General features: G+C 71.1%; 52 protein-coding genes, 1 tRNA gene and 1 pseudogene (2 of these 54 running past the window's edge). 14 read left to right on the plus strand and 40 right to left on the minus strand.

The annotated features are described in order from the left end of the window. On the minus strand, positions 1–49 hold the start of the coding sequence (locus ACFYL6_RS17870; RefSeq protein ID WP_387172350.1) for a PadR family transcriptional regulator. It extends 290 nt beyond the left edge of the window; the window shows 49 of its 339 coding nt (coding positions 1–49); the start codon lies at positions 47–49; the stop codon falls past the left edge of the window. Positions 50–208: 159 nt separating this feature from the next. On the opposite strand from ACFYL6_RS17870, the gene ACFYL6_RS17875 reads away from it, so the two are divergent. Then, positions 209–1168: a DNA primase gene (locus ACFYL6_RS17875; RefSeq protein WP_387172351.1), complete on the plus strand. Its 960-nt coding sequence runs from the start codon at positions 209–211 to the stop codon at positions 1166–1168. 39 nt (positions 1169–1207) lie between these two features. Beyond that, a complete protein-coding gene (locus ACFYL6_RS17880; protein ID WP_387172668.1) occupies positions 1208–3673 on the plus strand; it encodes a transposase in 2466 nt (821 codons plus the stop codon). Between the two features lie 269 nt (positions 3674–3942). Here ACFYL6_RS17880 and ACFYL6_RS17885 read toward each other — a convergent pair whose 3' ends face one another. The 4 genes from ACFYL6_RS17885 to ACFYL6_RS17900 all read right to left on the minus strand — a co-directional run bounded on the left by ACFYL6_RS17885 (position 3943) and on the right by ACFYL6_RS17900 (position 9027). Further along, positions 3943–4536 carry an ATP/GTP-binding protein gene (locus ACFYL6_RS17885; protein ID WP_007455465.1) on the minus strand — a complete coding sequence of 198 codons (594 nt, stop codon included), beginning with the start codon at positions 4534–4536 and terminating at the stop codon, positions 3943–3945. Between the two features lies 1 nt (position 4537). Beyond that, a complete protein-coding gene (locus tag ACFYL6_RS17890) occupies positions 4538–4915 on the minus strand; it encodes a DUF742 domain-containing protein (RefSeq protein ID WP_030329021.1) in 378 nt (125 codons plus the stop codon). Between the two features lie 99 nt (positions 4916–5014). Then, on the minus strand, positions 5015–5419 hold the full coding sequence (locus ACFYL6_RS17895; RefSeq protein ID WP_030329023.1) for a roadblock/LC7 domain-containing protein: 405 nt from the start codon (positions 5417–5419) through the stop codon (positions 5015–5017). Beyond that, a complete protein-coding gene (locus ACFYL6_RS17900) occupies positions 5416–9027 on the minus strand; it encodes a nitrate- and nitrite sensing domain-containing protein (protein ID WP_387172354.1) in 3612 nt (1203 codons plus the stop codon). Before ACFYL6_RS17900 ends, ACFYL6_RS17895 begins: the two co-directional genes overlap by 4 nt. Before the next feature lie 502 nt (positions 9028–9529). Between ACFYL6_RS17900 and ACFYL6_RS17905 the strand changes: the two genes are divergently transcribed. Beyond that, complete coding sequence (locus tag ACFYL6_RS17905; RefSeq protein WP_238410792.1) at positions 9530–9823, plus strand: hypothetical protein; 294 nt, start codon at positions 9530–9532, stop codon at positions 9821–9823. A 2-nt stretch (positions 9824–9825) separates the two neighbouring features. Here ACFYL6_RS17905 and ACFYL6_RS17910 read toward each other — a convergent pair whose 3' ends face one another. Continuing rightward, on the minus strand, positions 9826–10899 hold the full coding sequence (locus ACFYL6_RS17910) for an adenosine deaminase (RefSeq protein WP_387172356.1): 1074 nt from the start codon (positions 10897–10899) through the stop codon (positions 9826–9828). Between the two features lie 97 nt (positions 10900–10996). On the opposite strand from ACFYL6_RS17910, the gene ACFYL6_RS17915 reads away from it, so the two are divergent. Next, positions 10997–11845: a putative RNA methyltransferase gene (locus ACFYL6_RS17915; RefSeq protein ID WP_387172670.1), complete on the plus strand. Its 849-nt coding sequence runs from the start codon at positions 10997–10999 to the stop codon at positions 11843–11845. Positions 11846–11847: 2 nt separating this feature from the next. Here the strand turns inward: ACFYL6_RS17915 and ACFYL6_RS17920 are convergent, their stop codons facing one another. From ACFYL6_RS17920 to ACFYL6_RS17930, 3 genes are all read right to left on the minus strand, one after another. Next, the gene (locus tag ACFYL6_RS17920) at positions 11848–12528 is read right to left on the minus strand and encodes a DUF4272 domain-containing protein (RefSeq protein WP_387172358.1); all 681 of its coding nucleotides are present in this window, start codon (positions 12526–12528) and stop codon (positions 11848–11850) included. Positions 12529–12638: 110 nt separating this feature from the next. Next, positions 12639–13922 (minus strand): thymidine phosphorylase, encoded by a 1284-nt coding sequence (locus tag ACFYL6_RS17925; protein ID WP_387172360.1) that lies wholly within the window; start codon positions 13920–13922, stop codon positions 12639–12641. A 157-nt stretch (positions 13923–14079) separates the two neighbouring features. Then, positions 14080–14790 carry a cytidine deaminase gene (locus ACFYL6_RS17930; protein ID WP_387172362.1) on the minus strand — a complete coding sequence of 237 codons (711 nt, stop codon included), beginning with the start codon at positions 14788–14790 and terminating at the stop codon, positions 14080–14082. 89 nt (positions 14791–14879) lie between these two features. Here ACFYL6_RS17930 and ACFYL6_RS17935 point away from each other — a divergent pair, with 89 nt between their 5' ends. After that, the gene (locus ACFYL6_RS17935; protein WP_387172364.1) at positions 14880–15473 is read left to right on the plus strand and encodes a TetR/AcrR family transcriptional regulator; all 594 of its coding nucleotides are present in this window, start codon (positions 14880–14882) and stop codon (positions 15471–15473) included. Between the two features lie 4 nt (positions 15474–15477). Further along, positions 15478–16488: a type I glyceraldehyde-3-phosphate dehydrogenase gene (gap, locus tag ACFYL6_RS17940; RefSeq protein ID WP_387172366.1), complete on the plus strand. Its 1011-nt coding sequence runs from the start codon at positions 15478–15480 to the stop codon at positions 16486–16488. A 105-nt stretch (positions 16489–16593) separates the two neighbouring features. Here gap and ACFYL6_RS17945 read toward each other — a convergent pair whose 3' ends face one another. The 11 genes from ACFYL6_RS17945 to ACFYL6_RS17995 form a co-directional block, all read right to left on the minus strand. Next, positions 16594–17874 carry an ABC transporter permease gene (locus ACFYL6_RS17945; RefSeq protein WP_387172368.1) on the minus strand — a complete coding sequence of 427 codons (1281 nt, stop codon included), beginning with the start codon at positions 17872–17874 and terminating at the stop codon, positions 16594–16596. A gap of 3 nt (positions 17875–17877) precedes the next feature. Continuing rightward, a complete protein-coding gene (locus ACFYL6_RS17950) occupies positions 17878–19257 on the minus strand; it encodes an ABC transporter permease (protein ID WP_387172370.1) in 1380 nt (459 codons plus the stop codon). Beyond that, positions 19254–20888 carry an ABC transporter ATP-binding protein gene (locus tag ACFYL6_RS17955; RefSeq protein ID WP_387172672.1) on the minus strand — a complete coding sequence of 545 codons (1635 nt, stop codon included), beginning with the start codon at positions 20886–20888 and terminating at the stop codon, positions 19254–19256. Before ACFYL6_RS17955 ends, ACFYL6_RS17950 begins: the two co-directional genes overlap by 4 nt. A gap of 190 nt (positions 20889–21078) precedes the next feature. Then, the gene (locus tag ACFYL6_RS17960; protein ID WP_387172673.1) at positions 21079–22146 is read right to left on the minus strand and encodes a BMP family protein; all 1068 of its coding nucleotides are present in this window, start codon (positions 22144–22146) and stop codon (positions 21079–21081) included. Positions 22147–22423: 277 nt separating this feature from the next. Further along, positions 22424–22765 carry a hypothetical protein gene (locus ACFYL6_RS17965; RefSeq protein WP_238662274.1) on the minus strand — a complete coding sequence of 114 codons (342 nt, stop codon included), beginning with the start codon at positions 22763–22765 and terminating at the stop codon, positions 22424–22426. A 69-nt stretch (positions 22766–22834) separates the two neighbouring features. Continuing rightward, the gene (locus tag ACFYL6_RS17970; protein WP_387172372.1) at positions 22835–24202 is read right to left on the minus strand and encodes a hypothetical protein; all 1368 of its coding nucleotides are present in this window, start codon (positions 24200–24202) and stop codon (positions 22835–22837) included. A 4-nt stretch (positions 24203–24206) separates the two neighbouring features. Then, the gene (locus ACFYL6_RS17975) at positions 24207–24617 is read right to left on the minus strand and encodes a hypothetical protein (protein WP_387172373.1); all 411 of its coding nucleotides are present in this window, start codon (positions 24615–24617) and stop codon (positions 24207–24209) included. After that, the gene (locus ACFYL6_RS17980) at positions 24614–25336 is read right to left on the minus strand and encodes a glycosyltransferase family 2 protein (protein WP_387172374.1); all 723 of its coding nucleotides are present in this window, start codon (positions 25334–25336) and stop codon (positions 24614–24616) included. Before ACFYL6_RS17980 ends, ACFYL6_RS17975 begins: the two co-directional genes overlap by 4 nt. Positions 25337–25504: 168 nt before the next feature. Further along, on the minus strand, positions 25505–26419 hold the full coding sequence (locus ACFYL6_RS17985) for a sugar ABC transporter permease (RefSeq protein WP_387172376.1): 915 nt from the start codon (positions 26417–26419) through the stop codon (positions 25505–25507). Continuing rightward, entirely contained in the window at positions 26416–28059 is a 1644-nt protein-coding gene (locus tag ACFYL6_RS17990; protein WP_387172377.1) for an ABC transporter permease subunit, read from the minus strand. The genes ACFYL6_RS17985 and ACFYL6_RS17990 overlap by 4 nt, the downstream gene beginning before the upstream one ends. Next, on the minus strand, positions 28059–29306 hold the full coding sequence (locus ACFYL6_RS17995) for an extracellular solute-binding protein (RefSeq protein ID WP_387172379.1): 1248 nt from the start codon (positions 29304–29306) through the stop codon (positions 28059–28061). Before ACFYL6_RS17995 ends, ACFYL6_RS17990 begins: the two co-directional genes overlap by 1 nt. 198 nt (positions 29307–29504) lie before the next feature. On the opposite strand from ACFYL6_RS17995, the gene ACFYL6_RS18000 reads away from it, so the two are divergent. The 3 genes from ACFYL6_RS18000 to ACFYL6_RS18010 all read left to right on the plus strand — a co-directional run bounded on the left by ACFYL6_RS18000 (position 29505) and on the right by ACFYL6_RS18010 (position 32797). Further along, a complete protein-coding gene (locus ACFYL6_RS18000; RefSeq protein ID WP_238662266.1) occupies positions 29505–30551 on the plus strand; it encodes a LacI family DNA-binding transcriptional regulator in 1047 nt (348 codons plus the stop codon). A gap of 32 nt (positions 30552–30583) precedes the next feature. Beyond that, the gene (locus ACFYL6_RS18005) at positions 30584–32218 is read left to right on the plus strand and encodes a glycoside hydrolase family 13 protein (RefSeq protein ID WP_387172381.1); all 1635 of its coding nucleotides are present in this window, start codon (positions 30584–30586) and stop codon (positions 32216–32218) included. Between the two features lie 207 nt (positions 32219–32425). Beyond that, positions 32426–32797, plus strand: a complete 372-nt coding sequence (locus ACFYL6_RS18010; RefSeq protein WP_387172383.1) for a VOC family protein — start codon at positions 32426–32428, stop codon at positions 32795–32797. A 4-nt stretch (positions 32798–32801) separates the two neighbouring features. Here the strand turns inward: ACFYL6_RS18010 and ACFYL6_RS18015 are convergent, their stop codons facing one another. From ACFYL6_RS18015 to ACFYL6_RS18040, 6 genes and pseudogenes are all read right to left on the minus strand, one after another. Then, positions 32802–33239: a hypothetical protein gene (locus ACFYL6_RS18015; RefSeq protein ID WP_387172385.1), complete on the minus strand. Its 438-nt coding sequence runs from the start codon at positions 33237–33239 to the stop codon at positions 32802–32804. Between the two features lie 81 nt (positions 33240–33320). Further along, a complete protein-coding gene (locus ACFYL6_RS18020) occupies positions 33321–33707 on the minus strand; it encodes a GntR family transcriptional regulator (protein WP_387172386.1) in 387 nt (128 codons plus the stop codon). Then, positions 33707–34633, minus strand: a complete 927-nt coding sequence (locus tag ACFYL6_RS18025; RefSeq protein WP_387172388.1) for a YihY/virulence factor BrkB family protein — start codon at positions 34631–34633, stop codon at positions 33707–33709. Before ACFYL6_RS18025 ends, ACFYL6_RS18020 begins: the two co-directional genes overlap by 1 nt. A gap of 152 nt (positions 34634–34785) precedes the next feature. Next, positions 34786–35367: a 2'-5' RNA ligase family protein gene (locus tag ACFYL6_RS18030; protein ID WP_387172390.1), complete on the minus strand. Its 582-nt coding sequence runs from the start codon at positions 35365–35367 to the stop codon at positions 34786–34788. A 12-nt stretch (positions 35368–35379) separates the two neighbouring features. Further along, complete coding sequence (trpS, locus tag ACFYL6_RS18035; RefSeq protein WP_196920989.1) at positions 35380–36405, minus strand: tryptophan--tRNA ligase; 1026 nt, start codon at positions 36403–36405, stop codon at positions 35380–35382. A gap of 315 nt (positions 36406–36720) precedes the next feature. Further along, a pseudogene (locus ACFYL6_RS18040) lies at positions 36721–37677 on the minus strand (hemolysin family protein); the annotation flags it as partial. A 249-nt stretch (positions 37678–37926) separates the two neighbouring features. Between ACFYL6_RS18040 and galE the strand changes: the two are divergent. Both galE and galK read left to right on the plus strand, forming a co-directional pair. Continuing rightward, positions 37927–38856 (plus strand): UDP-glucose 4-epimerase GalE, encoded by a 930-nt coding sequence (galE, locus tag ACFYL6_RS18045; RefSeq protein WP_387172675.1) that lies wholly within the window; start codon positions 37927–37929, stop codon positions 38854–38856. Next, positions 38853–40022: a galactokinase gene (galK, locus tag ACFYL6_RS18050; protein ID WP_387172393.1), complete on the plus strand. Its 1170-nt coding sequence runs from the start codon at positions 38853–38855 to the stop codon at positions 40020–40022. Before galE ends, galK begins: the two co-directional genes overlap by 4 nt. A 397-nt stretch (positions 40023–40419) precedes the next feature. Here galK and ACFYL6_RS18055 read toward each other — a convergent pair whose 3' ends face one another. The 8 genes from ACFYL6_RS18055 to ACFYL6_RS18090 form a co-directional block, all read right to left on the minus strand. Then, positions 40420–41748, minus strand: a complete 1329-nt coding sequence (locus tag ACFYL6_RS18055; protein WP_387172394.1) for a sulfate adenylyltransferase subunit 1 — start codon at positions 41746–41748, stop codon at positions 40420–40422. Next, positions 41748–42659, minus strand: a complete 912-nt coding sequence (gene cysD, locus ACFYL6_RS18060) for a sulfate adenylyltransferase subunit CysD (RefSeq protein ID WP_124862940.1) — start codon at positions 42657–42659, stop codon at positions 41748–41750. The genes ACFYL6_RS18055 and cysD overlap by 1 nt, the downstream gene beginning before the upstream one ends. 75 nt (positions 42660–42734) lie before the next feature. After that, the gene (locus ACFYL6_RS18065; RefSeq protein WP_387172396.1) at positions 42735–43565 is read right to left on the minus strand and encodes a 3'(2'),5'-bisphosphate nucleotidase CysQ; all 831 of its coding nucleotides are present in this window, start codon (positions 43563–43565) and stop codon (positions 42735–42737) included. A gap of 131 nt (positions 43566–43696) precedes the next feature. Beyond that, positions 43697–44287: an aminoacyl-tRNA hydrolase gene (gene pth / locus ACFYL6_RS18070; RefSeq protein ID WP_387172399.1), complete on the minus strand. Its 591-nt coding sequence runs from the start codon at positions 44285–44287 to the stop codon at positions 43697–43699. 95 nt (positions 44288–44382) lie between these two features. Next, complete coding sequence (locus tag ACFYL6_RS18075) at positions 44383–45072, minus strand: 50S ribosomal protein L25/general stress protein Ctc (protein WP_387172401.1); 690 nt, start codon at positions 45070–45072, stop codon at positions 44383–44385. A 333-nt stretch (positions 45073–45405) separates the two neighbouring features. Beyond that, positions 45406–46386, minus strand: coding sequence for a ribose-phosphate diphosphokinase (locus ACFYL6_RS18080; RefSeq protein WP_030329105.1), 981 nt, complete (start codon positions 46384–46386; stop codon positions 45406–45408). Between the two features lie 58 nt (positions 46387–46444). Further along, entirely contained in the window at positions 46445–47977 is a 1533-nt protein-coding gene (gene glmU, locus ACFYL6_RS18085; RefSeq protein ID WP_387172403.1) for a bifunctional UDP-N-acetylglucosamine diphosphorylase/glucosamine-1-phosphate N-acetyltransferase GlmU, read from the minus strand. 110 nt (positions 47978–48087) lie between these two features. Next, positions 48088–48159 (minus strand) — tRNA-Gln (locus ACFYL6_RS18090). 313 nt (positions 48160–48472) lie between these two features. On the opposite strand from ACFYL6_RS18090, the gene ACFYL6_RS18095 reads away from it, so the two are divergent. Both ACFYL6_RS18095 and ACFYL6_RS18100 read left to right on the plus strand, forming a co-directional pair. Continuing rightward, positions 48473–49438, plus strand: a complete 966-nt coding sequence (locus ACFYL6_RS18095) for an acyl-CoA desaturase (protein ID WP_387172405.1) — start codon at positions 48473–48475, stop codon at positions 49436–49438. Positions 49439–49662: 224 nt separating this feature from the next. Continuing rightward, the gene (locus ACFYL6_RS18100) at positions 49663–50361 is read left to right on the plus strand and encodes a TetR family transcriptional regulator (RefSeq protein ID WP_387172407.1); all 699 of its coding nucleotides are present in this window, start codon (positions 49663–49665) and stop codon (positions 50359–50361) included. 6 nt (positions 50362–50367) lie between these two features. Here ACFYL6_RS18100 and ACFYL6_RS18105 read toward each other — a convergent pair whose 3' ends face one another. The 6 genes from ACFYL6_RS18105 to ACFYL6_RS18130 form a co-directional block, all read right to left on the minus strand. Then, positions 50368–50844: a DUF4383 domain-containing protein gene (locus ACFYL6_RS18105; RefSeq protein ID WP_387172409.1), complete on the minus strand. Its 477-nt coding sequence runs from the start codon at positions 50842–50844 to the stop codon at positions 50368–50370. Between the two features lie 200 nt (positions 50845–51044). Next, positions 51045–51500 carry a DUF4383 domain-containing protein gene (locus ACFYL6_RS18110; RefSeq protein WP_387172410.1) on the minus strand — a complete coding sequence of 152 codons (456 nt, stop codon included), beginning with the start codon at positions 51498–51500 and terminating at the stop codon, positions 51045–51047. A 100-nt stretch (positions 51501–51600) separates the two neighbouring features. Then, positions 51601–53406, minus strand: a complete 1806-nt coding sequence (locus tag ACFYL6_RS18115) for an ABC-F family ATP-binding cassette domain-containing protein (RefSeq protein WP_387172412.1) — start codon at positions 53404–53406, stop codon at positions 51601–51603. A gap of 120 nt (positions 53407–53526) precedes the next feature. Then, positions 53527–54474: a 4-(cytidine 5'-diphospho)-2-C-methyl-D-erythritol kinase gene (locus ACFYL6_RS18120; RefSeq protein ID WP_387172414.1), complete on the minus strand. Its 948-nt coding sequence runs from the start codon at positions 54472–54474 to the stop codon at positions 53527–53529. A gap of 86 nt (positions 54475–54560) precedes the next feature. Beyond that, positions 54561–55430 (minus strand): 16S rRNA (adenine(1518)-N(6)/adenine(1519)-N(6))-dimethyltransferase RsmA, encoded by an 870-nt coding sequence (gene rsmA / locus ACFYL6_RS18125; protein WP_387172415.1) that lies wholly within the window; start codon positions 55428–55430, stop codon positions 54561–54563. Between the two features lie 46 nt (positions 55431–55476). Further along, positions 55477–56376, minus strand: coding sequence for a TatD family hydrolase (locus ACFYL6_RS18130; protein WP_196920976.1), 900 nt, complete (start codon positions 56374–56376; stop codon positions 55477–55479). A 129-nt stretch (positions 56377–56505) separates the two neighbouring features. Here ACFYL6_RS18130 and ACFYL6_RS18135 point away from each other — a divergent pair, with 129 nt between their 5' ends. Beyond that, positions 56506–56576 carry the start of a hypothetical protein gene (locus tag ACFYL6_RS18135; RefSeq protein WP_387172417.1) on the plus strand. Its footprint extends 1177 nt past the window's final position, so 71 of the gene's 1248 nt are visible here — the first part of the coding sequence; its start codon is at positions 56506–56508; its stop codon lies beyond the right edge, outside the window.

Here is a 56576-nt window from a genome sequence, read left to right on the forward strand (position 1 = left end):
CGGCGAGCAGCAGAGCGTCGAGATGGCCGTGCAGCGCCTGGGCCTTCATGCGTAGCTACGCTACTTGTCGAACCGCCGGTTCGCCAGCGGTGACGACCAGCAGGTCGGACCCGTGCGCCAACCGGCCACCGGGGTGCGGGCATCGGTCACCCAGGGCCGCCGACTAGGGTATGTGCCCAGAGTCACTCGCCGGTCAGAGACCCGGCGGGTGGGCAACCCGAAGCACACGGAGGTCAGCGTGGCCCGCCAGTCGCCCCAACGGCCCGACGCCGACGAGCCCGAGCTCGACGACACCACCGGCGCGGCCGAGCCAGACGAGACCGAGGAGACCGACCGCCCGTCGGTTTCGATCGACCGTTCGCTCTGGGACGAGCTGCGCATCGACCCGGTGGAGATCGCCCTGCCCGCCGGCACCGGCTTCACGCTCCGGGCGTACCGGCCGGCCAGCTCGCTGATCCCGACCGACGTGACCGAGCGCGACCAGGACGACCCGTTCCTGGCCCGCCGCCAGGCGGTCGAGGAGGAGGAGGACGACGAGACCGTCGTCATCCTCGACGAGGAGCTGGCCGAGGAGTTCGCCGCCGAGGACGAGGACGACGAGTCGACGCGCCGCCGCCGCGACGGTGCCGCCGCCGACACCGACGAGGAGTCGGACGAGGCAGTCACGGACGAGGCGGACGACGAGGAGGTGCCGGTCTTCCTCAGCAACCAGGGCAAGCTGTTGCTGTTCAAGACCCCCGAGTCGCTCGTCAGTTTCATCCGATCCGGTGCGCCCAACGATCTGTCCCAACTGGACAGCTGGAATGAATTGTCCGAACGGGTGGAGCCGGCAGATATCGTTCCGCTCGACGAGGACACCTACGAGCTCGACCTCGTCGTGGAGAACCTGCGCGGCGGGCACGACACGTGGGATTCGACCCTGCTGATCGAGGCAGGCGAGGCCGCGCGTGACCTCTCGTACGCATTGCGGCTGCCTGCGGTACTCGACATGCTCTCCGCCGGCTCCAGCCTCGACGACCTGGACGAGGCGCTGCGTGCCACCGCCAACGGCGGGATCGGCGCGTTCATGGGTCGCCGACGGCTGAAGAAGATCGGAGCGCAGACCGCGAGTTTGGGTTGGCGCACCATTGTCGGCAAGATCTCTGCGGTGGTGGACTGGCGCGACTGACCCGTACCGGGGAGCATCAGTTGCTGGCAGAGGAAAGACCTGTCCCGGGAGGAGGACGACGCCGTGGCGCTCGTGCGCGTTTACTGCGGTCTGGCCTCGGCGGATCCGGCTGACCGACCGGCCTCCGCCGGTTCGACGCTGACGTCCGCTGTGGTCGACGACGCAGGCCGTCTGCTGCATGTCTGCGAGATCAGCGATGACGCCGCTGGCTACGCCCAGCTCGTCGCGCTGCTCGTGGAGCGGTCGGGCGGGCCGAGCGGTGCGGCCATCGCCGCCGACAGCGACGACCACACGGTCACCTCGCTGCTGAGCGCGGCGGGGCGACCCCTGGCGATCGCCGACGACGACTCGGTGGACGACTTCGCTGAGCGGTTTGCCGACGACGACTCCCTTGAGGAGATGCAGTCGCCTCCGGCCGAACGACGGGCGGTCGGCCTGGCCCGCGCGTTGCAGGCGGGGGCGCTCTCCGCCGTCACCCTGCCGGCACCCCGGGACCTCGCCGGCTACAAGCAGGTGCTCTCCGCGCACGCCGCTCTGGCCAGCGGTCGACACTCCGCCGCCGTGGCGCTGCGCGAGGTTCTGCGGGAGCTCTACCCGGCGGCCCTGCGCGCATATCCGGACCCGGCCGAGCCGGTCTCCCTGGCCGTGCTGGACGCGCTGCCCGAGCCCGGCATGCTCGGCGGCACCGTGGCCCGGGGTCGCGAGGTGTCGGTCGCGGCGGATGCCATCGCCGCGCACCTCGCCGCGGACGGGGTCGCCGACGCCGAGGAGATCAACGAGGCGGTCACCGCCCTGCGGGTCGCCATCTCCGAGACACCCCGACGCGCCGCGGTCAACCGGGCCCTCACGTCCGCGGTGGCCGAGACGGTCCGCCAGGCCGTCGCCTCCGTACGGGCCTGCGACGCCGGGTGCGAGGCGCTGGTCAGCGCGCTCAGCTCACGGGTCAGCACGCCTGCCCAGGCGCCCGGCCGTCGTGCCGCCGCCCGCCGTGGCGAGTCCGTCGGCGAGCTGACCGGCCTGGCCGGCACCAACGCCGGGTTGACCGGCACCAACGCCGGCCTGACCGGCCTCGCCGGCACCAACGCCGGGTTGCGGTCGGTCCGACCCACCCCGCCGGCCGGCGAGCCGGCACCCGCCGTCGGGCGGCGCAGCCGTCCCGAGCCGGTCCCCGGTAACGCGCCGCTGGCGTCACCCCGCCCGCTCGGGCCACCACCGGTCGCCCCGGCGCCGGTCACGCCACCGCCGGTCGCACCCGCGCCGATGACCCCGGCGGCGATGGCTGGTCCGCCGGCGTCCACGCTGCCCAGTCGCAGCGAGCCGCTCCCCAGCCGGATCGACGGCCCGACCAACCGGCCGGTCTCCTCGCCACCGCCTCCGCCGCCCGGGATCACCCCGATCGCGCCGGCACAGCGGGGCATGGTGCCCCCGGCCGAGGCCGGTGAGCCGTTCCGGCCGACGCTGACCACCGCCGCGATCAACAACGCGCGGGCCGAGCGGCAGCGGACGGTCATTCCGCCCCGCCCCAAGACCAACGGCGAACCCCGGCCGAGCCACCAGCAACGCCCGGTCGACGAGCCACCCACCGGCGGGTTCAGCGCCACCGATCTCAGCATTCCGGTGCCGACCCCCCGGCCCGGGCAGGAGGCCGCACCGCCCGGCTCCCGTGCCAACTGGCCGCTGGTCAACAACCCGGAAGATCCGTCCGACAGCTCACCGAACAACCCGGTGGCCTACCCGTACGGCGGTAGCCGTGGTGTCGACGCCCCGACCGACCCGGGTCGGGCCGACGGTCGGGTCACCCCGCCCTGGTTGGCGGACGACCTGCCACCGGAGCCACCCATGCTGCGGCTGGTGGAGCCGCCGCCGCTGGCCGACCGGGCGCTGCGCGAGGGGCTCAACCCTCCCGCGGACCAGCACCTGGAGACGCCGCCGCTGCGCCTGGTCGACCGGGAGCAGGCCGCTCGCAACGGTCGGGCGGCTGCCCGCACCGAGCGTGCCGCCGAGCACCGGCCGCCGCCCCCGGTCGAGCACCGGCCACCACCGATGGAACACCGGCCGCCGCCGGTCGCCGACGAGGGCGACGGCGATCTGCTGATCTTCGCGCAGGCCAAGTCGGCCTGGTTCGTCGGTCAGGCCGAGGAGTCCGACCTGGACTGGTCGACCACTGCCGACACCGGCTGGCAGGCTGCGGAGCAGGCCGCTCGCCCGGCCGTGGGCGCCGAGACCAACGCCGGGTTGCCCAAGCGGGTGCCGCAGGCCAACCTGGTGCCGGGTTCCCCGCTGCGCGAGGAGCGCCCATTGCGGATAGTGCGTGATGCGGCGAGCCTCGCGGAGAACACGACCGGCTACTTCCGTGGCTGGCGTCGGGGCCAGGAGATCGGCGGTTTCGCGGTGGGTGGTCGGCCCGGTCGTGAGGCGGCCGGCGGCTGGGACTTCAGCCGCGACCACGGGGACCGCGACGACGACCGGGAGTACGAGTACCGCTCGGCGGGCTACCAGTCCTGACCCTTCTTCACCGGGAGAGCGCCCTCAGCCAGTCGGCTGGGGGCGCTCTCGCGTCAGCAGGTGGATCCCGGGTACGCAGAAGCCGCCTCGCGAGGTCCGTGGGTGGGCTGGTGGCCCCGGGAAGGGGCTGACAGCGTCCAGGACGTCAGGAGGCGGCTCGGCGGCGCACCGGCCCGTCTGGGCGACGAACCAGCGCGGAGCGACTCACCGGGGCGGCTGGCAGCGCCCGGTGGCGGCCAGAGCCACCACCGGGGCGTGCAGCGCCGCGATCAGGCCGGGGCGACGGCGCGCGTACGACGCATGGTCAGCACGTACTCGACCAGCGAGATCAGCACGTGCTTCGTCGACTCCCGGTTACGGGCGTCGCAGGCCACCACCGGCACGTCGCTCGAGATCGCCAAGGCGTCCCGGACGTCCTGCGGGTCGTGGTACTGCATTCCGTCGAAGCAGTTGATCGCCACCAGGTACGGCAGGCGTCGGTGCTCGAAGAAGTCGATCGCCGCGAAGCAGTCGGCCAGCCGGCGAGTGTCCACCAGCACGACCGCACCGATCGCACCCCGCACCAGTTCGTCCCACATGAACCAGAAACGGGTCTGGCCCGGCGTACCGAACAGGTACAGGATCAGGTCACGGTCGATCGAGATCCGGCCGAAGTCCATGGCCACCGTGGTCGTCGTCTTGCCCGGCACCTGCCGGGTGTCGTCGACGCCCACGCCAGCGGAGGTCATGATGGCCTCGGTGGTCAGCGGCGTGATCTCCGAGACCGAGCCGACCAGCGTCGTCTTACCGACGCCGAATCCACCGGCGATAACGATCTTCGCCGACGTCACGCGGCCGCTCGGGTTCGGCGGGCGGTGCGACATGTCAGAGCCTGCGAAGTCCACTCAGCACCCTCTCCAGCAGTTCAGTGCCCACCGCGTCGTCGGAGTCGTCCAAAATGGTCGGCTCGTGGACCGCGACCAGGCCGTCCGTCGCCATGTCGGCGATGAGCACCCGGGCCACACCGAGCGGGAGCTGCATCCGCGCCGCGATCTCTGCGAGCGATTGCACGCGTCCGTCACACAGCGCGGCGATGTACTGGTGTTCGCGGCCCTGGCCGCCGTTGCCATTGGCAGCGGCCCGACCGCGCACCGTCGTCTCGACGAGCGCCTCCAGCGCGATGTCGAGCCGGGGACGGGTGCGACCACGGGTCACGGCGTATGGACGGACCAACGCTCCGGTTGGTTCGTCACGATCGGCCATCTCGCCGCTCACCTCCTTCGCACCCGTTACCGGCTCCCACCGGTGAAACCCGTCGTTGTCGTTGTTTCAGTAGTGCCGACCTCACGATCGGCGAAAACGTCAGCCCAGCATGCCCGCAGCCGCACGCGGCTGCGGGGTCAGCGCGTCGCCCACCCGGTCGACCAGCAGCGCCATCTCGTAGCCAACCTGGCCCACGTCGGAGCTGCGGGCGGCCAGCACGGCGAAGGACGAGCCGTCCGAGATGGACATCAGGAACAGGAAGCCATTGTCCATCTCCACGACGGTCTGCAACACCGCGCCTCCCTCGAAGCAGCGTGCTGCCCCCTGGGTCAGGCTGACCAGACCCGATGAGATCGCGGCGAGCTGGTCTGCCCGGTCGCGCGGCAGATCCCGTGACGACGCGAGGAGTAGGCCGTCGGCCGATACGGCGACCGCATGCGCGACGCCGGGCACCCGGTCGGCGAAGTTGGCCAGCAGCCAACCAAGATCCTGCGTAGTTGTCATCCTTCTTGCTCCTTCTGCCCGCTCCCGGCCACCGGGCCTGAGCCAGACTGCGAGGATTGCCCTCCCGGAGTCGCCTCCGGGTTGGTCGGGTTGTCCGAGGTGCTACGCCCTCGCTGCACGCCCCGGTGGTAGGCGGAGAGCAGGCCACGGACCGCCTCCGGGGAGCGCCGCTGGACCGAGGTGGTGGGCTTCTCCACCGCGCCGGGCACCAGCTGCGCCATCGGCTTGCGTTTCGGCAGACCGGTCGTGGTGGTCTCGCTCACCGGCACCGCGCCGGCCGCCGCGGAGGCAGCACGCCAGCCGTCGTCGGCAGCGGTCTGCCAGCCGTTGCTCTGCGGTTGCGACCGGCGGTTCGGCAGGCTCTCGGCGAGGCTCGGGCGGGTGCCCTCGTTCGCTGTGGAGCCGTTGTCCCGCGGCGCTCCTCCGACCGTCGGAGTGTCTGCCATCGGTGTGTTACCTGTCGTCCCGGGTGGTGTCTTGTGGACTGCCCGACCGCTGGCCTCGACCGTGGCGAACTGCTGGGTCGCGGAGTCGCCGTTCGTCGCTGGCTGGGCGCCGGCCGCGGTCTCCTCGGAGCCCGGGCGACGGGTACGGAACCAGGCCGACTCAAGCTCCCGGAAGATCGGCAGCTCCATCGTCTCGTCCGCGTACCGCTGACGGTTCTGCGCCTGCGGCTGCTGCGGCGTCGGCCGGGTCTGCGGAGCCGGAGCCGCCGCCGGGGTCGGCGCTGGCACCGAAGGCCGGGCTGCGGCCGGCTGCTCGCCGGGTCGCGGTACCCGAGGCAACTCCGTCGTCATGTCCAGCGCGGCGGCGAGCCGCTCGGGCACCGGCGGGGTGGCAGTGTCCCGGTCGCTGCCCGGCACTGGCGGCCAGGCCGGCGGTGCCGGGGCGCTGGTTGCCTGCGCGGGCGGGGCGGACCGGGGCGCGAACCCGCTGAACGACTGGCCCGAGGCGGGCGGCGCCGAGTACGGCTGGCCCGAGTAGGGCTGACCGGACGCCGGCGAGGCCGAGACCGGCGACGCCGACACCGGCGGACCGGCGTACGGCTGGCCGGAGGCCGGAGCGGCGGACACCGGAGCGCCGCCGTACGGCGCACCCGAGTAGGGCTGCCCGGAGTAGGGCTGGCCGGAAGCCGGCGAGGCGGAGACCGGAGCACCGGAGTAGGGCTGCGCGGAGACCGGCGGCGCCGAGTACGGGTGCGCCTCGGGGCTGCTCGGCAGCTGACGCGGAATGGACGGCTGCTGACCGGTGGTCGGGGGCTCGTCCCCGGCCCGGCGCTGCGGCAGCGGGTCGATCCCCTGGCCGTTGGCCGACCGGGGGGTGAACCCGTCGCCGCCGTTGACGCCGTTCGTCCCGGCCGCGCCGGTCAGGTCGGACCAGGCGGGCATCGACCGGTACGCGCCACCGTTGGCAGGGGTGCCGGCGCCGTTGCGCGACGCGGGGTCGAACGGACGACCGCCCAGGGTGACCTGGTTGCCGGACTCGCTCGGGCGAGGGCCGTTGCCCAGCGCGGGCAGCGCGCCGAAGACCGGCGCGGGCCCACCGGACTGCGGACCACCGAACTGGGGAGCACCGGCCGCCGGCAGTGCCGGAGGCTGCTGCACCCGACCGGAGAGCGCCCGGGGCACCAGCACCGAGGTGGGCAGGGTCACGTCGGCGACCGTGCCGCGATCGTTGCCGGGGCGCAGCTCGACCCGGACACCGTGCCGGGACGCCAGCCGGGCGACCACGACCAGGCCCATCATCCGGGACACGGCCACGTCCACCTGCGGCGGCGTGGCGAGCCGCTCGTTGAGGTCGTGCAACTGCTCGGCGCTGATGCCGATGCCGCGGTCCTCGACGTACAGCGAGGAGCGGTCACCGACCCGGCGAGCCTCGACCATGACCTGCGAGTCGGGCGGGGAGAACGCGGTGGCGTTGTCGAACAGCTCCGCGACGAGGTGCACCAGGTCGTTGACCGCGTGCGCGGCGACCTCGATGTCGCGGTCGATGACCCCGAACTCGATCCGGGTGTAGTGCTCGACCTCGGACTGCGCGGCGCGCAGCACGTCGATGAGAGCGGCCGGCTCGCGCTGCACACGGGTGGAGTCGGCACCGGCGAGCACCAGCAGGTTCTCGTCGTTACGGCGCATCCGGGTGGCCAGGTGGTCGAGCTGGAACAGCTCGGCCAGCCGGTCCGGGTCCTCCTCGCCGCGCTCCAGCCGGTCGAGGTGCCCGATGAGGCGGTCGACCAGGATCTGGGAACGGCGGGCCAGGTTGACGAACATGGTCGCGACGGAGGCGCGCAGTGCCGCCTGCTCGGCGGCTGTGCGGACGGCTTCCAGGTGGACGGCGTTGAACGCCTCGGTCACCTGGCCGAACTCGTCCTTGCTGCGGACCGGTAGCGGTTCGGCGATCTGGTTGGCCAACTGCACCGGGGAGAGCTGCCCGACGACCTGCGGGTCGCGCAGTCGGGCCACCGCCTGTGGAAGGCCGTACTGGGCGACGGAGAGCGCGCCCTGCCGCAGCTCACGGAGCGAGCGGGCCATCGAGCGGGCGACCAGGTACGCGAAGAGGATGGCCAGCAGCAGCATGCTGAGCAGCAGGCCGGTCTCCAGGAAGACCTGGCGCTGGACGTCCGAGCGGAGGGTGTCGGCCTGGTCGACCACTTCACTGTCGAGCTTCCGCTCGACGGTGCGGATCAGCTTGGCGTTGGCCGTCATGGCGGCTTCCCACTGGTCCGGGCCGAACGGCGCACCGCGCATGTTGCCGGTGGTGTTGCCGTCGATCCAGCCGGTGTAGTTCTGTGCCTGCCGGCGGTCGCCGCCCGCGACCGTCTGGTCGTGGAACTTCGCGTCGTCCGGGGTGGCGACGGCCTTGAAGCTCTGCAGGGCCTGCTGCTGGCCGGTGTCACTGGCGACGTAGTCCCTGCGCAGTGCCGGGGTCAGGCGTTGTCCGCCCTTGACACCCAGCGCGCGGTGCACCACGACCCGGCGTACGGCGAGGAACTCCTTCTCCCGGGCGACCGCCGCGGCGGCGCGCATCCGGTCGCTGAGCTGGTTGTCACCGGCGAGCTGCGTGGACGAGTCGCGGATGGCGAGCAGGTCACTGATCAGGCCCTCGTACGCCTGCACGGTCTCGGTGAGCGCGAGCTTTCCGTTGAACACCTGGCTGCGGACGCCCGACAGGTCCTGCAGGTTCTGGTCGATGCCGTCGAGCAGACTTTCCAGGCTGCTCGGCAGGTCCTCGATCTCGGTCCGCTGCTGCCGGTAGGGGATCGCGTCCTGATCCACCCGGGAGTTCACCCGGTTGTAGGCCTCCTGGTACTGAGCTGTCGGCTGCGTCCCGTCCGCGCCCAGCAGCAGCACGGCGGCGGTCCGCTCGTCCTGCAGGCTGTCGACCAGGTCACCGGAATAGCTCGACAGATTCGCCAGGTCGCCAGCTCGGTTGGCATTGTTGAGCGTCTCCACGTGGTCGATGAGACCACTGGTGCCCACCACGACCGTGGCGATGGTCGGCACGATCATGATGAGACCGAGCTTGGACCAGATCGGCATGTCCCGGAGCCGGCTGGCCGGCCGGCGCAGCCGCGACAGGAAGGAGCCCGCCGTCTTTGGCCGTTTGCTCACGTCACCGCCCTCGCGATTACAGCTTGAACGCGTTGCCCCGGGCAACGCCCAGCGACCGACCCGGCGGGTCGGACCCCCGAGATTCCATCACGCCGGTCGACAAGAAGAAAGCCCAGGTTGTCCCCAACCGAAGGTGTGATGAGATGTTGATGCGATTTGATAGCAGTCTGTCTGGCCGGAGTAACTGAAGGTAATGAAACATCCGCACCGAGTTGTCCTACTGGCCGGCCCATCGGGCTCCGGAAAGTCGTACATAGCGCAGCAAACCGGCTTGCCGGTGCTCTGCTTGGACGACTTCTACAAAGACGGCGATGACCCTACGTTGCCGAGACGGAACGGCCAGGTGGATTGGGAATCGCCGCAGTCCTGGGACGCCCCCGGTGCGGTGGAAATCATTGCTCGACTTGCCCGCGAGGGCCGAGCCGATGTGCCGGTTTATGCGATCGGCGCGGATCGAAGGGTGGCCACCCGGCCATTTGATGTCGCCGGATCGCCACTTTTCGTGGCCGAAGGGATCTTCGCCGCCGAGATCGTCGAGGAGTGCCGTCGCCGTGGCCTGCTCGCCGGGGCGTACGCGCTGCGCCGGCCGCGCGGCGCGACCTTCCTCCGCCGACTCGCCCGCGACCTGTCCGAGCAGCGCAAGGCACCCCGGGTGCTGATCCGGCGGGGCGTGGCGCTGCTGCGGGCCGAGCCCGCGGTGCTGCGTCGACAGATGGGCCTGGGGGCCGAGGCGGCCCGCGCCCGGGAGGTGCTGCGCCGGGTGGCCGGCCTGCTCGCCGGCCACCCACACGGCTGAACTCAGGCCAGCAACTTCGCGTACGCCGGCTTGATCACCTCATCGATGATCCGCAACCGCTCGTCGAACGGGATGAAGGCGCTCTTCATCGCGTTGATGGTGAACCACTGCAACTCCTTCCAGCCGTAGCCGAAGGTCTCCACCAGCAGCGACATCTCCCGCGACATCGAGGTGCCGCTCATCAGCCGGTTGTCGGTGTTGACGGTCGCCCGGAAGCGCAGGTCCCGCAGCAGGCCGATCGGGTGGTCCGCGATCGAGGCGACCGCACCGGTCTGCACGTTCGACGAGGGGCAAAGCTCCAGGGGGATCCGCTTGTCCCGGACGTACGCGGCCAGCCGGCCGAGCGAGCCGTCGGGGGCGATGTCGTCGACGATCCGCACCCCGTGGCCGAGCCGGTCCGCTCCGCACCACTGGATCGCCTGCCAGATCGACGGCAGCCCGAACGCCTCGCCGGCGTGGATGGTGAAGTGGAAGTTCTCCCGTTGCAGGTACTCGAAGGCGTCCAGGTGCCGGGTGGGCGGAAAGCCCGCCTCGGCGCCGGCGATGTCGAAGCCGACCACCCCGGCGTCCCGGTGCCGCACGGCCAGCTCGGCGATCTCCTGGGAGCGGGCGGCGTGCCGCATCGCGGTGAGCAGGGTGCCCACCCGGATGCTCAGGCCCGCCTCGACCGCCTGCGCGGTGCCCTCGGCGAACCCGGCCAGCACCGCCTCGACCACCTCGTCCAGGCTCAGGTCCCGTTCCAGGTGCTGCTCCGGGGCGAAGCGCACCTCGGCGTAGACCACTCCGTCGGCGGCCAGGTCCAGGGCGCACTCGCGGGCCACCCGACGCAGCGCGGGCGCGGTCTGCATCACCGCCACGGTGTGCGCGAACGTCTCGAGGTAGCGCTCCAGCGAGCCGGAGTCGGCCGCGTCCGCGAACCAGCGTCCGAGCGCTTCCGGGTCGGTGGTGGGCAGTTCATGGCCCACCTCGGCGGCCAGGTCGACGATCGTCGCCGGCCGCAGCCCGCCGTCGAGGTGGTCGTGCAGCAGCGCCTTCGGGACCTTGACGATGTCCTCGTATCGGATAGTTGCGACCATGCTCAGACCCTAGTCAGCCAGCTCAGGCCCGCCGAGCCAGGCCACTAGGCTCGACCACATGGACGCGTTCCGGGGGTTGGACAAGCCGCGGCCTGATATGGACCCCCGGGTCCTCGACCGGCTGCGCTGCCCGGTCTGCGGCGAACCGCTTCGACAGGCCACCGACGTTCGGGCACTGCGCTGCCCACGACGGCACAGCTTCGACATCGCGCGTCAGGGCTACGTGAACCTGCTCACCGGTCGGGCGCCGCACGTCGGTGACACCGCCGAGATGGTCGCCGCCCGTGCGGACTTCCAGGCCGCCGGGCACTACGACGTCATCTCGGGAGCGCTTGCCGCCGCGGCGACGCGGGCCGGGGCGGGCTTCGGGGCGTACCCCCTGGTGGTGGATGCCGGCGCCGGCACCGGCCGGTACCTCGCCGCGGTGCTGGCGGCGCTGCCGGACGCCGTGGGTCTGGCCCTGGACGTGTCCAAGCCGGCGCTGCGCCGCGCGGCCCGCGCACATCCCCGGGCTGCCGCGGCGCTCGCCGACACCTGGCAGCGGCTGCCCCTGGCGGACGCCTCGACCGCCGTGCTGCTGAACGTCTTCGCCCCGCGCAACGGCGCCGAGTTCCACCGGGTGCTCGATCCGGCCGGGACGCTGCTGGTGGTCACGCCTGACACCGACCATCTCGTCGAGTTGGTGGACGCCCTCGACCTGCTCCGGGTGGACCCGGACAAGGCCGACCGGGTGACCGACAGCCTGGGCGGGCACTTCACCCTGGTCAGCTCGGCGGCGCACCGGGTGGAGCTCGCCCTGAGCCGGGCCGAGGTCGCCACACTGGTCGGGATGGGCCCGAGCGCCTGGCACACCGACCCGGACGCGCTCGCCGCCCGGCTGGCCGCCCTGCCCGAGCCGGTAAGGGTGACGATGGCGGTCCGGGTGGACGCGTACCGGCCCCGCTGAGCTCAGGTGGAGAGGTCGACCTCTTCCCAGCCGGGCGGCTCGTCGTGGTACGGCCCGCGCAGGATCACCGCCCACTCCAGCGCCCAACGCCGCTGCCCGATCGCGTTCGCGTCGACCAGGCCCGGCGCACGCCGGCCGCCGCGCTCGGTCTCCAGGTACGCCCAGTCCAGGCAGTAGTGCAGGTCGAGCAGGGCGGCCGCGTCGGCCGGGTGCTGCGGCGCCGTGAGGATCCGGGCCTGCCAGTGCGGGAAGCTCTCCCCCTCGGCGATGTGCGGCAGCCGCTCGACCAGCCGCTCGTCGACGGCGAGCGTCGGGTCGAGCTGCTTGCTCAGCCCGAGCACCCACGCCAGCGCGAAGAGCGCGTCGTGGTGCAGCACGAACGACCGGTGGTCGCCCTTGCCGCCCATCACGAACTGCCACTCCGGCGGGGTGACCATGTCGACGAGGTGCGAGCCGAGCAACCAGCTCATCGCCGCCTGCGGGGGCATCCCGAAACAGCGGGCCAGGATCAGGTGCAGCACCGCGATCCGCGCCTCGATCTCCACGGTCGGGCGCAGGTCGATCTGGTCACCCGGCTCCCAGACGAGGGGAAACTGGGCCGGCGGCAACGGCAGGCCGAGCCGGGACAGCTCGTCCAGGCTCGCCTCGCGCACCTCACGTGGGTCGGGGGCAGCAACGGTCACGGCGGATCTTCCTGTCTGCTCGCGCCGGCGCAAGGCCGGTTGTCCCCCCTTGGCCTGCGACAATAGCGCTCCCAGGTGACCGGCACCACGCCAGGGCGACGCCGGATCGATCAGCCGATGCGTTCGATGACCAACGACGTCGCCGCCGGGGCCGTCGACGCGATCCGGACCGCGCCGGCGGCCTCGGTGAGCGCTGCCGGAATCCGCGTCGCGTCCTCGGCACGCAGCTCGTAGAGCGGGTCACCGGCCCGCACCTCGTCACCCGGCCGCTTGTGCAACACCACACCGGCCGGCACGCTGACCGGGTCCTCCTTGCGCGCCCGACCCGCGCCGAGCCGCCACGCCGCAACCCCCATGGCGTACGCGTCGACGGCCGCGACGTACCCGTCCCGCTCGGCGCGGACCACCTCCACCTCGGCGGCCGTCGGCATGGGCGCGTCCGGGTCGCCGCCCTGCGCCCGGACCATCGCCCGCCAGGAGTCCATGGCCCGGCCGTCGCGCAGCGCCGCCGCCGGATCGGCGTCCGGCAGGCCGGCGGCGGCGAGCATCTCCCGGGCCAGGGCGAGGGTCAGCTCCACCACGTCCGCCGGCCCGCCACCGGCCAGCACCTCGACCGACTCGGTCACCTCGACCGCGTTGCCGATCGCCAGGCCGAGCGGGGTGGACATGTCGGTGAGCAGGGCGACCGTCCGCACACCGTGCGCACCGCCCAGCTCGACCATGGTGCGCGCCAACTCGCGGGCCTGGTCGACGGACTTCATGAAGGCGCCCGAGCCGACCTTGACGTCGAGAACCAGCGCCCCGGTGCCCTCGGCGATCTTCTTACTCATGATCGAGCTGGCGATCAGCGGGATCGCCTCCACGGTGCCGGTCACGTCGCGCAGCGCGTACAGCTTGCGGTCGGCGGGGGCGAGCCCGGCACCGGCCGCGCAGATCACCGCACCGACCTCGTCCAACTGGGCGATGAACTCGTCGTTGCTCACCGTGGCCCGCCAGCCCGGGATGGACTCCAACTTGTCCAGCGTGCCGCCGGTGTGCCCGAGACCTCGGCCGCTCAGCTGCGGCACGGCCGCGCCACACGCCGCCACCAGCGGGGTGAGCGGCAGAGTGATCTTGTCGCCGACGCCGCCGGTGGAGTGCTTGTCGACGGTCGGCCGACGTACCGCCGACAGGTCCAACCGCTCACCGCTGGCGATCATCGCGGCGGTCCACCGGGCGATCTCCGGCCCGGTCATGCCGTTGAGCAGGATCGCCATCGCCAACGCGGACATCTGCTCGTCGGCGACAACCCCCCGGGTGTACGCGTCGACCACCCAGTCGATCTGCGCGTCCGACAGCACACCCCCATCCCGCTTCGTCCGAATAACGTCAACAGCAGCAAAACCACTACTCATCAAATGATCTTTCTTAGTCGGTTGGAGAAATCGTGCCCGACGGACGGCAGTGCCCAAGACGGGGCCGGGGCCGACCGTGCCCGGCGGAGGGATCAAGCCTGACCGCCCGGAGCCGGGCACGGTCGGCCCCGGCCCTCAACCGCAACCAATCCCAAGCTCAACCAGCAGCCCACCGCACCGGGATCTCCAACGGCGGCTCACCCTCGCCGGCCCAGAAGATGGTGCCGGTGGCGTCCACCACGACCACCCGGGGCGTCCGGGCCAGGCCCCAGGTGATTGCCTCGGCCGGGTCGTCCCAGCTCGGCGCCTCCTCCAGCACCCCGGTCTCGGCGCCGGCGTCGTCTCCGGCCGACCGCTCCCAGTACGCCGTCCACACCTGCTGACCCGCGGACATGTCCGGGTGCACGAAGACGGTGCCGCGCCCGCGCCAGGCGGCGAGCCGCTCCGGGACCACCGGCACCGGCGTCTCACCGGTGACCGCCTCCAGGTCCTCCACGCCGAAGGCGTGCGGCAGCAGCTCGGCCATCCGCAGGGGGCGGGTCTTGCTCTCGATCAGGCAGTCCGGCCCGCCGTGTTCCCAGAGCAGCTGCCGGCAGCGGCCGCACGGCATCAACGGCTCGCCTGTCGCGTCGACGCAGGAGAGCGCGACGAGCCGACCGCCACCGGTGGCGTGCAGGCTGGACACGACCCCGCACTCGGCACAGAGCGTCACCCCGTACGCGGCGTTCTCCACGTTGCAGCCGACCACCACGCGGCCGTCGTCGACAAGCGCGGCCGCGCCGACCGGGAACGTCGAGTACGGCGCGTACGCGTGCCGCATCGCCTCGGTGGCGGCGGCGCGCAGCCGCGCCCAGTCAATGTCGGTCATGCCACCATTCTGCCCAAGCAGCCCAGGTCAGGAGCGGGCAGGGCGGGGTCCACGGGCACTCTGTACCTACTGGTATGTACAGTGACGCCATGGACTCGCGACAACTACTGGTCGACACCATGAGCGAGCTCATGTGGGAGCGCGGCTACGCCGACACCAGCCCGCGTGACGTTCGCGAACGGTCCGGCGTGGGCCAGGGCAGCATGTACCACCACTTCCCGACCAAGCGGGATCTCGCGCTCGCCGCCCTTGAGCGCAACGTCGCCGATCTGCTGCCGGCCGCGTCCGAACTCGACGATCCGGGCGACCCGATGGCTCGGATCGAGGCATACCTGATGCGTCCCCGCGACGCACTCAAGGGCTGCAAGGTCGGCCGGATGACCCAGGACCCGCAGGTCCGCGAGGACCCGGTGCTGCTTGCCCCGGTGGCGCGCGCGTTCGCCCAGGTCCGCGTCCGGTGGGTCACGGTGCTTCGCGAGGCAGTTGCCGCGGGCGAACTGCGGGACGACCTCGACCCCGAGCAACTCGCCAACACCCTGATGGCCGTCCTACAGGGCGGCTATGTGCTCGCGATTGCCCAGCAGGACCCGGGCCCGTTCGACGATGCCCGCGCCGGCGCTCTCAGCCTGCTCCGGGCGGCGGCACCAGCCGGGCTCGCCCACGAGAACGACAGGATGAACTGAAGCCATGACGGTACGCATCGGCATCAACGGGTTCGGACGGATCGGGCGCACCTACCTGCGCGCAGCCCTGGCGAACAACGCCGACGTCGAGGTGGTCGCGGTGAACGACCTCACCGATGCCCGCACGCTGGCCACCCTGCTCGAGTGGGACTCGATCTCCGGCCATCTGGACGGCGTCGCCTTCGACGGCGACGCGATCGCCGTTCAGGGCACGCGCATGAGGGTCTTCGCGCAGTCCGACCCGGCCACCATCCCCTGGGGTGTCGTCGGCGTCGACGTCGTGATCGAGTCCACCGGCCACTTCGCGGATGGCGGCGCGGCGGCGGCCCACCTCAAGGGCGGCGCGAGGAAAGTGATCATCTCGGCGCCGGCCAAGGGGGACGTCCCCACGTTCGTGCTCGGGGTGAATGACGACCGGCTCGACCCGAACAGCCACGACGTCTTCTCCAACGGCTCCTGCACCACGAACTCGCTGGCGCCGCTCGCGAAGGTGCTCAACGACTCGTTCGGCATCGAGTCGGGACTGATGACGACAATCCACGCCTACACGGGCGACCAGCGGCTCCACGACGCGCCACACTCCGACCTGCGCCGCGCCCGTGCGGCGGCCGTCTCGACCATCCCGACGTCGTCGGGCGCGGCGAAGGCGATCGGCAAGGTCATCCCGGAGCTCGACGGGCGCCTCACTGGCGCCGCTCTGCGCGTACCTGTCGCGACGGGCTCGATCACCGACCTCACCGTGGTCCTCCGCCAGAGCGCCGACGTCCGGGACGTCAACGCGGCGTTCCGCGAGGCGGCCGCATCCCCGAGGTTGCGGCGCTACCTGCAGTACTCAGAGGCGCCGCTGGTCTCGGCGGACATCGTTGGCAACCCCTACTCGTCGATCTTCGACGCGCCGCTGACCGAGGCCGTCGGCAACCAGGTCAAGGTGTTCGGCTGGTACGACAACGAGTGGGGCTTCTCCAACCGCCTCGTGGAGTTCTCCGAGCGGATCGGAGCGGCTGCGGCGGCCTGACGCCGAGGACCACCACGGCGTACCCGGGAAGTGTCTGGGTGGGTTTGGCGGGCGACCGCTGTGGTCGTGCCCGGCGGGACGTCCCGCCGGGCACGCCTGCGGGCGTCAGCCCTTGATGTACGGCTTGCCGTCGGCGGCCGGTGCCCGGACCCGGCCGACCAGCCCGGCGACGGCCAGGATGGTCGCCAGGTAGGGCAGCATGGCCAGGAACTGGCTGGGGATGGAGCTGCTGATCGCGCCCAGGTAGGTGGCGAGCTGGTCGGCGAAACCGAAGAAGAGCGCGGCGAGCAGCGCGCCTGTCGGGTTCCACCGGCCGAAGATCAGCGCGGCCAGGGCGATGAAGCCCTTACCGCCGATCATGTTCTTGGTGAACGAGTAGAGCGCCAGCGTGTAGGACGCGCCACCGATGCCGGCGACCACGCCGGCCAGCAGCACGTTGCGGTAGCGGACCCGCAGCACCTTGACGCCGAGCGTGTCGGCGGCGATCGGGTGCTCGCCGACCGACCGGGTCCGCAACCCCCACCGGGTACGGAACAGCCCGATGTGGATCACCAGCACCAGGAGCAGCCCGAGGTAGAGGAAGATGTTGCCGCGGAACAGCGCCGGCCCGAGCACCGGAATGTCCTTCAGCAGCGGGATCTCCCAGTTGCTGAAGCGGGGCGCGCTGTTGTACTTCTCGGCGTCGGTCTGCATCAGCCGCTCGTAGAGGAAGCCGGTGACGCCGACGGCCAGCAGGTTCAGCACGATGCCCATGACGACCTGGTCGACCAGGTAGCGGATGGCGAAGACGGCCAGCAGCAGCGAGATGAACGCGCCGCCGATGGCGGCGGCGACCAGGCCCACGCAGACGCTGCCGGAGATGCTGCCGAAGAGAGCCCCGCTGAACGCGCCCATCAGCAGCTGGCCCTCGATGGCCACGTTGACGACGCCGGAGCGTTCGCAGAGCACCCCGGCGAGCGCGCCGAAGATCAGCGGCAGGGCCAGGATGAACGTGCCCCGGATGATGTTGACCAGCGGCATGAAGTTCTGCCCGGCCGGCGCGGCGGAGACCTGCCAGCAGAGGAACGACAACACGAAGGCGATCAGCCCGACGCCGAGCACGGGAAGGAACCACCGCTTCGGCACCCCGGCGAGCAGCGCCGCGCCGGCGGCGATCGTGATGATCCCGAACAGGATCGCCCCGATCGTGCCGTTGATCTCCAGTGCGGCGCCGGCCGCGTCGTCGCTGAGCGTGAACCGGGCCTGCTGGTCGGTGGCGAGCGCGCCGAAGAGCACCGCGGACAGCAGGCCGAGCCCCAGCAGCGTGAGGCCGACCTTGCGGCTGCGGGTCCAGAAGCCCTCGTCGACCGGGGCGACGGCGATGTCGGGGACAGCCATGGTGGACATGAGTTACCAGCCCTTCGCCAGGCTCGTCTGCAACCGGGCGGCACGTGCGGCCCGGAGCTGGAAGATCGCCTTCACCAGGGCCGGCGCGGCGATGAAGATGACGATCAGCGCCTGGAGCACGGTCACCAGCTCCAGCGAGATCCCGGAGTACGACTGCATCCGGTTACCACCGGCCTGCAGCGCCCCGAACAGCAACGCGGCGAGCAGCACCCCCCAGGGCTTCACCCGCCCCAGCAGCGCCACCAGGATGCCGTCGAAGCCGATCTGCGCGACCACCAGCGGGGTCAACGCGCTGGCCGTCGAGCCGAGCACCATGTTCGAGCCGCCGAGGCCGGCCAGGATGCCGGCGAACACCATGATCAGGATGTACGTCCGGGTGACGCTGATGCCGGCGGTCCGGGCGGCGTCCGGGTTGGCGCCGACCGCGCGCAGCTCGAAGCCGAGCGTCGAGCGGTTGAGCAGCCAGGCGACCGCCCAGGTGGCCAGCACGGCGAGCAGGATGCCGGCGTGCACCCGCAGGTTGTCGCCGAGCAGTCGGGGCAGCTGGGCGGAGCTGTCCACCGCCTTGCTGATCGCGTCGGTACGGGTCGGGTCCTGCACGCCGTTCTGCACGATCAACCAGGTGAGGAAGTACGTGGCGACGTAGTTGAGCATGATCGTGTTGATCACCTCGTGCGCGCCGGCACGGGCCTTGAGGATGCCGGGGATGAAACCCCAGATCGCTCCACCCAGCGCGCCGGCCAGCACCGCCACCAGCAGGTGCAGGCCGGGCGGCAGCGGCAGCAGGAAGCCGGCCAGCGCCGCCATGATCACGCCGATGGTGGCCTGGCCCTGGGCGCCGATGTTGAACAGGCCGCCCCGGAAGGCCAGCGCCACCGACAGACCGGTGAAGACCAGCGGTGCCGCGTAGGTGAGCGTCTCCGAGATCGGCGCGAGCACTGCCTGCCAGCCGTTGGCGCCGTCCAACCAACCGGAGAACGCCTCGGGGTCGAACACCGACCCCTTGAACAGGTTCGCGTACGCCTCGCTGACGAGCGTCCAGCTGGAGTTGATCGCGTCGGACGGGCGGGAGGTGATGTACGAGTAGGTGGAGAGCACCTCGGGATCAGAAATGATCATCAGCACCGCGCCGACCACGATCGCCAGCACCAGCGACAGCAGGGTCACCGTGAAGGTGTTGGCAGCCCAGAGGTTGTCCAGGAACAACCGGCCCAGGCTCGGCTTCGCCTCCGGCTCCCGGTCCGGCTTCGCCGTTGCCGCCGAGCGGTCCGGCTCGGTCGCCACCTCGGCCCGTTCGGTGTTGCCGAGCGCGTTCTGCGCGGCCTGCGCCTCGCTCACCGGCTCCTTGTCCGGCGAGCCGGACTGCGGGTTGGGGTTGGTCATGCCTCGTCCTCGCTCGCGGAACCGTCGGCGCGCGCCGGGCTCCCGTCTGCCACGCTGGGCTGATCGGCGGCGGGTGCCGCGTCAGGCTGATCGGCGGCGGGTGCCGTGACGGCGTCGTGGGCCGCGTCTGGGCTGATGCCGGCCATCAGCAGACCGATCTCCTCACGCGGGGTGTCCGGGCCGACGATGCCGATGATCCGGCCGCGGTACATCACCGCGATCCGGTCGGCCAACCCGATCACCTCGTCGAGTTCGCTGGAGACGACCATGACGGCGGTGCCGATGTCCCGTTCGCGGATGATCTGACTGTGGATGAACTCGATCGACCCGACGTCGACGCCACGGGTCGGCTGGGCGGCGATGAGGAGCTTCAGCGGCCGGGACAGCTCCCGGGCCACGATCACCTTCTGCTGGTTACCGCCGGAGAGGGTGCCCACCGCGGCGTCGGCCGATGAGGTACGGACGTCGAACTGCTCGATCCGTTCCTTCGCCGAGGCGGCGATCGCGTTCGGCTTCAGCGCGAGCCCGGCACCGAACGGCGGCCGGTCGTAGATGTCCAGCACCAGGTTCTCCGCGACGCTGAACTCCTTGACCAGGCCGTCCACGCTGCGGTCCTCGGGAACGTAGCCGACGCCCGCCCGGAGCACCTTCTTGGGCTTCCAGCCGTCGATCCGGTCGCCGGCCAGGCTGACCGTGCCGGCGAGCACCGGGCGCAGGCCCATGATCGCCTCGATCAGCTCGGTCTGACCGTTGCCCTGTACGCCCGCCACGCCGAGCACCTCGCCCGCGCGTACGGTCAGGTCGATGCCGTCGACCGCGCGGATCTGCCGGTCGTCGTCGACGACCAGCCCGGCCACCTCCAGCACCGGCTCGCCCGGCGTGGCCGGGGACTTGTCCACGGTGAGCCGGACGTTGCGCCCGACCATCAGGGCCGCCAACTCGTCCCGGCTGGCCTCCGGCGAGGCGGTGCCGACGGTCTTTCCGCGTCGGATCACGGTGATCCGGTCGGCGATGGCCTTGACCTCGCCGAGCTTGTGGGTGATGAAGACGATCGACTTGCCGGCCGCCTTGAGCGACCGCATGACCGTCAGCAACTCCTCGGTCTCCTGGGGGGTGAGCACCGCGGTCGGCTCGTCCAGGATGAGCAGGTCGACGTCGCGGGTGAGCGCCTTGACGATCTCGACTCGTTGCTGGACGCCGACCGGCAGGTCCTCGATCACCGCGTCCGGGTCGACCCGCAGGTTGTAGCGCTCGGACACCTCGGTGACCTCGCGTCGGGCCCGACGCCGGTCCAGGAAGCCGGCGATGCCACCCCGGACCTGCTCGGCGCCGAGCATGATGTTTTCGGCGACGGTGAAGACCGGCACCAGCATGAAGTGCTGGTGCACCATGCCGATCCCGGCCCCGATCGCGTCGGACGGGCCCTTCAGCTTCAGCGGCTTGCCGTCGACCAGGATCTCGCCCTCGTCGGGCTGGTAGAGCCCGTAGAGCACGTTCATCAGGGTCGACTTGCCCGCGCCGTTCTCGCCGAGGAGGGCGTGAATCTCTCCAGGCTCCACCGTCAGGTCGATGTGATCGTTGGCGACCAGATCACCGAACCGCTTGGTGATGCCGCGCAGTTCGAGTCTCAGCGCAACCTCCTGGAGTGCGAGCGATGGTGCAGCCTAGCTGCCGTGGAACCGGCCGGATCGGACCGGCCGCCATGGTGCGCGATCGGCCGCTCCGACCCCGCTGGGTATCCGCGGAGCCGGAGCGGCCGATCGGTCGTACCTGTCCCCCGCCGACCTCACCGATGATCTCACCGGAGGGGCCGGCCGGTCGTCACTTGGTCGGCTGGGCCGCCGAGGTGACGGTGATGGTGCCGGCGGCGATGTCCGCCTTGATCTTGTCGACCTCGGCCTTCAGCTCGGCCGGGACCTTGCTGTCGAAGTCGTGGTACGGGGCGATCGAGACACCGTTGTTGGCCAGGGTGCCGACGAAGCCCGGCTTGGCCGGCAGCTTGTCACCGGCGGCGGCCTTCACCACGGCCTCCTTGACGGCATCCGGGATGTTCTTGACCACGGTGGTCACGATCGCGGAGCAGTCCGGGGTGCTCTCGCAGCCGTCGACGTCCACCCAGATGGTGCTGTACTTGCCACCCGACGCCTTGGCCGCGGCGGTGGTGCCGAGGCCGGAGCCGCCGGCGACCGGCATGATGATGTCCGCGCCCTGGGCGACCAGCGCGTCGGAGACCTTCTTGCCCTCGTCCTGCTTGGCGAAGTCGTTGGTGAAGGAGCCCTTCTGGGTCTCCTTGTTCCAACCCAGCGCCTGGACGTTCTTGCCCTTGGTGGTGTTGTAGTACTTCACACCGTCGACGAAGCCGTCCATGAAGATGGTGACCGGCGGGATCGGCAGACCACCGTAGGTGCCCACCTTGCCGCTCTTGCTCATCCCGGCCGCCAGGTAACCGGCCTGGAACGCGGCCTGGGCGGTGTCGAACTGCATCGGGTAGATGTTGTCCAGACCCGGGTTGGAGTCGACGATGCCGAACTCCTGGTTCGGGTTCGCAGCCGCGATCTTCTTGGTGGCGTTGGCCATCAGGCCACCGACCGCCAGGATGAAGTTGCACTTCTGGTTGACGTACTGCGTCAGGTTCGGCTCGTAGTCGGCCTCCGCCTTCGACGCGACGAACTTGATGTCGATGTTGTCGTTGGCGGCCTTGGCCTCCTGCAGACCCTTCCAGGCCGAGGTGTTGAACGACTTGTCGTCGATGCCGCCGACGTCGGTCACCATGCAGGCGCTGAACTTCTTGGCGCCACTGCCGGCGTTGTTGTCATCCTTGGGGGCCTCGCCACAAGCGGCGGCGGTGAGCGCGAGCCCACCCACCGCGAAGATCGAGGCGATCCGCATCCCACGCACCGAGCGCAAGACGTCTCCTTCCCATTGCACACCGCGCCTAGTGCGGTGGCAGCCCATCAGCCGACCTGCGGTATGCCGCCGGCTGTCCCACGTTACGGACGGGAGCGTACGCCCGCGCCCACCCACCGGCCGACAATCGTGCACGACTGTTGAGCGCCTGTTACCCGGGTGTAACCCTTGCGTGGGGCACGTCACTCTTCGTACTGGTAACCGAGCGCCGTGGCGTCCGCAACGTCCGATTTCTGGAGGCGTTTTCCCTCCTCGGACGTTACCGCCAAAAGACCGCGACCGCCGCGTTGACCAGGGTCAGACCGACGATCGCGAGGAAATGACCACGGTTGACCACGTCCCGCTTCCGGGAGAAGAAGACCATGACGAAGATCAGCAGCCCGATCACCAACTTTGTCACAAGTTTTGCCGGTGCCGGCTCGTCGCCGTCGCGCAGGGGCGCGGACAGGCCCAGCCCGGTCAGCACCTGGATCACCGAGCCCCACAGCATGGCCGGGTTGATCCGCAGCCGGCCGCTGGCGTACTGGGCGATCGAGCCACCGAGCAGCAGGGCGAACCCGATCAGATGGACGTAGAGGAGGATGAGTCTGAGAGCTTCCACGTTCGCCATACTTCCCTATGAACGACGGCTCGTAGTAGTGGGAACCGCCGACGGACGCGGATCAGTCGATCAACCGGTCGCTGTCGGGGCGGCGCGCGACAGGGCCGGCTCGTGCGGCTGGTCGAGCACCGGTCGCGACTCCGCCCGACTGTCACCGCCGAACGCGACGGCAACCCACCCGGCGAGGCTCACCGCCGACAGGAGCGTCACCGGCAGCGTCACCCGTTGCACCGAGGTCGCCAACCACCACTCGATGTCGTTCGGACCGGACAGGTAGGTCCCGATCAGGACAGCCAGGTAGTAGCCGTTGGCCGCCCACAGCCAGCCGTCCGCGGCCAGCCCGGTCGCACGGCGTCGCCCGCGCAGGAACAGGGTGCCGAGCAGCGCCACCACCGCGGCACCCACCAGCAACAGACCGACCACGTCCCACAACGCCGCGATGGTGAGCTGGAACCGCTCCACCGGCGCAGTCCGGTCACCTGAGGCGCCTTCGGTGATGTCCGACTGGGCGTCCAGCAGGCGGGCCAACACCGCCCAGGCGCCCCCGGCCAGCACCGGCAGCCAGACCAGCGCGGCTCGCCGCAGGTCGGCGCGGGCCCGCACGGTGACCAGCAGGGCGAGGCCCACGACGGCGATCAGCCCCTCGTTCTTGCTGAGCGCCGCGACGGTCAGCAGCAACAGCGGCAACAGGGGCCGGCGCAGCGGATCCGCACCGAGCAGCAGGGCCACCACCGCGCCGGCGAAGGCGGCGGACCAGAGCGCGTCGGCGAGCCCGCCGGTCACCGCGTACTCGACGTTCGACCAGGTGGCCAGGCCCACCGCGATGGCCAGCGCCCAGGCCACCCGCGCGGACACCCGACCCAGCGTCCGCCGGACCAGGTAGACCAGCATCGCGATCGCGGAGACTGTGACCAGCGCGCCAACGAGCTGGGCGGTACGGAAGTCCGGCTCGACGACGCTCCACACGGCAGCGATCGGCGCGGAGGCGAAGGGCGGGTAGTCGGTGTGCGAGAAGACGAAGGCGGGGCTGCCGATCGTCGCCCGCGCGTACTCGCTCCCGTTGGCGAAGTAGCCGGCGTGCAGCCACCAGATGGAGTGCGCGTCCCACTGGTAGGCCGGTTCGAAGATCATGAAGCACGGCGGGAGCAGTGGCAGCGCGATCAGCAGCGCGTGCGGCCACCCTCCGTACGGCACCGGCTCGCCGGGGCGGCGCAACAGCCACCAGGCGCAGCCCACTCCGGCGGCCAGCACCAGGGCGATCCAGAGCTGCAGCGGACCGCCGACGACCAGCATCAGGAGCACCGCGACCGTGCTCAGCAGCGCCGCCACCAGGGGCGCGAGGAGCAGGGCGAGGAAGGGACTGCGCAGGATCGCGAAGGCCAGCGGAAAACCGGCGACGAGGAGGGCGAGTACGGCGAGGATCGGGGTGACATCCATGTCGTCAGTCGACCTTCCGGACGACCAGCCGCACGCCGGCGCTGGTCGGTCGCTTCCGCTGCACCGCGGCGACGCCCACCGAGTAGTCCCGCGGCGTCCCCTGGACGACCACACACCCGCGCAGCGCGGCGAGCTCACTCAACCGCTGGTGCCACAGGTCCTTGTTGGCACGGGCCGGAGTGAGCGAGATCCGGCTGCCAGGCGGCACCTGCTCGACGAACTGGCGCCAGAGCGTCTCCAGGTCCACCTGGTGCTGGGTGGCCGGGAGGTCGTGTTCCCGGTCACTCATCAGGGCGATGCCGCGGCCGGTCGCCCGCACGGCTCCCTGCACGGTCAGGAGCAGGCAGCCCACCCCGACGAGGGCCACGACGATCCGGACGATGGTGGTCTGGTCCGGGCGCCTCGTGGTCGTCATCGGTCAGCGAGCGTCTTGGCGGGAACGACGCCGGGACGACGTCGGGCCCGTTCCCGGCCCAGGATCCACAAGGCCTCCACCCCGTCCCGCCAGGTGATCTTCTTGCCCTCGGCACGGCCCCGCGCCCGGTAGGCGATCGGCACGTCGTAGGGGCGGATCCGCCGACGCAGCAGTTTGCCCGTCACCTCGGCCTCCATGCCGAACCCGCGGGACCGGATGTCCAGCGATCGGTACAGCTCCACCGGCATCAGTTTGAAGCAGGTCTCCAGGTCGCCGATGTAGGAGTTGAACAAAACGTTCGCCGCCGTGGTGACTCCCCGGTTTCCGACCACGTACCAGAAGCTGTAGGCACTGTGGCTGCCGAAGGTGCGGTTGCCGTAGACGACAGTCGCGTTCCCCTCCAGCACCGGCGCCAACAGCTTCGGAATGTCCTGTGGGTCGTACTCCAGGTCGGCGTCCAGGATCACCATGTACTCGCCCCGGGCGTTGTCCACGGCCGTCTTGATCGCCGCGCCCTTGCCCGCGTTGCGGGGGTGCGTCACGACCCGCAGCCGCGCGTCATCCATTCGACCGAGGATCTCGGCGGTCTCGTCCGTACTGCCGTCGTCGACCACCACGATCTCGATCTCACACGGGTACTGCACGGCGAGGGCCTGCTTCAGGGCCTCCGCGACGCGTTCCGCTTCGTTGTAGACCGGCATCAAGATCGACAGTTGCACGAAAGTCTCCCCGGGAACAGCACCGGACGGCGGATGAAGGGCGGCGGGCCACCAGCGGCTAGTGAAGCAGGCCCGCCACACGTTCGCTGACCCGCTCTCGCTGAGCGGCGTCGGCGCGCTGCCGAAGCACCCTACCTCGCGCCACCGGAGACCGGCCGCACCCCGGTCTCAGCCCTTGACGGCGCCCGAGGTCAGCCCGGAGACGATGTAACGCTGGAGGAACTGGAAGACCAGCACCGTCGGGATCGCGGTCAGCAGGGTGCCGGCCGCGAAGATGCCGAAGTTGTTGTTGCGCTCGTTGCCCTCCAACAGGCCGTACATCCCCACCGCCAGGGTCTTGGAGTCGGTACTGGTGAGGAAGACGTTGGCCATCAGGAACTCGTTGATGGTGCCGATGAAGGCCAACAGCCCGGCGACCGCCAGGATCGGCGCCACCAACGGCAGCATGATCCGGAAGAAGACCTGGGCGTGGGAGGCACCGTCCATGGTCGCCGACTCGTCCAACTCCCGCGGCAGCGTGTCGAAGAAACCCTTCATCAACCAGGTGTTCACGCCGAGCGCGCCACCCAGGTAGAGCAGAAGGAGGCCCCAGGGCGTGTTGAAGCCGATCGACGGCCACAGGTCGGTGATCGTGCCGAAGATGAGGTAGATCGCCACGATCGCCAGGAACTGCGGAAACATCTGGATCAGGAGCAGCGAGAGCAGCCCCACCCGGCGTCCGCGGAACCGCATCCGGGAGAAGGCGTACGCGGCGAGCGCCGAGAGGAACACCGACGCGAACGACGCCAACCCGGCGATCAGCAGCGAGTTGAGGAACCACCGCCCGAAGGCGGTCCGCTCGAACAGCCCACCGAAGTTGCTGAGGGACACCCCGCCGGTCGGCACCAACTCGGTGGTGGACAACGTGCCGAGCGGGTTGAGCGCGGCGGAGAGCACGAACACGATCGGGAACAGGCTGAACAGCACGCCGAGCAGGGCCACCAGATGCCGCCAGCCGACCTGGGCGAACCAGCGGTTACGCCGCCGACCGGTCCGGTTGAGGTTGCCGCGGACGGGGCTCGCGAGCTCACTCCTCGCGCTCACGCGTACACCTCTTCCTGTTTGCGGGTCCGCCGGAAGCTGATCGCGGAGACCACCGCGACGATGGCGAAGATGAACAGCGAGATCGCGGCGGCGAAGCCGAACTGCGCGCCCTGCCCGCCGAAGGCCAGCCGATAGGTGTACGTGATGAGCAGGTCGGTGGCGCCGTTGGCCGGGTTGTCGGCCGGGAAGGGCGCACCCTCGGTGGTCAGGTAGATCGCGTTGAAGTTGTTGAAGTTGAACGCGAACGACGAGATCAGCAGCGGCGAGAGCGCGACCAGCAGCAGCGGCAGGGTGACCGCCCGGAAGGACTGCCAGGGCGAGGCCCCGTCGACCGCGGTCGCCTCGGTCAGCTCGCGCGGGATGGCCTGCAACGCGCCGGTGGCGACCAGGAACATGTACGGGTAGCCGAGCCAGAGCTGCACCAGGATGACCGCGAAGCGGGCGGTCCACGCCTGCCCGAACCAGTCCACATTCACCCCGAACAGGTTGTTGATCAGTCCGAAGTCGGCGTTGAACATGTCCCGCCAGGCCAGCAGCATCGCGAACGACGGCATGGCGTACGGCAGGACGAGCACCACCCGGTACAGGTTGGTGCCGCGCATCCGGGGCGAGTGCAGGACCAGGGCGATCAGCATGCCGAGCAGGAACGTTCCGCCGGTGGAGCCGATGGCGAAGGCGAAGTTCCAGATGAGACTGCCCAGGAACGGGCCGGAGATGTTCTCGTCGGTGAGCACCCGGGTGAAGTTGGTCAGCCCGACGTTGACCTTCCAGCCCTGGGCCAACCGCTCACCGTCGGCGGCGACAAAGGCGCCCGCCTCGTCGTCGGCGGTCCAGGTCCGCCCGGTTTCGGCATCCCGGACACAGTCGCAGCCGGCCTCGTACGCCCGCACCGCCTTGCCCTCGTACGCCCGGGACAGGCCGCTGGAGCGCACCGCGCCGCCCGGGGTGGGCACCACCAGGTCGGTGATCTCCTTGCTGCGGGAGCTGGCCTGGCCGACGGTCAGCACGGTGTACCCGTCGGCGGCGGTGACCCGGCCACCGGTGGCGACTGTGACGTCGGCGGGGTCGAGTCGGCGCAGCCCGTCGGTGTCGCCGACGGAGACCGTGCCGGTGCCCGGATCGGTGACCAGGAAGACCAGCGCGCCGGTGGCCGGGTCGCCCTTGGTGGCGATGGACAGGGCGTACTCGGCGGACCCGGGTACCTGGGTGACCGACGAGGACGCGATGGCGACGATCGCGTCGTCCTTGCTGCCCCGGTGCCCGTCGCCGAAGTTGGTGAAGGCGGTGCTGGCGGTGTAGAGCACCGGGAAGACCTGGAAGGCGATCAGGAACAGGGTTCCCGGGACCAGGTACTTGGCCGGGATGTGCCGACGGGTGAGGTACAGGTAGAACAGTCCGGCGGTGGACGCCGCCAGCAGTGCCAGGCCGGCCCACATTCCGGCGGCGACGAGCGGGAACGCCGCCCAGACCGCGACACCGGCGGTCAGGCCGAGCAGGAGCACCTTGCCGGCGAGCCCGGTCAGGGTGATCGGTGCGTCGTCGCGGGTACGCGACGGACGGGAGCGCGCGGGGTGGGAGCCGTCGGGCTCCCGGCCCGGGGCCTGCGTGGCAGACCCCGGGCCGGACAGCGGCGTACTCATTACTTGATCTGGCCGGAGATGGTCTTGCCGGCGGCGGTGATGGTGCTGGTCGGGTCGGCCCCACCGATGACGGCGGCCTCGGCCTTGCCGAACGGGTCCCAGATCGCGGCCATCGCCGGGATGGCCGGGAGCACCTGCCCGTTCCTGCCCGCCTCCTGGAACTTGGCCAGGTCCGGGTCGGTGCCCTTGACCTGGTCGAGGGCGGCGGTCAGCGCCGGCGGCCGGGGCTCGGCGTTGTACAGCGCGACGGCCAGCTCGGGCGTGGTGGTGTAGTTGGCCACGAACTCCTGGGCCAGCGCCTTGTTCTTGCCCTTGGCGGCGACGTAGAACGCCTGTACGCCCACGAACGGCTGGGCTTCCTTGCCACCGGCGAAGCCGGGGATCGCCGAGATGTCGTACTTGATGTTGGCCTTCTTGACGTCGGCCACGGCCCACGGTCCGGAGACCAGGTATGCACACTTCTTGCCGGTGAAGGTGGCGATCGAGTTGGTGTCCGCGATGGAGCGCTTGAGCACACCCGCGCCCTTCTCGCCGAGCGCGCCGATCTTCTTGAAGGCTTCGACCGACTCGGGCTTGCCGACGCCCAGGTCCTTCGGGTCGTAGTCGCCGTTGGCCCCGGTCCCGAAGAGGTAACCGCCGGCCGAGGTGTAGAGCGGGTAGATGTGGTACGCGTCGCCGTTCTGGCCGACCTGGAGGCAGAGCGTCTCGGTGGCCTTCTTCGACGCCTTGAGCGCCCGGCCGTTGGCGACCAGGTCCTCGATGGTCTTCGGCGCCTCCGGGGCCAGCTCGGTGTTGCGGATCAGCGCCAGGTTCTCCTGCGCGTACGGCACGCCGTAGAGCTGACCGTTGAAGGTGACCGCCTTGATGGCGGTCGGGTTGAAGGCGCTCTTCTGCTCGGCGGCGAGCTGCACCGGGTCGATGGCGCCGTTCTGCACCAGGTTGCCGATCCAGTCGTGTGCGCCGACCACCACGTCCGGGCCGCTGCCCTGCTGGGACGCGGTGACGAAGTTGGTCTGGAGGTCCTTGCTGACGGCCTGGACCTCGACGCTGACGCCGTTCTCCTGGCCGAACTTCTCGGCGAACGGCTTGAGGGCGGCGGTCCGCTTGTCGTCCGCCCAGATCACCAGTTTGCCGCCGGCGGCTTTGGGGGTGTCCTTCGCGGCCGGCTCGTCGCTGTCGCCACCGCAGCCCGAGGCGGCGAGCGCCAGGGCGAAGAGGGCGACCACACCCGCGGTACGGATGCGCATCGGTGCTCCTGTCGTCATGGCGGGTCGGCCGGGGGAAGGGCGGCCCGCCAGTGGAAACGTCTGGAAGTTCTTGCCAACCGGCGCATGGATGTGCGCCGCTGCTCTCGCATGTTGCCGGGACGTTAGCAAGACGTTGCAAGTAATGGAAGGGCTTGCAGAGCACCCCGCAAGAACTTGCCGGTGGGCTAAAGTGCCGCCATGCGCGCTCGACTGTCCGACATCGCCCAGCAGGCCGAAGTCAGCGAGGCCACGGTGTCGCGGGTGCTCAACGACCGCCCCGGCGTGGCCCCGGAGACCCGGCAGGCCGTCCTCACCGCCCTCGACGTGCTCGGGTACGAGCGCCCGGCCCGGCTGCGCAAGCGCAGCGCGGGGCTGGTCGGCCTGGTGGTGCCGGAGCTGGACAACCCGATCTTCCCCGCCTTCGCCCAGGTCATCGAGTCCACTCTGGCGCAGAGCGGGTTCACCCCGGTGCTCTGCACCCAGACCGCCGGTGGCGTGACCGAGGACGAGTACGTGGAGATGCTGCTGGACAGGCAGGTTTCCGGGATCGTCTTCGTCTCCGGCCTGCACGCCGACACCGCGGCCAACCACGACCGCTACCGGGCGCTGCTCGCCCGGCCGCTGCCGGTCGTGATGATCAACGGGTACGTGCCCGGCATCGGCGCGCCCTTCGTCTCCTGCGACGACCGGGAGGCGGCCGAGCTGGCCGTCGCCCACCTGGTCGCGCTCGGGCACCGGCGGATCGGCCTGATCACCGGCCCGGACCGGTTCGTCCCCGTGCAGCGCAAGGTGGCCGGCTGGCGCTCCGCGATGACCCGGCTGGCCGGCGTCGCCGAAGCCGACCTGGGCCCACTCGCCGAGCTGTCACTGTTCGGAGTGGAGGGTGGCGAGGCGGCGGCCGGCCGACTGCTGGACCGCGGCGTCACCGGGGTGGTCTGCGGCTCCGACCTGATGGCGCTCGGCGCGGTCCGGGCTGCCCGCCAACGCGGCCTCAACGTGCCCGACGGCCTCTCCGTGGTCGGTTACGACGACTCCCCACTGATGGCCTTCACCGACCCGCCGCTGACCACCATGCGGCAGCCGGTCACCGCGATGGCGGTGGCCGCCGTCCGCGCCCTGGTGGACGAGATCAACGGGCACGGGGCCCCGCACTCGGAGTACCTGTTCCGCCCGGAGCTGGTGGTACGCGGCTCCACCGCTGTCGCGCCGAGTTCCGCCCGCCTTTCTTACGCAAGATCTGCTTGACTCTTGCAGCGACGGGCCGGCATATTGCTCGAATGATCAGCACCGCCACCCCGCCGCACGCCACCGACGACGACTGGTGGCGCTCCGCGGTCGTCTATCAGGTGTACGTCCGCAGCTTCGCCGACAGCGACGGCGACGGCACCGGCGACCTCCAGGGCATCCGGCAGCGCCTGCCGTACCTGCGCGACCTCGGGGTGGACGCGCTCTGGCTGACCCCCTTCTACACCTCGCCGATGATCGACGGCGGGTACGACGTGGCCGACTACCGGGACGTCGACCCGATGTTCGGCACCCTCGACGACTTCGACGCGATGATCACCGACGCGCACGCCCTCGGCCTGCGGATCATCGTCGACCTGGTGCCCAACCACACCTCCAGCGCGCACCACTGGTTCACCGCCGCGCTCGCCGCCGGCCCCGGCTCACCGGAGCGGGCCCGCTACCTCTTCGCCGACGGTCAGGGCGCGCACGGCGAGTTGCCCCCGAACGACTGGGAGAGCATCTTCGGCGGCCCCGCCTGGACGCGGATCGCGGACGGTCAGTGGTATCTGCACCTGTTCGACAGGTCCCAGCCGGACCTGAACTGGCGTCACCCGGAGGTCCGCGCCGAGTTCGAGGACGTGCTGCGGTTCTGGCTGGACCGGGGCGTGGACGGATTCCGCATCGACGTGGCGCACGGCATGATCAAGGCGGAAGGGCTGCCGGACGTCGGCTTCAGCTCGATGACCACAGGCCAGCGCCAGGTCGAACTGCTCGGCAAGGGCCGGCTGCCGTACTTCGACCAGGACGAGGTGCACGAGATCTACCGGGCCTGGCGGCCCATCCTGGACAGCTACCCGGGCGGTCGGATGGCGGTCGCCGAGGCGTGGGCCGAGACGCCCCAGCGCCTGGCCCGCTACATCGGTCCGGACGAGTTGCACCAGGCGTTCAGCTTCGACTTCCTCGACGCCACCTGGTCGGCCGACTCGTTCCGCAAGGTGATCGACACCGCGTTGGCCGAGGCGACTGTGGTCGGGGCGCCCACCACCTGGGTGCTGTCCAACCATGACAAGCAACGGCACGTCACCCGGTACGGCGACGGCGCGGAAGGCCTGCGCCGAGCCCGTGCCGCCAGCCTGCTGATGCTCGCCCTGCCCGGCTGCGCCTACCTCTACCAGGGCGAGGAACTGGGCCTGCCGGAGGTCCTCGACCTCCCCGACGAGCTGCGCCAGGATCCGGCGTTCCTGCGCACCGGCGAGAGCCGCGACGGCTGCCGGGTGCCCATCCCGTGGAGCGGCGAGCTGGCCCCGTACGGCTTCGGGCCGGCCGGCAGCGAGCTGAGCTGGCTACCCGCCCCGGCGGTCTGGCAGGCGCTGTCCGTCACGGCGCAGACCGACGTGCCCGGCTCCACCCTGGAGCTGTACCGAGCGGCGCTGCGGATCCGTCACGACCATCCCGCGCTGGCCCTCGACGCCGACGGGGTCACCTGGCGGGAGAGCGAGCCGGGGGTGCTGGCCTTCTCCCGCACCGCCGGCGCGACCGTGCTGACCTGCGTGGTCAACCTCAGCGGCGCGCCGGTCCTGATCGACGGGTACGGTCAGCCGCTCGTCGCCAGCGACGAGCTCACCGAACGGGGCTCCGGTCATCTGCTGCCAATTGACGCGGCAGTCTGGTTGGAACAGCCCTGAACGGGTAACTCGTTCTCGACCTGGTCGTTCGTCGTGCCCCGCGCCGACGGGCGACTGGGCTACCGGCCCCTTGTGGTGGGGGGTGAGGTGCCACCGGCGCCACGCGGAGTCCGCTCCGCGTGGCGCCGGTGTCCGTGTGCCGCCGTTGGTTAGACCCGCAGGCGTCGCGGGTACGGCATCGGGCACCATCGCTACGGAGGTGACCCCATGGTGGTACGGATCGCCCAGTGCACGCTCGACGTCGAGGACCTGGACGTGATGGTCGCGTTCTGGTCCGCGGCGCTCGGTTACGAGGTCGAAAAGGGCGACGACGGCAGCGCCAAGCTCTGGCCGCCGGGGCAGCCGTCCGCCGCCGCGCCCACCGTGTGGTTGCAGGGCTCGGGCACCGCCAAGCGGGGCAAGAACCGGCTGCACCTCGACGTGGTCGCGGACGCCGACCCCCAGGCGGAGGTACGGCGGCTGCTGAGCCTCGGCGCGCGGCACGTCGACGTCGGGCAGACCGGGGCCGAGCAGTTCACGGTGCTCGCCGATCCCGAGGGCAACGAGTTCTGCGTGCTGGACCACGCGCCGACCCGCTGACGTCTCACTTCGCGGTGAGCAGCGCCGCGATCCGGGTCCAGCCGGCGCGTACCTCGGCCTCGTCCGGCGGTTCGGCGGGCTCACCGTGGCCCGCCTCGTCGGCCGCCGCGTCCAACTCCTCGTCGATCACGTCCTCGAAGTCCCCGTACAGGTCGGCCCCCTCCACCTGACGGGCCTCGTCCTCGGCGGCGACCTGCGCGGCGGCGATCTCGCTGCGGATCTCGTCGGCGGACAGCGCCGGCAGCAGCGGCTCCACCACGGCCATCAACTGCTCCTCGGCGACCACCGCCTCGGCCAGAGCCAACGCGGCCGGTCGCTCGTACGGCCCGCAGACCACCGGCTCCCACTCGTCGAGGTCACCGAGCGGACCGAAGGTGATGATCCACGGCAGGCCGAGGAGTGGTGAGTCCGCCGGCAGGTCCAGTGTCATGAGTGCGCCCACCGGCTCATCATGGTCCGCGAACGCGAGCGCCGACGCCGTTCTCCTCAGTTATCGCCCGTCCGACTGTCGATCGGCGACCGGTCAGCCGGGACGGGCAGCGTCCAGGGCGGCGCGGACCAGGGCGAGCGCGGTGGCCGGCGGCACACCGAGCCGGGCCGCCTCCGTCGCGTAGCCGGCCGCTGCCCGCTGCAACCGGTCGACGGCGTCGTCCCGCCCGGGGGCGACGAAGGTGCCGTTGCGCCCCCGGGTCTCCAGCAGCCCGGCAGCTTCCAACTCCCGGTAGGCGCGGGCCACCGTGTTCGCGGCCAACCGCAGGTCGGCGGCGAGCTGCCGGACGGTCGGCAGGCGGCTGCCCACCGGCAACCGACCGTCGCCGATCAGCTCGGCGATCTGCACGCGCACCTGCTCGTACGGCGGCACCGACGAGTCCGGGTCGACCGAGATCAGCACCTGCGCGCCTTCCATCATCAGCCCGCACCTCCCGGCGTACCGGGATCAATGCCCTCGTCGACATCCTTCGCCGGCGCGGGGGTTTCCGCCAGGTCCACGACTCGGCCGTTGGTGCTGGTCGCGAGGAGCGCCGCGCCGAACAGCACCAGCTGGTTGAGCAGGTAGAGGTAGAGCAGCAGACCGACGGCGCCGGCCACCACGGTGTACGCCGGATTCCGCTCGGTCCGCACCACGTAGTACCGCCCGACGGTGTTCAGCAGCGTGATACCGACCGCCACCAGCACCACCACCGGGCGCAGCCGGGACCGGCTCATCCGCAGTCGGGGCACGGCCAGCAGCAACGCGGTGGCGAGCACGGTGTTGACCAGCACGCTGAGCAGCGCGCTGATCGTGGTCAGACCGACCGAGCCGGTGCTGCGCAGCAGGAAACGCAGCAGCGACTCCAACGCGTCCACCGCCGCGACCGAGACGCCGAGCAGCACGAAGACGCCGATCATCACGCCCAGGTCGACGAGGCGTCGCACCACCAGATTGCCCGGCTGCTGGTTGAGCTGGTACATCAACCGCTGCGAGGACCGAATGGCCTCCACCCAGCCGATCCCGGTGAAGACCAGGATGACCAGGCCGACCACCCCGACCGTGCCACTGGAGTTGGCGATCTGCTCGGCGTCCAGGAACGGCAGATTCTCCTTGAGGAAGTCGGCCGCCGCCGCGCTGACCTCGTCGTTGTCCTCCAGGATCGCGCCGAAGATGGAGAACGCCACCAGGGCGAGGGCGAACACCGCGAAGAAGCCGTAGTAGGCGATCGCGGCGGCCAACCGGCCGGCCAGCACCTCGCCGTACAGCACGCCGGCCCGCCACACATGATCGAAGAGCCCCGACCGGTGGCGCGCGGCGCTCACCCAGCGGTCGATGCCCGCCTCAATTTGGCCGATCACGTTCACGCGATCATCCTCGCCGATCTCCCACCGCTGTAGGGGCAACCGGCTCCCGATGCTCGCCGGCCGGCGCGTCGCCGTCGCTTCGGGTGCCGGCGGTCCGGCTGCCGGCGCTTCAGGTGCCGGCGCCTCGGTTGCTGGCGTCTCTTGCCGGCGCTTCAGGTGCCGAGGCAGAAGTCGCGACGCGGCTGCCACCTGGCCTGCCCGCTGTGCGAGAAGAGGGTGAACGCGTCGACCTCGAACATCGCGGAGAAGTCGGCCAGATCCTCGTACACCTTGTCCAGGGCCTCCGGCGCCACGTCCTGCGCCACGGTGACGTGCGGATGGTACGGGAAGCGGAGCTCACGGTGCAGGCCCGGCGCCGCGGCGATGGCCGCGGCCAGCAACTCGCATTCACTGATCCCGGCGGCCACCGCGACGAACACCACCTGGGTGACCGGACGGAACGTACCGGTGCCCCGCAGGTGCAGCGTGAACGGCAGGTGCGTGGCGGCGACGGCGGCCAGGTGCCGCTCGACCGCCGGCAGGTTGGCCGTCCGGATCTCGGTGGGCCCGAGCAACGTCACGTGCGCGGGCACCGCCAGCGGATCACCGGCCTCGACCCGCCGCCGGGTGAGCTGGGCACCCCACGGCTCGGGGATGTCCACCGCGATGCCGATCTGGATGGTGTCGCCGGTCGGCGGCACCCCGCCACTGCGATCCACGCTTCGCGCCGCCCCTCCGGCCACCGACCCGTCCACCTGTACGCGGGCCTACTCGCCGCGCACGGGCGGGAAGAACCCCACCCGCTCGTACGCGGACCGCAGGGTCGTCGCGGCCACCGCACGGGCCTTCTCCGCGCCGGCGGCGAGCAGCTTGTCCAGCTGCGCCGGATCGTCGAGGTAGGCGCGGGTGCGCTCCTGGATCGGACGGACGAAGTCCGTCACCACCTCGGCCAGCTCCTTCTTCAGGTCGCCGTAGCCACGGCCCGCGTACGCGGCCACCAGCTCGTCGATGCTGCGGCCGCTGAGCGCCGAGTGGATGGTCAACAGGTTGGACACGCCCGGCTTGGTCTCGGCGTCGAAGACGATCTCCCGACCGGTGTCGGTCACCGCCGAACGGATCTTCTTGGCGGACCGGGCCGGGTCTTCGAGCAGGTCGATGATGCCGGCCGGCGAGGACGACGACTTCGACATCTTCGCGGTCGGGTCCTGCAGGTCGGTGATCTTGGCAGTGTCCTTGACGATGTGCGGCGCGGGCACCGTGAACGTCGCACCGAACAACGAGTTGAACCGCTGGGCCAGATCCCGGGAGAGCTCCAGGTGCTGGCGCTGGTCCTCGCCGACCGGCACCGCGTTGGCCTGGTAGAGCAGGATGTCGGCGGCCTGCAGGACCGGATAGGTGAACAGCCCGACGCTGGCCCGCTCGTTGCCCTGCTTCTGCGACTTGTCCTTGAACTGGGTCATCCGGCTGGCCTCGCCGAAGCCGGTGATGCAGCCGAGCACCCAGGCCAACTGCGGGTGCTCGGGCACCTGCGACTGGACGAACAGGGTGCTGCGTTCCGGGTCGAGCCCGACCGCGAAGAGCTGGGCCGCGGCCACCCGGGTCCGCTGGCGCAGCAGCGCCGGGTCGTGCCCCGCGGTGATGGCGTGCAGGTCCACCACGCAGTAGAAGGCGTCGTGGGTGTCCTGTAGCGCCACCCAGTGCCGCACCGCGCCCAGATAGTTGCCGAGGTGGAACGAGTCGGCTGTCGGCTGGATGCCGGAGAAGACGCGGGGCCGGGCGGGAACGTCGGACATGGCGATAATTCTGTCAGCAACCAACCCGGTCCGTCATGACGGGCCGGCGGGTCGGCTCCGGCCCGCCGGTGCCGGGGCGCTGACCTCGCGTGGTTCGCCCGCGCCGACCCGGCGCGTCGCCCCGACCGCGACCCGGCGGTGCTGCCCCGCCATCGCCTCCCGGGCCTGCTCGGGGCCGCCCGCCGAGGCCGGCGCGGGGTCGTACTCGCGGCGCTGCCCGGCGTTCTGCGCGCCGTGCTGTTCGGTGCTCTGCTCGGTGCTCTGCTCGCGGCGCTGCTCGGTGGTGCTGATCGGCCCGGTGCTGGCCGGTCCGGTGCGGGCGGCGGAGACGGCGAGCCGGGCCACCCGGCGGCCGTCCAACGTGAGCACCCGCAGCAGCCAGCCGGCCGGCAGCTCGGCCGCCGGATCGGGTGCGCCGACGTCGGCGGGTTCACCCGGCACCGGTACCTCGTCGCCGGTCACCGGGAGCCGACCCAGCGCGGCCATGACGAAACCGCCGACCGTCTCGTACGGTCCGGCGGGTAGCGCCACCCCGGTCCGCTCGGCGAAGTCAGCGAGGTTGAGTCGACCGTCCACCACGGCGGGCAGACCAGCGTGCACCGGGTCCGGGGCGGCGTCGTACTCGTCGTGGATCTCACCGATCAACTCCTCGATGAGGTCCTCCAGGGTGACGATCCCGGCCGTGCCGCCGTACTCGTCGACCACCACCGCGAGGTGCTGGCCCTCCCGGCGCATCTCGGTCAGCGCGGCGAGCACCCGTTTGCTGCCGGGGAGCCGCTTCACCTCCCGGGCCAACTCGCCGACGGTGACGCACGGGTCGGCGTCCGGGCGCAGCAGTACGTCACGGAGATGCACGAAGCCGACCACGTCGTCGTGGGTGCCGTCGGTGACCGGGTAACGGGTGTGCGTTTCGGCGCGGACCAGTCGGGCGGCTTCGACGATGGTCAGCCGCGCCGGGAGGAAGACCACCTCGGTGCGCGGCATCATCACCTCGCGGATCAGACTGGCACCGGCTACCAGGACCTCGTCGATGATCCGCCGCTCGTCCGGGTCGAGCACCGTGTTCGCCGCGACCAGATCCCGCAGATCGGCCTCGGAGATGTGCTCCCGGCCGGCCGTCGGACCGGTCCCGAGCAGGTCGGTGACGAGTCGGGTGGTGCCATCCGCGGCGCGAACCAGCACCCGGGCGACGGCCCGGGCGAGCGGGCCAGGGTCGCGGCGGGGGTGCACCCGCGCGCGTCGCCGGAGCCCGGTACGGGCCACTTCCCGCATGACAGAGATGGTAGACACCGTGGGCCCGCCGCACCGGGGATCACGCGGAGCGACCCACAGATGTTCGGCTCTGTTTAATCATGAGAGATTATGATGGAATGGGGTTGGCGGTGGCATCGGCGAGGGTGCCCGCCACCGCCCTAGTGTGATCACCGAAGGGCCACGTCCCGGGCGGGCCAGGCAGGAGGCAACGACGTGAAACTGCTCGTCACCGGGGGCGCCGGCTTCATCGGGAGCGTGGTGACCCGGATGCTGCTCGACGCGGGTCACCAGGTGGTCATCCTGGACGACCTACGCACCGGGCACCGCGAGGCCCTCGCCCCGGAGGCCACCCACGTCGAGGCGTCCATCCACGACGCCGCCCGCGTCATCACCGCGGACGCCGGGTTCGACGGGGTGCTGCACTTCGCCGCCCTGATCGCCGCCGGCGAGTCGATGGTCAAGCCTGAGCTGTACTGGCAGAACAACACCGTCGGCTCGCTCGCCCTGATCGACGCGGTCCGGGCAGCCGGGGTGCCACGGATGGTCTTCTCCTCCACCGCCGCCGTCTACGGCAACCCCACCGAGCTGCCGATCACCGAGAACGCGGTCAAGGCACCCACCAACACGTACGGCGCCACCAAACTCGCCGTCGACATGGCACTCACCTCCGAGGCGATCGGGCACGGGCTGGCGGCCGTGTCGCTGCGCTACTTCAACGTGGCCGGCGCCCACCTCGACGGCGACATCGCCCTCGGCGAGCGGCACGACCCGGAGACGCACCTGATCCCGATCGCGCTGGACGTCGCCGCCGGCCGGCGGGAGAAGCTCCAGCTCTTCGGGGACGACTACCCCACCGTGGACGGCACCTGCGTCCGGGACTACATCCACGTCGCCGACCTGGCCCGCGCGCATCTGCTGGCGCTGGACGTGGCCACCAGCGGCCAGCACCGAATCTACAACCTGGGCAACGGCAACGGCTTCACCAACCGCCAGGTCGTCGACGTGGTCCGCGAGGTCACCGGGCACCAACTGCCCGTCGAGGTCGCCCCGCGCCGCGAGGGCGACCCGGCCGAGTTGGTCGCATCGTCCGCGCTGGCCCGCGACGAGCTGGGCTGGGTGCCGCAGAAGCCGACCCTGCACGACATGGTCGGGGATGCCTGGGCGTTCTACCGCACGCACATCCTGGGGCAGTCATGAACCAGCCGGGCGGTGACGTCGCCGAGCGGGCTGCCGCCGGCTTCTCCGCGCAGTTCGGCGGCCAGGCTGCCGGCCGCTGGGCGGCCCCGGGCCGGGTCAACCTGATCGGCGAGCACACCGACTACAACGAAGGCTTCGTGCTGCCGTTCGCGCTGCCGATGCGTACCGTCGTCGCGGCCGACCGGCAGGACGGGGAGCAGTGGACCGTCTGGTCCGAGCTGCCAGACGAGACGATCACCTTCGGCGCGGACGACGTCGCCGAGCCGGGTCGGGTCACCGGCTGGGGCGCGTACGTCGCGGGTGTCGTCTGGGCGCTGCGCGAGGCGGGCCATCCGGTGCCTGGTGCGCGGCTGGCGATCGCCTCCGACGTGCCGCTGGGTTCCGGGCTCTCCTCGTCGGCCGCGCTGGAGTCAGCCGTGCTGGCTGCCCTGCTCGACCTCGGCGGGCTGGAGCTCGCCCCGGCGCTGCAGCCCCGGCTGGCGCAGCGGGCGGAGAACGTCTACGTGGGTGCGCCGACCGGCATCATGGACCAGTCCGCGGCGATCCGTTGCCGCGCCGGGCACGCCCTCTTCCTCGACTGCCGTGACGAGTCGGTCGAGCAGATCCCGTTCGACCTGGACGCCGCCGGGCTGGCTGTGCTGGTCATCGACAGCCGGGCACCGCACCGACACGCCGACGGGGAGTACGCGGCCCGCCGTCGTTCCTGCGAGGCCGGGGCCAGCGCGCTCGGCGTCGCCGCCCTGCGGGACGTGGGCATCGACCAACTCGACGACGCGTTGGCCCAGCTCGACGACGAGGAGACCCGGCGGCGCGTTCGGCACGTGGTGACCGAGGACCAACGCGTACTGGACACGGTGGCGCTGCTCCGCGCCGCCCGGGTCCGCGACATCGGCCCGCTGCTGACGGCCTCCCACGTCTCGATGCGCGACGACTTCGAGATCACCGTGCCGGAGATCGACACCGCGGTCGAGGCGGCATTGGCGGCCGGTGCGCTGGGCGCCAGGATGACCGGCGGCGGCTTCGGCGGATGCGTGCTCGCGCTGATCGAGGCCGACCGCGCCGATGCGGTAGCCGCCGCCGTAACCGACGCGTACGCCGACCGAGGCTTCACCGCCCCCGGCACCGTGACCGTCCTCCCCTCCCCCGGCGCCACCCGCCTGCCCTAACCCCCACCCCACCCACCTCACTCCACCCACCCCACCCCGCCCTACCCCAGCCGGTGATCAAGAGGTTTGCGTCAATTCGAGCCCGAATCCTGACGCAAACCTCTTGATCACCGCGGCCGAGGTGGGGGTGGGCGACCGGGCAGGGGTGAGCGGTTGGACGAAGGGGCTGGCTGGCTGGCTGGCTGGCTGGCTGAAGATCGTGCTTGTTCATGGAAGTAGTGGCCTCGCCCGCTGGGCGAGGCCACTACTTCCTGGATCGTGCGCGATCTTGGGCGCGGCGCGAGCCGGCGGCCGCGGACCCGACGGGCACGGGCCGACGGGCACGGGCCGACGGGCACGGGCCGACGGGCACGGGCCGAGCGTGCGGGCCGGCAGCGGGTGAGTGGGTGGGTTGGGGTTAGCTGGCTTCGACGATCATGGCGGCGCCTACCGTGCGGTTGGTCGCCTCGTCGATGATGACGAAGCCGCCGGTGGTGCGGTTGCGGCGGTACTCGTCGGCCAGCAGCGGCACCGTCGTGCGCAGTCGCACCCGGCCGATCTCGTTGAGCCGCAGTTCGTCGGCCGACTCGTCGCGGTGCAGCGAGTTGATGTCCAGCCGGTAGTGCAGCCCGCGCACGATCGCCCGGGCCGACCGGGTGGTGTGTTTGATCGCGTACCGGCCGCCGACCCGCAGGGGGGCCGTCTCGTCCATCCAGCAGACCATCGCCTCGATGTCCTGGGCCACCGCCGGTGCGTTGTTCGGCCGGCAGATCAGGTCACCGCGAGAGATGTCGATCTCGTCGGCCAGTCGTACCGTCACCGACATCGGCGGGAACGCCTCCGGGACCGGCCCGTCGGCGGTCTCCACGGCGGCGATCCGGCTGGTGAAGCCGGAGGGCAACACCATCACCTCGTCGCCCGGCTTCAGCACGCCGGAGGCGACCTGACCGGCGTAGCCGCGGTAGTCGGTGATGGTGGTGGACTGCGGACGGATCACGTACTGCACCGGGAACCGGACGTCGACCAGGTTGCGGTCGCTGGCGATGTGCACCCGTTCCAGGTGGTGCAGCAGCGACGGGCCCTCGTACCAGGGCATGTTGTCCGACCGGGTGACGATGTTGTCGCCGCGCAACGCGGAGACCGGCACCACGGTCAGGTCCGGCGCGTCGAGCTTCGCCGCGAACGCGGTGAACTCGTCGGCGATCCGTTCGTAGACCTCCTGCGACCAGTCGACCAGGTCCATCTTGTTGACACAGAGGACCAGGTGCGGCACCCGCAGCAGGGAGCAGAGGAACGCGTGCCGGCGGGACTGCTCGACGAGGCCCTTGCGCGCGTCCACGAGGATCAACGCCAGGTCCGCCGTCGAGGCCCCGGTGACCATGTTGCGGGTGTACTGGATGTGCCCCGGGGTGTCCGCGATGATGAACTTGCGCCGGGGGGTGGCGAAGTACCGGTACGCCACGTCGATGGTGATGCCCTGTTCCCGCTCGGCACGCAGACCGTCGGTGAGCAGCGCCAGGTTGGTGTATTCGTCACCGCGGGCCGCGCTGACCGCCTCCACGGCGGCCAACTGGTCGGTGAAGAGCGACTTGGTGTCGTAGAGCAGCCGCCCGATCAGGGTCGACTTCCCGTCGTCCACGCTGCCGGCGGTGGCGAACCGCAGCAGGTCCATAGCCCGGGCCTCCGGCCCGGCCCCGGTGACAGCCCGGGCCTCCGCATTCGCGGACGCCATGATCTCGGTGCTCATCAGAAGTAGCCCTCCCGCTTGCGGTCCTCCATGGCGGCCTCACTGACCCGGTCGTCACCACGGGTGGCGCCGCGCTCGGTGATCCGGGTGGCCGCCACCTCCTCGATGACCTTCTCCACGGTGTCCGCGTCGGAACGGACCGCGGCGGTGCAGGAGGCGTCGCCGACGGTGCGGTAGCGCACCTGCGCCTTGAACCGCTCCTCACCCGCGCGGGGGCGGAAGAACTCGTTGACGGCGTAGAACATGCCGTCCCGCTCGATCACCTCGCGCTCGTGGGCGTAGTAGATCGAGGGCAGCGGGATGCGTTCCCGGGCGATGTAGTGCCAGACGTCCAGCTCGGTCCAGTTGGACAGCGGGAAGACCCGGATCGACTCGCCCGGGTGGTGCCGGCCGTTGTAGAGCGACCACAGCTCGGGCCGCTGGTTCTTCGGGTCCCACTGACCGAACTCGTCGCGGAAGCTGAACACCCGCTCCTTCGCCCGGGCCTTCTCCTCGTCCCGGCGGGCGCCTCCGAACAGCGCGTCGAAGCGGTGCTTCTCCACCGCGTCCAGCAGCACCGGTGTCTGGATCCGGTTGCGCATGCCGTCACCGGACTCCCGGACCATGCCGCTGGCCAGGGCCTCCGGCACGCTCGCCACCACGAGCTGCAACCCCAGCTCGGCGACCCGTTGGTCGCGGTATTCCAGGACCTCGGGGAAGTTGTGCCCGGTGTCGACGTGCATGACCGGGAAGGGGATGTTGGCCGGGGCGAACGCCTTCTGCGCGAGCCGCAGCATGACGATCGAGTCCTTGCCACCGGAGAAGAGCATCACCGGGCGTTCCATCTCGGCGACCACCTCGCGCATCACGAAGATGCTCTCGGCTTCCAGGGCGTCCAGGTGGGAGACCTGGTACGCCGCGGGGGTGGTCATGACACCGGCTCGATTCGCTCGCTCATCCGATTTCCAGACCTTTCCGGTCGGGCATGTCAAGAAAGTCCGCTCAGGCTACCCGGAATGTTTCTGCAGCGCTGCAAGCAACCGGGTGGCGAGATCCTTGCGGCAGACCAGGAGGTCGGGCAGCCGCGGATCCGCCTCGTTGTATTTCAGCGCAGAACCGTCGATCCGGGAAGCGTGCAGCCCGGTGGCCGTCGCCACAGCGATCGGGGCCGCCGAGTCCCACTCGTACTGCCCACCTGCGTGGATGTACGCGTCCACCTCGCCGGTGACCACGGCGGCGATCTTCGCTCCGGCCGAGCCCATCGGCACCAGGTGCGCCCCGACGTCCTCGGCCAGATCGGTCAGGAAGACCGGCGGCCGGCTCCGGCTCGCCGCCAAACGGATCTTCCGCTCGCCGGCCGTCGCCGCCTCCACAGTCATCGGCGGGTACGCCGGCGGGTAGTCCGTGCCCAGCACCCGGTGCTGCGCCGGCAACCCCACCGCCCCGGCGACCAGCCCGTGCGGACTCGGCGCACTGCGCGCCCAGAGCGCCACGTGCACCGCCCAGTCCGATCGGCCCTCCTCGGAGAACTCCCGGGTGCCGTCCAACGGGTCGACGATCCACACCCGATCCGCGGTCAACCGCGACACCGCCCCGGTGTTCACCTCCGCGGCCCAGGCCAACCGCGACCCCTCGTCCTCCTCGGAGAGCACCGCGTCATTGGGACGCCACTTCGCCAACTCCGTGCGGATCAGGTCGTGCGACACCTTGTCACCGGCCGACTTCAGCGCGCCGGTGTCGGCGAAACCCATCTCCGTGCGCAGGTCGAGCAGCGCCTGCCCGGCCCGGGACGCCAGCCACCGGGCGAACGCGCCATCGATCATCGGAGGACTGCTCATCTGTCCGCTCCCGTCGCCTCGCCGCGCTGCCCGCACGGGCCGATCCGCCGCGACTCGCGTCGCCGGTCGCGGCACGCCGAAAGCGCAGACTACCGGCCCGCCGTTTCCGATTCGGGTACGCCCCGCCCGGCTCAGCTGCCGTGGTAGAGGTTCTGGGTCGGCTCCACGCCCTTGGTGATCACCGACTCCACCACGTCGGCGGCCCGGTCCACCAGGAAATCCAACTCCTTGCGCTCGGCCGCGCCAAAATCCGACAGCACATAATCCGCTGGGTCCTGCCGCCCCGGCGGTCGGCCGACGCCGAACCGCACGCGGGCGTAGTCCTTCGTCCCCAACGACTTCGACATCGAGCGCAGGCCGTTGTGCCCGCCCTCGCCGCCGCCGAACTTGATCCGCACCTGACCGAAGTCGATGTCCAGCTCGTCGTGCACCGCGATCACCTGCGTCGTCGGCACCTTGTAGAACTGGGCCAGAGCCGCCACCGGCCCGCCGGACAGGTTCATGTACGTCAGTGGCTTCACCAGCACCAGCTTCGGCCCACCGAACCCCAGCCGCGCCTCGGCCACCTCGGCCACCGCCCGCTTGTGCCGGCCGAAACGCGCACTCACGCGCGCGGCCAGCAGGTCGGCCACCATGAACCCGACGTTGTGCCGGTTGCCGGCGTACTCCCGACCCGGGTTGCCCAGGCCGACCACCAGCCACGGCCCCGTCTCGTCCGTCACGACCCGTCCCTTCCGACGCCCATCCCAGCCGACTCCCGATATGCCGACAGGCGCCCCCGAACACTCGGGGACGCCTGTCGCACAGTACGAACCGATCAGGCCTCGGTGCGCCCCTCGGTGGCCTCGGCGGCCGCCTCGGTGTCCGCGCCCTCGGAGCCCTCGGTGGTCTCGCCGACCTCGGCCTCGGCCTCGTCGGTGGCGGTCTCGACCTCGGGCAGCGTCGCCTCGAGCTGCTCGGCGGTCGGGGCGGCGGTGATCGACGCGACGGTCAGCTCCGAGTCGACGGCCAGCTCGACGCCGGCCGGCAGCTCGACGTCGCCGGCGGTCACCAGCGTGCCCGCCTCCAGGCCCTCGATCGACGCGTCGAGGTGGTCCGGAACCTTGGTGGCGTCCGCGGTCACCGAGAGGGTGTCGTGGTCGTGCACGATCAGGGTGTCCCGAGCGGCCTCGCCGGTCAGCTGGACCGGAACGTCGACGGTGACCTTCTCGCCCCGGCGGACCAGGATGAGGTCGACGTGCTCGAAGGTGTCGCGGATCGGGTCACGCTGGATCGCCTTCGGCAGCGCCAGCACCTGGGTGCCGTCGGTGATGTCGATCGCGAAGAGCTGGTTGGCACCGCCCTTGCGGATCGCGGCGGCGAACTCCCGCGACGGCAGCGCGATGTGCTTGGGCTTCTCGCCGTGGCCGTACAGCACGGCGGGCACCTTGCCGGCCCGGCGGGTACGGCGGGCACCACCCTTGCCGAACTCGGTACGGGGCTCGGCGCTGATCTTTACCTCGGACACGGGGAAACTCCTGATGCTTTTCGCTGCGGCGGCTTGTCGTCTAACGGTGCTGGGGCGAGGGGCTCGCTGGGGCTCATGCGTCATGAACGACTGCCCGGAGCACCGCGTCGATGACGGTGCCTCCGTGCGGCGCTTTTCAGCGGCCCGCCGGGCACCCTCGCCGTGGCAACCGCACCAGTCTACCCGAGCTGTTTCCAGGGTTTCCGGCAGTCCCCGTTCACGGCTCGTGACCGACGCGTCGGTGGTGCTCCCACCAGCGTGCCGGCCCCGTTTCCGCCAGTTTGCCAGCCCCGTTCCCACCAGCGTGTCAGGTGGCGGAAACGGGGCTCCAGCTCAGCTCAGGCCACCGAAGAGGGTGGTCACCGAGCCGTCGTCGAAGACCTCTCGGATCGCCCGCGCCAGCAGCGGCGCGATCGACAACACGGTGAGCTTGTCCAGCTGCTTCTCGGGCGGGAGCGGCAGGGTGTTCGTCACCACGATCTCGCTGATCGAGCTGTTCTTCAGCCGCTCGGTGGCCGGGTCGGAGAGCAGCGCGTGGGTGGACGCGACCACGATCTCCGCCGCGCCCGACTCCTTCAGGATGTCGGCGGCCTTGGCGATGGTGCCCCCGGTGTCGATCATGTCGTCGACGATCAGGCAGACCCGGCCCTCCACCTCACCGACCACCCGGTTCGCCACGACCTGGTTCGGCTTCATCGGGTCACGGGTCTTGTGGATGAACGCCAGCGGGCAGCCGCCCAGCCGGTCGGTCCACCGCTCGGCCACCCGTACCCGGCCCGAGTCCGGTGCCACCACGGTCATCGGCCGACCGGCGTACTTGTGCTCCACGTACTCGGCCAGGATGTCCATCGCGAAGAGGTGGTCCACCGGGCCGTCGAAGAAGCCCTGGATCTGCGCGGTGTGCAGGTCGACGGTGAGGATGCGGTTCGCGCCGGCGGTCTTCAGCAGGTCCGCGACCAGGCGGGCCGAGATCGGCTCCCGGCCGCGGTGCTTCTTGTCCTGGCGGGCGTACGGGTAGAACGGCAGCACCACGGTGATCCGCTTGGCCGACCCCCGCTTCAGCGCGTCCACCATGATCAGGGTCTCCATGACCCAGGTGTTCACCCCGTGCGTGACGGACTGCACCACGAAGGCGTCCGAACCACGCACCGAGTCCTTGAACCGTACGAAGATCTCGCCGTTGGCGAACTCGTACGCGTCGGCCGGGGTCGGCGCGACGCCGAGCACCTCGCCGATCTCCTTGGCCAACTCCGGAAAGCCACGTCCGGAAAAGAGCATCAGGCTTTTGCGGTTTTCGGCGACGATGCTGCCCATGGGCCCGTCTGCTCCCGTTATGTCGGCGGTACCCGACCCGGTGGTGGTGGGTCAGGGACTATTCGGTTGCAGTATCTCCCGCGCCGGATGCGCCGCCCACCGTCTCGGTCGCCCCGTGCATTGCCTCACTGTCGCTTGCGGCACCGGCCACCCCCGACGCACCCTTCGCGTCGCCGGCCCGCTGCGCCGCCTCCGCCGCGGCGGTGCCGGGGCGCCGCATGACCACCCAGCCCTCGATGTTGCGCTGGCGCGCCCGGGCGACACCCATCGCGCCTGCCGGCACGTCGTCGACGATCACCGAACCCGCCGCCGTGTACGCCCCGTCGCCCACCTCGACCGGCGCCACGAACATGTTGTCCGCACCGGTCCGCGCGTGGCTGCCGATCACCGTGCGGTGCTTGTTCACCCCGTCGTAGTTCACGAAGACCGACGCGGCACCGATGTTGGTCTGCTCGCCGATCGTCGCGTCGCCGACGTACGTCAGGTGCGGCACCTTCGCGCCGGCGCCGATCTGCGAGTTCTTCACCTCGACGAACGTGCCGACCTTCGCCTTCTCGGCCAGCTGGGCGGCCGGCCGCAGGTACGCGTACGGCCCGACGGTCGCGCCCGCGCCCACCTCGGCGCCGACGGCGTGGCTGCGGATCACCGACGCGGCGGGGCCGACGACGGTGTCGATCAGGGTGACGTCCGGCCCGATCAGCGCGCCCGCGCCGACCACCGTGCCGCCGCGCAACTGGGTGTTCTGGTCGACCACCGCGTCCCGGTCCAGTGCGACCGTCACGTCGATCCAGGTGGTGGCGGGGTCGAGCAGGCTGACCCCGGTGCGCATCCACGCCTCGTTGATCCGGTCGCGCAGCAGCCCGCGCAGCGTCGCCAGCTCCACCCGGTCGTTGCAGCCCAACGTCTCGACGTGGTCCGTGGCGACGTGCACCGCCACCGGCTCACCTGCCGAGCGGAGCAGGCCGAAGACGTCGGTGAGGTACTCCTCGCCCTGGTCGTTGTCGGTGGAGAGCTTGCCCAGCGCCTCGCGCAGCCGCACCGCGTCGAACGCGTAGATGCCGGCGTTGATCTCCCGAATCGCGCGCTGCGTCGCGTCGGCGTCGCGTTCCTCGACGATCTGCTCCAGGCGGCCGTCGGCGTCCCGGACGATCCGGCCGAGGCCGGTCGGGTCGGGCACCTCGGCGGCCAGCACGGTGGCCGCCGCGGCGGCCTCCTCGTGCGCGGTCACCAGCGCGCCGACCGTCTCGGGTCGCAGCAGCGGCACGTCCCCGTTGATCACCACGACCGTGCCGGCACCGTCCGGTACGGCGTCCAGCGCGATCCGCACGGCGTGCCCGGTGCCGAGTTGCTCGGCCTGGAGCACCGGCGTGGCGTCCGGGGCGACCTCGGACAGGTGCGCCCGGACCTGGTCGGCACCGTGTCCCACGACGACGACGGTGCGGTCCGCGCCGAGCGGGGCGGCGGCGCTCAGCACGTGGCCGAGAAGCGTCCGACCGAGCAGGGGGTGCAGCACCTTGGGCAGCGTCGACTTCATCCGCTTGCCCTCACCGGCGGCAAGTACGACGACGGTACGGAGGTGGGGCTGGGGCACGACGTGGCTCCCGTCGGGACGGCGGACACTCTCGCGGCCATGCTAGCCGCGGGGCCCGGCGCGTTCCCCTCTTACCCCCACCGGACCCTAAAACGGGCGTAGGTGGGCAGCTCGGCCGCCAGGGTTCGAACCTGAAATACGGGTACCAAAGACCCGGGTGTTGCCAATTACACCACGGCCGATCAGCGACGCGCGCACGTCGCACGAGGGATGGACATCCCGCCGCTACACCTTAGCGCCCCGACCGGCGGACGCCAGCGCTCATCCCGCCGCACCGCCAGCGGTCGGCGCCGTCGACGTCCCGGGGCGGACGACCCGCGTCCCGGCCGCCCCGATTACCGGACCTGTCAGGTGCTCACCGCCAGGGTGGCTGACCTGCGGCTTTGGGCGGCTACGCGAGGACGATTCGAAACTTCCCCGTGCGATCTACGGTGCCGTAAGTTACGGTGACGTAGGCGTAGCTTCGTGATCGTTACCATCCCCCTGCGAGGTCCCATGTCCACTGCTGTGCTCGATCCCAACACCGCCGGCCCCGGCCCCAAACCACTCACCGACGGCAGCCAGTCCCCCGGCATCCTGGCCGCCCTCTGGGCTTTCGTGGTGATCCCCTTCGTCGCCCTGCTGGTAGCCGTGCCAATGGCGTGGGGCGGCTGGCTGGGCTGGTCCGACGTGATCATCGGCCTGGTCTGGTACGTCGTCTCCGGACTCGGCATCACCGTCGGCTTCCACCGCTACTTCACGCACGGCTCGTTCAAGGCCAAGCGGTGGCTGCGGGTGACGCTGGCGGTCGCGGGTTCGCTGGCGGTGCAGGGCGAGATCATCCAGTGGGTCGCCGACCACCGGCGGCACCACGCCTTCTCCGACCTGGAGGGTGACCCGCACTCGCCGTGGCGCTTCGGCACCAGCTTCTGGGCGTTGACCCGGGGCCTGTTCCACGCACACGTGGGCTGGCTGTTCCGCCGGGAGCTGTCCAACCGCGAGCGTTTCGCACCGGACCTCATCGCCGACCGGGACATCAGCCGGGTCGACCGGCTCTTCCCCGCGCTGGTGGCCATCTCGCTGCTCGGCCCGGCGCTGATCGGCGGCCTGGTGACCTGGTCCTGGCAGGGTGCGCTGACCGCGTTCTTCTGGGCCGGGCTGGTCCGGATCGGCCTCCTGCACCACGTCACCTGGGCGATCAACTCGGTGTGCCACGTCTACGGCGAGCGTCCGTTCGCGATGCGCCAGGGCGACCGCGCGTCGAACTTCTGGCCGCTGGCGATCCTGTCGTTCGGCGAGAGCTGGCACAACCTGCACCACGCCGACCCGACCAGCGCCCGGCATGGCGTACTGCGCGGTCAGGTGGACATCTCCGCCCGGGTGATCTGGTTGTTCGAGAAGGTCGGCGCGGCGACGCAGGTGCGCTGGCCGAAGCCGGAGCGCCTCGCCGCCAAGCTCGTGAAGCCGGTCGCACCCCGCTGAAACCGGGCGGTGCACCGGGTTGCCGCCTGGCAGGATGGCCGGATGACCGAGCCATACGGGGGGACCGGGCGGCTCGGCGGACGGGGGGCCGCGCCGGATCCGGGTACGGTCGAACGGCGCGGCAGGGCGGTCGGACCGCCCGACAGTGAGGCGACGACGTGAACGGGCACAGCGGAGGAACCATTCCACGGCAGGGCGTCACCGAGCGCCAGCAAGGTGGCGACATGCCTGAGGTCAGCGACGACGCGGGGGCGGGTGTCGGCGGCCGACGGGTGACGCCAGCGGCGGCTCCGAAGGCCAAAGCGCCCTCCCGGGTCCGCATGTCGGCGGCCCAGCGACGGGAGCAGTTGATCGCGACCGGCCGGCAACTCTTCGCCGAGCGTGGTTTCGACGCCACCTCGATCGAGGAGGTGGCGGCCCGCGCCAAGGTCTCCAAGCCGGTGGTGTACGAGCACTTCGGTGGCAAGGAAGGGCTCTACGCGGTGGTGGTGGACCGGGAGGTCCGGGCCCTACTTGACCGGATCACCACGGCGTTGACCGCCGGGCACCCGCGGGAGCTGCTGGAACAGGCGGCGCTGGCCCTGCTGACCTACATCGAGGAGGAGACCAGCGGTTTCCGGGTGCTGGTCCGCGAGTCGCCGCTGATGTCCGGCACGGCCACCTTCAGCAGCGTCATGAACGATGTGGCGCACCAGGTCGAGCACATCCTGGGCGCCGAGTACAAGAGCCGCGGGTACGACCCGAAGCTCGCCGAGCTGTACTCGCAGGCGCTGGTCGGCATGGTGGCGTTGACCGGCCGCTGGTGGTTGGAGGTGCGTAAGCCGCGCAAGGAGACGGTGGCGGCGCACCTCGTCAACCTGGCCTGGAACGGGTTGTCGCACCTGGAGGCGAAGCCGACGCTGATCACCGCGCGGCGTCACTGACCTCTATCAGCGGCGGTGCACGTCGGCCACCGGGTGCTTGCGGTGCTCCAACTCCGCCTCGGCGGACTCCGGTGGACCGACCTTGTCGTAGAGACCGGTGCCGAGCAGGATCAGGCCGAACAGCATCGACACGACCACTGTCGACATCGAGAAGTTGAGGAAGTTCGCCTCGGTCTGCAGCACCGACATCATCAGGATGCTGGTCACCAGGAACACCACGCCGGCGGTGAGGTTCATGTAGTGGCCGAGGTTGGTGCGCCGCGACGCCCCGATGATCAGGACGATCCCGAAGATCACCGAGGCGAGCGAGAAGGCCAGGTTGGTCCGGAGCCCGAGGGCCCAGGTGCTGCTGCGGTCAAAGAGCGGGTCGCCGATCGTCTCGGCGACACCCCAGACGCCGAAGACCAGGATGTAGACGCCGATCAGCCCGGAGAGGACCCGGTAGAGCGGCCGTGCCGGATGGTTAACCGGAAAATGCGGCATAGCCCAGACCCCCAAGATGACCGTTTCAGGGGAATTGTCACCCAAGGCAGAACCGACTGTCCGCAGAACCACAAAGCCGACGGGTCCGCCGAATGGCTGGACCAGGTGAGGTTTTCGCCGGAGCCCGAGCTGCGCAGGGATCAAGCCTGACCGCCCGGAGCAGCTCGGGCTCCGGCGAAAACCACCGCCGCAACCAAGGGTCAGAGAACGAGACGAGCCTTCTGGAACGCCTCGGCCTCGTCCTCCGTGCCGACCTTGCCGTACATGCCGACCATGAGCAGCACCAGGGCGGCCGTCATCACCACGATCACGGTGGTGATGCTGAAGTTGAAGATGTTGGCGTCGGTCCGGATGAACGCGAGACCGGCGAGGCTGACCACCATGAGGCTGTACGCCAGCCACTGGTTGATCGCCACGTCGATGTTGCGGCCGAGCGCGGTGCCGACCAGCACGACGAGCCCGAGCAGCACGCTGAGCAGCGAGAAGCCGAGGTTGGTGCCCTGACCGAGGACCCGGGTGTCGTCCTGGGCGAGGATCTCGTTGCCGGTGCTCGCGATGATGCCGAGCACACCGAAGACGACCAGGTACAGACCGGTCAGCCCGCCGATCGCCCGGTAGATCGGCCGCGCGGGGTGGTTGACGGGGGTGTGTGCCATGTCTGTGTCTCCAACGCCGTGGGGTAGGTGTCGCCGACGATTGTCTCGCATGTGGTGGTGTGACGCCGCACACGGGGCCCGGGCCGGCGCGCCCGGCCGGTCAGCTCTCGGGCAGGTCCTCGGCGAGGGTCATCCAGCTCTCCTCGATCCGCTCCCGCTCGGCGCGCAGATCCTTGAGCTGGGTGTCCAACTCGGCGACCCGGGCGTAGTCGGTGGCGTCCGCCGCGAGCTGGTCGAGCAGCGTGGTCTCGCGCTGGTCGAGCTTGCTGAGCTGCCGCTCCAGCCGGGTCAGCTCCTTGCGGGCCTGACGGACCTCGGCGGCGGACATGCCACCTCCCGAGGGGGCGGCGGGCGCGGAGGTCGAGGTGACGCCCGCCCGGGGAGAGCCGGCCCGTTCGGCGGTCCGCGCGAGGTACTCGTCCACGCCGCCCGGCAGGTGCACCAGCCGACCGTCGCCGAACATCCCGTACGCGGTGTCGGTGACCCGCTCGATCAGGTACCGGTCGTGGCTGGCCACGATGATCGTGCCGGGCCACGAGTCGAGCAGATCCTCCAGCGAGGCGAGGGTGTCCGTGTCCAGGTCGTTGGTGGGCTCGTCGAAGAGCAGCACGTTGGGCTCGCCGGCCAGCAGCCGCAGCATCTGCAACCGGCGGCGTTCCCCACCGGAGAGGTCACTGACCGGGGTCCAGAGCCGGCGGTCGTCGAAGCCGAACACCTCGGCGAGCTGCGCGGCGGAGACCTCCCGGTCCCCGAGCTGGACCCGGCGGGCGACCTCCTCCACCGCTTCCAGCACCCGCAGGTGCCCGGGCAGTTCGGTGAGCTCCTGGGAGAGGAAGGCGGGCCGCACGGTGGAGCCGGTGCCGAGGCGGCCACCATCGGGGCGGGTGATGCCGGCGAGCATCCGCAGCAGCGTGGTCTTGCCGGCGCCGTTCGCGCCGAGGATGGCGATCCGGTCGCCGGGGCCGACCAGCCAGGTGACGTCGCGCAGGATCTCCTTCGGGCCGGCGTGCAGCTCGACGTTCTCCAGGTCGTACACCTGCTTGCCGAGCCGGGAGGTGGCCATGCGCTGCAACGACATGGTGTCGCGGGCCGGCGGCACGTCGGCGATCAACGCGTTCGCGGCGTCGATGCGGAACTGCGGCTTGGAGGTCCGGGCCGGCGGCCCACGGCGCAGCCAGGCGATCTCCTTGCGGAGCAGGTTCTGCCGGCGGGCCTCGGTGGCGGCGGCGACCCGCTCGCGTTCGGCGCGGGCGAGGGTCCAGGCGGCGAAGCCCCCCTCATAGGCGCGGACGGTCTGGTCGGCGACCTCCCAGGTGGTGGTGCAGACCGCGTCCAGGAACCACCGGTCGTGGGTGACCACGACCAGGGCGCCCTTGCGGCCGACCAGGTGCCGGGCCAGCCAGTCGACACCGCCGACGTCCAGGTGGTTGGTGGGCTCGTCGAGGATGAGCAGGTCGGAGTCGCGGACGAGCAGCGCGGCGAGCGCCACCCGGCGACGTTCGCCACCGGACATCGGGCCGACCGGCTGGTCGAGGCCGAGGTGCGGCATGCCGAGGCCGTCGAGGATGGCCCGCACCCCGGCGTCGCCGGCCCACTCGTGCTCGGCGCCCATGCCCTCGGCGAGCCAGGCGGTGCCGAGCACCACGTCCCGGACGGTGGCCTCGGGGGCGAGGGTGAGCTGCTGGGGCAGCCAGAGCACGCGCAGGTCACGGCGGTGGGTCACCCGACCGTCGTCGGGGTCCTCCTGCTTGGTGAGCAGCCGCAGCAGGGTGGACTTGCCGGCGCCGTTGAGGCCGACCACGCCGATCCGGTCGGCGTCGTCCAGGCCGAGCGAGACGTCCGTGAGCAGCCGCCCGGCGGCGCCGTACCCCTTGGACACCCGGTCCAGATTGACGATGTTCGCCACGTTCCACCCTTCATGATCAAGGCGTCCCGGTGCCGGCGGGCACCTGGACGCCTGTCCCAAGGGTACGCGGACGCCCCGAACGCCCGCGCCGCGTGCCAGCAGCCCCGGTGGGACGCCTCGTCAGCCGACGCGGGCGCCGGCGACCGGACCGTGCGCGACCCGCGCCTCCCGGCAGACACCCGCGGCGGTCAGCTCGGCCGCGATCCGCTCCGCGTCGGCCGCGTCGGCGGCGAGAAACACGCAGGTCGGGCCGGAGCCGGAGACGATGCCGGTGAGCGCGCCGGCCGCCTCGCCGGCCTTGAGCGTGTCGGCCAGCGCCGGGCGCATGGCCAGCGCGGCGTCCTGGAGGTCGTTGCCGAGCGTACGGGCGAGCACCCGGGGGTCACGCTGGCGCAGCGCGCCCAGTAGGGCGTCGGTGCTGCCCAGCGGGGTGCCAGCGGCACCGGAGTCACGGAGCCGGTCCAGCTCGCGGTAGGCGGTCGGGGTGGACAGGCCGACGTCGGCGATCGCCACCACCCAGTGCCAGGAGGTGGGGCGGGCCAGCACGGGGCTGATCGCCTCACCCCGGCCGGTGCCCAGCGCGGTGCCACCGTAGATCAGGAACGGCACGTCGGAGCCGAGGTCGGCGGCGATGCCGGCCAGCTCGTCGCGGGACAGCCCGGTGCCCCAGAGCGCGTCGCAGGCCACCAGGGCGGCGGCCGCGTCGGCGCTGCCGCCGGCCAGCCCACCGGCGAGCGGGATCTGCTTGCGCAGGTGCAGTCGGGCGTGCGGCAGCACCCCCGCGTACCCGGCGAGGGCGTGCGCGGCGCGGATCACCAGGTTGGTGTCGTCCAGGGCCAGCTCGCCGGTGCCCTCACCCTCCATCGTCAGGGCGAGGGTGTCGCCCCGGCGGGCCGTCAGCTCGTCGTAGATCGAGATGGCGTGGTAGACCGTGTTCAGCTCGTGGTAGCCGTCCCGGCGCAGCGGGCCCACCCCGAGGTGCAGGTTGACCTTCGCGGGCACCCGCACCCGCACCGGGCCGATGGCCCCGCGTCGCTCGTCGTCGTCCGGTCGCCAGGCCTCGGTCACGGGGTGATGTCCCGCAGGTGCAGGCGGATGTCGAACGGCTTGGCCACGATCAGCTCCTCGGCGTCCTCGGCGGGCACGGCGTCAGCCTACTTCCCGGCCGGCGTACCGACCGGAGCCGACGCGGCGATGGCGGCGAACTGCTCGACGGTCAGTGACTCCCCACGGGCGCCGGGGTCGACGCCGGCGGCGGTGAGCGCCGCGGCGGCCCGGTCCGCGCCACCGGCCCAGCCGGCCAACGCGGCGCGCAGCGTCTTGCGGCGCTGCGCGAACGCCGCGTCCACCACGGCGAAGACCCGTTCCCGGGGTACGTCGGCGCGGGGCGGCTCGTGGCAGGTGAAGGCGACCAGGCCGGAGTCGACGTTGGGCACCGGCCAGAACACGTTCGGCGGCACCTTGCCGGCGCCCCGGGCCTGGGCGTACCAGGCGAGCTTCACCGACGGAATGCCGTACACCTTGGAACCGGGACCGGCGACGAGCCGGTCGGCGACCTCCTTCTGCACCATCACCAGGCCGTGTCGCAGGGTGGGCAGTACGGCGAGCAGGTGCAGCACCACCGGTACGGCCACGTTGTAGGGCAGGTTCGCCACCAGCGCGGTCGGCGGCGGGTCGGCCAGCTCGGCGGCGGAGATGCGCAGCGCGTCGGCGCGGTGCACGGTGAGCCGGGCGGCGTCGGCCCCGGCGTGCCGCGCGACGGTCTCCGGCAGCGCCCCGGCGAGCACCGGGTCGATCTCCACGGCGTGCACGTGCCCGGCGACCGGCAGCAGCCCCAGGGTCAGCGAGCCGAGACCGGGCCCCACCTCCAGGGCCACGTCGTCGGGGGTCAGGCCGGCGGCGGTGACGATCCGGCGCACGGTGTTCGGGTCGTGCACGAAGTTCTGGCCCAGCTTCTTGGTGGGCGCGACGCCCAGCCGGGCGGCGAGTTCCCGGATCTCCGCCGGGCCGAGGAGACCGGTCATGCCGGGCAGCGTACCGACGGGGTCCGCGCCGACCGTCGGGCCGGGCTCACCACGGGCCGAAGGCCCGGTCGCCGGTGGCGGAGATGGCCGCGCACAGCTCGTCCAGGTCGCTGCCGGTGGTCGCGGCGAGTGCCCGGACGGTGAGCGGGATGAGGTACGACGCGTTCGGCCGGCCGCGGTACGGCATCGGGGTGAGGTACGGGGCGTCGGTCTCCACAAGCATCTGGTCCACCGGGGTGAGCGCGGCGGCCTCGCGCAGTGCCGTCGCGCTGCCGAAGGTGACGGTGCCGGCGAAGCTCAGCAGGTAGCCGCGGCGGACGCACTCGCGGGCGAAGTCGGCGTCGCCGGAGAAGCAGTGCAGCACCACCCGGTCGGGAGCGCCCTCGTCGTCGAGGATCCGCAGCACGTCGGCGTGCGCGTCGCGGTCGTGGATCACCAACGTCTTGCCGTACCGCTTGGCGATGGCGATGTGCGCCCGGAAACTCTGCTCCTGCGCGGCACGCCCCTCGTCGCCGGTGCGGAAGAAGTCCATCCCGGTCTCGCCGATCCCCCGGACCCGGTCACGGGCGGCGAGTGACTCGATCTCCCGCAGCGCCTCGTCGAGGTCGCTCAGCCGCGGCGCCTCGTTGGGGTGCAGCGCCACGGTGGCCAGCACGGCGGGGTAGCGGTCGGCGGTGTCCGCGCCCCACCGGGAGGAGGCAACGTCCACGCCCACCTGGACCAGTCGGTCCACGCCGACCTTCGTGGCCAACGCGATGGCAACGGCGACCGGGTCGTCGGCCGGCCCGCCGCCGGGCACACCGGCCTCGCTGACCGTGATGTCCAGGTGGGTGTGGCTGTCCAGCACCGCCCGGGGCAGCGACTCGGGGGCGGGCGGAAACTCTCCGGCCCGCCGGGCGGCACGCTCGCGGCGGGATTCAGTGGGCTCGCTCATCAGCGACAGCATCACACACCGGGCCTGTCCATCTGCCCGCCACCCGACGTTCACCTCGACTACGCCGCGCGACTCTACGGTCACCAGCGACCGGACGCGACAGCGTGCGGACCTCATCCCACCGAGCAGGGAGGCGACGGCATGAGCGTCACCCCCCAGACCGGCGGCAGCGCTGGCGAACGGACCGGACTGCACGTGGCGTTCGGCGGCGG

The sequence above is a fragment of the Micromonospora sp. NPDC007208 genome (genome assembly GCF_042869175.1).
Lineage (GTDB): Bacteria > Actinomycetota > Actinomycetes > Mycobacteriales > Micromonosporaceae > Micromonospora > Micromonospora foliorum.

Bases quoted from the DNA above. Each gene is read 5' to 3' on its own strand.
- ACFYL6_RS17930 (WP_387172362.1), bottom strand. From the start codon at position 14,790: ATGACCGACATTGACTGGGCGCGGCTGCGCGCCGCCGCCACCGAGGCG.
- ACFYL6_RS18080 (WP_030329105.1), bottom strand. From the start codon at position 46,386: ATGGGCAGCATCGTCGCCGAAAACCGCAAAAGCCTGATGCTCTTTTCC.
- ACFYL6_RS18005 (WP_387172381.1), top strand. From the start codon at position 30,584: ATGATCAGCACCGCCACCCCGCCGCACGCCACCGACGACGACTGGTGG.
- ACFYL6_RS17935 (WP_387172364.1), top strand. From the start codon at position 14,880: ATGGACTCGCGACAACTACTGGTCGACACCATGAGCGAGCTCATGTGG.
- ACFYL6_RS18010 (WP_387172383.1), top strand. From the start codon at position 32,426: ATGGTGGTACGGATCGCCCAGTGCACGCTCGACGTCGAGGACCTGGAC.
- ACFYL6_RS17970 (WP_387172372.1), bottom strand. From the start codon at position 24,202: ATGGATGTCACCCCGATCCTCGCCGTACTCGCCCTCCTCGTCGCCGGT.
- ACFYL6_RS17925 (WP_387172360.1), bottom strand. From the start codon at position 13,922: ATGAGTAGTGGTTTTGCTGCTGTTGACGTTATTCGGACGAAGCGGGAT.
- ACFYL6_RS18020 (WP_387172386.1), bottom strand. From the start codon at position 33,707: ATGATGGAAGGCGCGCAGGTGCTGATCTCGGTCGACCCGGACTCGTCG.
- ACFYL6_RS18110 (WP_387172410.1), bottom strand. From the start codon at position 51,500: ATGGCACACACCCCCGTCAACCACCCCGCGCGGCCGATCTACCGGGCG.
- ACFYL6_RS18065 (WP_387172396.1), bottom strand. From the start codon at position 43,565: ATGAGCAGTCCTCCGATGATCGATGGCGCGTTCGCCCGGTGGCTGGCG.
- ACFYL6_RS18130 (WP_196920976.1), bottom strand. From the start codon at position 56,376: ATGCTGTCGCTGATGAGCGAGCCCACTGAATCCCGCCGCGAGCGTGCC.
- ACFYL6_RS17915 (WP_387172670.1), top strand. From the start codon at position 10,997: ATGGACCCCCGGGTCCTCGACCGGCTGCGCTGCCCGGTCTGCGGCGAA.
- rsmA (WP_387172415.1), bottom strand. From the start codon at position 55,430: ATGACCGGTCTCCTCGGCCCGGCGGAGATCCGGGAACTCGCCGCCCGG.
- ACFYL6_RS17910 (WP_387172356.1), bottom strand. From the start codon at position 10,899: ATGGTCGCAACTATCCGATACGAGGACATCGTCAAGGTCCCGAAGGCG.
- cysD (WP_124862940.1), bottom strand. From the start codon at position 42,659: ATGACCACCCCCGCGGCGTACCAGGTCTCCCACCTGGACGCCCTGGAA.
- gap (WP_387172366.1), top strand. From the start codon at position 15,478: ATGACGGTACGCATCGGCATCAACGGGTTCGGACGGATCGGGCGCACC.
- ACFYL6_RS18000 (WP_238662266.1), top strand. From the start codon at position 29,505: ATGCGCGCTCGACTGTCCGACATCGCCCAGCAGGCCGAAGTCAGCGAG.
- ACFYL6_RS17995 (WP_387172379.1), bottom strand. From the start codon at position 29,306: ATGCGCATCCGTACCGCGGGTGTGGTCGCCCTCTTCGCCCTGGCGCTC.
- trpS (WP_196920989.1), bottom strand. From the start codon at position 36,405: ATGTCCGACGTTCCCGCCCGGCCCCGCGTCTTCTCCGGCATCCAGCCG.
- ACFYL6_RS17950 (WP_387172370.1), bottom strand. From the start codon at position 19,257: ATGACCAACCCCAACCCGCAGTCCGGCTCGCCGGACAAGGAGCCGGTG.
- ACFYL6_RS17895 (WP_030329023.1), bottom strand. From the start codon at position 5,419: ATGACAACTACGCAGGATCTTGGTTGGCTGCTGGCCAACTTCGCCGAC.
- ACFYL6_RS17890 (WP_030329021.1), bottom strand. From the start codon at position 4,915: ATGGCCGATCGTGACGAACCAACCGGAGCGTTGGTCCGTCCATACGCC.
- ACFYL6_RS18100 (WP_387172407.1), top strand. From the start codon at position 49,663: ATGCCTGAGGTCAGCGACGACGCGGGGGCGGGTGTCGGCGGCCGACGG.
- ACFYL6_RS17960 (WP_387172673.1), bottom strand. From the start codon at position 22,146: ATGCGGATCGCCTCGATCTTCGCGGTGGGTGGGCTCGCGCTCACCGCC.
- galE (WP_387172675.1), top strand. From the start codon at position 37,927: ATGCTGCTCGACGCGGGTCACCAGGTGGTCATCCTGGACGACCTACGC.
- ACFYL6_RS17975 (WP_387172373.1), bottom strand. From the start codon at position 24,617: ATGACGACCACGAGGCGCCCGGACCAGACCACCATCGTCCGGATCGTC.
- ACFYL6_RS17990 (WP_387172377.1), bottom strand. From the start codon at position 28,059: ATGAGTACGCCGCTGTCCGGCCCGGGGTCTGCCACGCAGGCCCCGGGC.
- ACFYL6_RS17885 (WP_007455465.1), bottom strand. From the start codon at position 4,536: ATGTCGCACCGCCCGCCGAACCCGAGCGGCCGCGTGACGTCGGCGAAG.
- ACFYL6_RS17945 (WP_387172368.1), bottom strand. From the start codon at position 17,874: ATGTCCACCATGGCTGTCCCCGACATCGCCGTCGCCCCGGTCGACGAG.
- galK (WP_387172393.1), top strand. From the start codon at position 38,853: ATGAACCAGCCGGGCGGTGACGTCGCCGAGCGGGCTGCCGCCGGCTTC.
- ACFYL6_RS18105 (WP_387172409.1), bottom strand. From the start codon at position 50,844: ATGCCGCATTTTCCGGTTAACCATCCGGCACGGCCGCTCTACCGGGTC.
- ACFYL6_RS18055 (WP_387172394.1), bottom strand. From the start codon at position 41,748: ATGAGCACCGAGATCATGGCGTCCGCGAATGCGGAGGCCCGGGCTGTC.
- ACFYL6_RS18095 (WP_387172405.1), top strand. From the start codon at position 48,473: ATGTCCACTGCTGTGCTCGATCCCAACACCGCCGGCCCCGGCCCCAAA.